The 56,913-nt window shown below is 71.8% G+C and carries 50 protein-coding genes (2 of these 50 only partly in view); 18 read left to right on the plus strand and 32 right to left on the minus strand.

Going from position 1 to position 56,913, the window contains the following annotated elements:
* The 8 genes in view from argC to argH are tightly spaced (each overlapping or abutting the next) and all read left to right on the plus strand, a layout consistent with a single transcriptional unit that may run on beyond the window.
* A protein-coding gene (gene argC / locus ACZ6TI_RS38640; protein WP_465350207.1) for an N-acetyl-gamma-glutamyl-phosphate reductase crosses the window boundary here: on the plus strand, positions 1-976 show its 3' portion. The gene continues 26 nt to the left of window position 1, outside the view; 976 of the gene's 1,002 nt are visible here — the last part of the coding sequence; its start codon lies off the left edge, out of view; it ends in the stop codon at positions 974-976.
* Complete coding sequence (gene argJ, locus ACZ6TI_RS38645; protein ID WP_465350208.1) at positions 973-2,160, plus strand: bifunctional glutamate N-acetyltransferase/amino-acid acetyltransferase ArgJ; 1,188 nt, start codon at positions 973-975, stop codon at positions 2,158-2,160. Before argC ends, argJ begins: the two co-directional genes overlap by 4 nt.
* Positions 2,157-3,023: an acetylglutamate kinase gene (argB, locus tag ACZ6TI_RS38650; protein WP_465350209.1), complete on the plus strand. Its 867-nt coding sequence runs from the start codon at positions 2,157-2,159 to the stop codon at positions 3,021-3,023. The genes argJ and argB overlap by 4 nt, the downstream gene beginning before the upstream one ends.
* On the plus strand, positions 3,020-4,162 hold the full coding sequence (locus ACZ6TI_RS38655) for an acetylornithine transaminase (protein WP_465350210.1): 1,143 nt from the start codon (positions 3,020-3,022) through the stop codon (positions 4,160-4,162). Before argB ends, ACZ6TI_RS38655 begins: the two co-directional genes overlap by 4 nt.
* Positions 4,159-5,106, plus strand: coding sequence for an ornithine carbamoyltransferase (argF, locus tag ACZ6TI_RS38660; RefSeq protein ID WP_465350211.1), 948 nt, complete (start codon positions 4,159-4,161; stop codon positions 5,104-5,106). Before ACZ6TI_RS38655 ends, argF begins: the two co-directional genes overlap by 4 nt.
* Positions 5,103-5,603 (plus strand): arginine repressor, encoded by a 501-nt coding sequence (locus tag ACZ6TI_RS38665; RefSeq protein WP_465350212.1) that lies wholly within the window; start codon positions 5,103-5,105, stop codon positions 5,601-5,603. Before argF ends, ACZ6TI_RS38665 begins: the two co-directional genes overlap by 4 nt.
* Positions 5,600-6,808 carry an argininosuccinate synthase gene (locus ACZ6TI_RS38670; protein ID WP_465350213.1) on the plus strand — a complete coding sequence of 403 codons (1,209 nt, stop codon included), beginning with the start codon at positions 5,600-5,602 and terminating at the stop codon, positions 6,806-6,808. The genes ACZ6TI_RS38665 and ACZ6TI_RS38670 overlap by 4 nt, the downstream gene beginning before the upstream one ends.
* Positions 6,808-8,229, plus strand: coding sequence for an argininosuccinate lyase (gene argH / locus ACZ6TI_RS38675; RefSeq protein WP_465350214.1), 1,422 nt, complete (start codon positions 6,808-6,810; stop codon positions 8,227-8,229). The genes ACZ6TI_RS38670 and argH overlap by 1 nt, the downstream gene beginning before the upstream one ends.
* Here argH and ACZ6TI_RS38680 read toward each other — a convergent pair.
* Genes ACZ6TI_RS38680 through ACZ6TI_RS38710 form a run of 7 tightly spaced genes read right to left on the minus strand, consistent with a single transcriptional unit; the run spans position 8,226 to position 15,522 of the window.
* Positions 8,226-8,516, minus strand: coding sequence for a LysR family transcriptional regulator (locus ACZ6TI_RS38680; protein ID WP_465350215.1), 291 nt, complete (start codon positions 8,514-8,516; stop codon positions 8,226-8,228). The genes argH and ACZ6TI_RS38680 overlap by 4 nt on opposite strands.
* Positions 8,465-9,004 (minus strand): DM13 domain-containing protein, encoded by a 540-nt coding sequence (locus ACZ6TI_RS38685; protein ID WP_465350216.1) that lies wholly within the window; start codon positions 9,002-9,004, stop codon positions 8,465-8,467. Before ACZ6TI_RS38685 ends, ACZ6TI_RS38680 begins: the two co-directional genes overlap by 52 nt.
* 48 nt (positions 9,005-9,052) lie before the next feature.
* Positions 9,053-10,351, minus strand: coding sequence for a hypothetical protein (locus ACZ6TI_RS38690; RefSeq protein WP_465350217.1), 1,299 nt, complete (start codon positions 10,349-10,351; stop codon positions 9,053-9,055).
* Positions 10,352-10,391: 40 nt separating this feature from the next.
* Positions 10,392-12,179: an ATP-binding cassette domain-containing protein gene (locus ACZ6TI_RS38695; protein WP_465350218.1), complete on the minus strand. Its 1,788-nt coding sequence runs from the start codon at positions 12,177-12,179 to the stop codon at positions 10,392-10,394.
* Complete coding sequence (locus tag ACZ6TI_RS38700) at positions 12,176-13,945, minus strand: ABC transporter ATP-binding protein (RefSeq protein WP_465350219.1); 1,770 nt, start codon at positions 13,943-13,945, stop codon at positions 12,176-12,178. Before ACZ6TI_RS38700 ends, ACZ6TI_RS38695 begins: the two co-directional genes overlap by 4 nt.
* Before the next feature lie 16 nt (positions 13,946-13,961).
* Positions 13,962-14,861, minus strand: a complete 900-nt coding sequence (locus ACZ6TI_RS38705) for a sulfite exporter TauE/SafE family protein (protein ID WP_465350220.1) — start codon at positions 14,859-14,861, stop codon at positions 13,962-13,964.
* A 37-nt stretch (positions 14,862-14,898) separates the two neighbouring features.
* A complete protein-coding gene (locus tag ACZ6TI_RS38710) occupies positions 14,899-15,522 on the minus strand; it encodes a maleylpyruvate isomerase N-terminal domain-containing protein (RefSeq protein ID WP_465350221.1) in 624 nt (207 codons plus the stop codon).
* A 67-nt stretch (positions 15,523-15,589) separates the two neighbouring features.
* Between ACZ6TI_RS38710 and ftsH the strand changes: the two genes are divergently transcribed.
* Together ftsH and ACZ6TI_RS38720 are read left to right on the plus strand one after the other, a co-directional pair.
* Positions 15,590-17,656, plus strand: coding sequence for an ATP-dependent zinc metalloprotease FtsH (gene ftsH / locus ACZ6TI_RS38715; RefSeq protein WP_465350222.1), 2,067 nt, complete (start codon positions 15,590-15,592; stop codon positions 17,654-17,656).
* A gap of 128 nt (positions 17,657-17,784) precedes the next feature.
* Positions 17,785-18,795, plus strand: coding sequence for a LysR family transcriptional regulator (locus ACZ6TI_RS38720; RefSeq protein WP_465350223.1), 1,011 nt, complete (start codon positions 17,785-17,787; stop codon positions 18,793-18,795).
* A 170-nt stretch (positions 18,796-18,965) separates the two neighbouring features.
* Here ACZ6TI_RS38720 and arfA read toward each other — a convergent pair whose 3' ends face one another.
* The 6 genes from arfA to ACZ6TI_RS38750 form a co-directional block, all read right to left on the minus strand.
* Positions 18,966-20,447 carry an arabinosylfuranosidase ArfA gene (gene arfA, locus ACZ6TI_RS38725; RefSeq protein WP_465350224.1) on the minus strand — a complete coding sequence of 494 codons (1,482 nt, stop codon included), beginning with the start codon at positions 20,445-20,447 and terminating at the stop codon, positions 18,966-18,968.
* Between the two features lie 2 nt (positions 20,448-20,449).
* A complete protein-coding gene (locus ACZ6TI_RS38730; protein ID WP_465350225.1) occupies positions 20,450-21,331 on the minus strand; it encodes a carbohydrate ABC transporter permease in 882 nt (293 codons plus the stop codon).
* Between the two features lies 1 nt (position 21,332).
* Positions 21,333-22,280: a carbohydrate ABC transporter permease gene (locus tag ACZ6TI_RS38735; RefSeq protein ID WP_465350226.1), complete on the minus strand. Its 948-nt coding sequence runs from the start codon at positions 22,278-22,280 to the stop codon at positions 21,333-21,335.
* Between the two features lie 11 nt (positions 22,281-22,291).
* On the minus strand, positions 22,292-23,614 hold the full coding sequence (locus ACZ6TI_RS38740) for a substrate-binding domain-containing protein (RefSeq protein WP_465350227.1): 1,323 nt from the start codon (positions 23,612-23,614) through the stop codon (positions 22,292-22,294).
* Positions 23,615-23,689: 75 nt separating this feature from the next.
* Positions 23,690-24,136, minus strand: coding sequence for an EAL domain-containing protein (locus ACZ6TI_RS38745; RefSeq protein ID WP_465350228.1), 447 nt, complete (start codon positions 24,134-24,136; stop codon positions 23,690-23,692).
* A 135-nt stretch (positions 24,137-24,271) separates the two neighbouring features.
* On the minus strand, positions 24,272-25,612 hold the full coding sequence (locus ACZ6TI_RS38750) for a transaminase (protein WP_465350229.1): 1,341 nt from the start codon (positions 25,610-25,612) through the stop codon (positions 24,272-24,274).
* Between the two features lie 183 nt (positions 25,613-25,795).
* Here ACZ6TI_RS38750 and ACZ6TI_RS38755 point away from each other — a divergent pair, with 183 nt between their 5' ends.
* Together ACZ6TI_RS38755 and ACZ6TI_RS38760 are read left to right on the plus strand one after the other, a co-directional pair.
* Positions 25,796-26,854, plus strand: coding sequence for a sensor histidine kinase (locus ACZ6TI_RS38755; protein ID WP_465350230.1), 1,059 nt, complete (start codon positions 25,796-25,798; stop codon positions 26,852-26,854).
* Entirely contained in the window at positions 26,799-29,417 is a 2,619-nt protein-coding gene (locus ACZ6TI_RS38760) for an AfsR/SARP family transcriptional regulator (protein WP_465350277.1), read from the plus strand. The genes ACZ6TI_RS38755 and ACZ6TI_RS38760 overlap by 56 nt, the downstream gene beginning before the upstream one ends.
* Here ACZ6TI_RS38760 and rox read toward each other — a convergent pair.
* The 5 genes from rox to ACZ6TI_RS38785 form a co-directional block, all read right to left on the minus strand.
* Positions 29,414-30,853, minus strand: coding sequence for a rifampin monooxygenase (rox, locus tag ACZ6TI_RS38765; protein ID WP_465350278.1), 1,440 nt, complete (start codon positions 30,851-30,853; stop codon positions 29,414-29,416). The genes ACZ6TI_RS38760 and rox overlap by 4 nt on opposite strands.
* A 511-nt stretch (positions 30,854-31,364) precedes the next feature.
* Positions 31,365-31,994: a ribonuclease FAU-1 family protein gene (locus ACZ6TI_RS38770; protein WP_465350231.1), complete on the minus strand. Its 630-nt coding sequence runs from the start codon at positions 31,992-31,994 to the stop codon at positions 31,365-31,367.
* Positions 31,995-32,052: 58 nt separating this feature from the next.
* The gene (locus ACZ6TI_RS38775; RefSeq protein ID WP_465350232.1) at positions 32,053-35,157 is read right to left on the minus strand and encodes a GH92 family glycosyl hydrolase; all 3,105 of its coding nucleotides are present in this window, start codon (positions 35,155-35,157) and stop codon (positions 32,053-32,055) included.
* A 68-nt stretch (positions 35,158-35,225) separates the two neighbouring features.
* Positions 35,226-35,723, minus strand: a complete 498-nt coding sequence (locus tag ACZ6TI_RS38780; protein ID WP_465350233.1) for a hypothetical protein — start codon at positions 35,721-35,723, stop codon at positions 35,226-35,228.
* The gene (locus tag ACZ6TI_RS38785; RefSeq protein ID WP_465350234.1) at positions 35,720-36,328 is read right to left on the minus strand and encodes a DNA-3-methyladenine glycosylase; all 609 of its coding nucleotides are present in this window, start codon (positions 36,326-36,328) and stop codon (positions 35,720-35,722) included. The genes ACZ6TI_RS38780 and ACZ6TI_RS38785 overlap by 4 nt, the downstream gene beginning before the upstream one ends.
* Before the next feature lie 74 nt (positions 36,329-36,402).
* On the opposite strand from ACZ6TI_RS38785, the gene ACZ6TI_RS38790 reads away from it, so the two are divergent.
* Both ACZ6TI_RS38790 and ACZ6TI_RS38795 read left to right on the plus strand, forming a co-directional pair.
* Positions 36,403-37,335, plus strand: a complete 933-nt coding sequence (locus tag ACZ6TI_RS38790) for an ATP-binding cassette domain-containing protein (RefSeq protein ID WP_465350235.1) — start codon at positions 36,403-36,405, stop codon at positions 37,333-37,335.
* Complete coding sequence (locus tag ACZ6TI_RS38795; protein WP_465350236.1) at positions 37,332-38,072, plus strand: ABC transporter permease; 741 nt, start codon at positions 37,332-37,334, stop codon at positions 38,070-38,072. Before ACZ6TI_RS38790 ends, ACZ6TI_RS38795 begins: the two co-directional genes overlap by 4 nt.
* On the opposite strand, the gene ACZ6TI_RS38800 is transcribed toward ACZ6TI_RS38795, so the two are convergent.
* The gene (locus ACZ6TI_RS38800; protein WP_465350237.1) at positions 38,056-41,073 is read right to left on the minus strand and encodes a BTAD domain-containing putative transcriptional regulator; all 3,018 of its coding nucleotides are present in this window, start codon (positions 41,071-41,073) and stop codon (positions 38,056-38,058) included. The genes ACZ6TI_RS38795 and ACZ6TI_RS38800 overlap by 17 nt on opposite strands.
* A gap of 22 nt (positions 41,074-41,095) precedes the next feature.
* Positions 41,096-41,710: a TetR/AcrR family transcriptional regulator gene (locus ACZ6TI_RS38805; RefSeq protein ID WP_465350238.1), complete on the minus strand. Its 615-nt coding sequence runs from the start codon at positions 41,708-41,710 to the stop codon at positions 41,096-41,098.
* 77 nt (positions 41,711-41,787) lie between these two features.
* Between ACZ6TI_RS38805 and ACZ6TI_RS38810 the strand changes: the two genes are divergently transcribed.
* Both ACZ6TI_RS38810 and ACZ6TI_RS38815 read left to right on the plus strand, forming a co-directional pair.
* The gene (locus tag ACZ6TI_RS38810) at positions 41,788-42,474 is read left to right on the plus strand and encodes an SDR family NAD(P)-dependent oxidoreductase (RefSeq protein ID WP_465350239.1); all 687 of its coding nucleotides are present in this window, start codon (positions 41,788-41,790) and stop codon (positions 42,472-42,474) included.
* 156 nt (positions 42,475-42,630) lie between these two features.
* Positions 42,631-44,136 carry a serine hydrolase domain-containing protein gene (locus ACZ6TI_RS38815; protein ID WP_465350240.1) on the plus strand — a complete coding sequence of 502 codons (1,506 nt, stop codon included), beginning with the start codon at positions 42,631-42,633 and terminating at the stop codon, positions 44,134-44,136.
* Between the two features lie 10 nt (positions 44,137-44,146).
* Here ACZ6TI_RS38815 and ACZ6TI_RS38820 read toward each other — a convergent pair whose 3' ends face one another.
* Both ACZ6TI_RS38820 and ACZ6TI_RS38825 read right to left on the minus strand, forming a co-directional pair.
* Positions 44,147-44,677 carry an EXLDI protein gene (locus ACZ6TI_RS38820; RefSeq protein WP_465350241.1) on the minus strand — a complete coding sequence of 177 codons (531 nt, stop codon included), beginning with the start codon at positions 44,675-44,677 and terminating at the stop codon, positions 44,147-44,149.
* 41 nt (positions 44,678-44,718) lie between these two features.
* Positions 44,719-45,561 carry an LLM class flavin-dependent oxidoreductase gene (locus ACZ6TI_RS38825; protein ID WP_465350242.1) on the minus strand — a complete coding sequence of 281 codons (843 nt, stop codon included), beginning with the start codon at positions 45,559-45,561 and terminating at the stop codon, positions 44,719-44,721.
* Between the two features lie 76 nt (positions 45,562-45,637).
* On the opposite strand from ACZ6TI_RS38825, the gene ACZ6TI_RS38830 reads away from it, so the two are divergent.
* Positions 45,638-46,402 (plus strand): SDR family NAD(P)-dependent oxidoreductase, encoded by a 765-nt coding sequence (locus tag ACZ6TI_RS38830; protein ID WP_465350243.1) that lies wholly within the window; start codon positions 45,638-45,640, stop codon positions 46,400-46,402.
* Here ACZ6TI_RS38830 and ACZ6TI_RS38835 read toward each other — a convergent pair.
* The 5 genes from ACZ6TI_RS38835 to ACZ6TI_RS38855 are packed head-to-tail and all read right to left on the minus strand — an operon-like array spanning position 46,362 to position 50,963.
* Positions 46,362-47,447, minus strand: coding sequence for an ABC transporter ATP-binding protein (locus ACZ6TI_RS38835; RefSeq protein WP_465350244.1), 1,086 nt, complete (start codon positions 47,445-47,447; stop codon positions 46,362-46,364). The genes ACZ6TI_RS38830 and ACZ6TI_RS38835 overlap by 41 nt on opposite strands.
* Complete coding sequence (locus ACZ6TI_RS38840; RefSeq protein WP_465350245.1) at positions 47,444-48,244, minus strand: carbohydrate ABC transporter permease; 801 nt, start codon at positions 48,242-48,244, stop codon at positions 47,444-47,446. Before ACZ6TI_RS38840 ends, ACZ6TI_RS38835 begins: the two co-directional genes overlap by 4 nt.
* The gene (locus ACZ6TI_RS38845) at positions 48,241-49,086 is read right to left on the minus strand and encodes a carbohydrate ABC transporter permease (RefSeq protein ID WP_465350246.1); all 846 of its coding nucleotides are present in this window, start codon (positions 49,084-49,086) and stop codon (positions 48,241-48,243) included. Before ACZ6TI_RS38845 ends, ACZ6TI_RS38840 begins: the two co-directional genes overlap by 4 nt.
* Positions 49,086-50,420: an ABC transporter substrate-binding protein gene (locus ACZ6TI_RS38850; RefSeq protein ID WP_465350247.1), complete on the minus strand. Its 1,335-nt coding sequence runs from the start codon at positions 50,418-50,420 to the stop codon at positions 49,086-49,088. Before ACZ6TI_RS38850 ends, ACZ6TI_RS38845 begins: the two co-directional genes overlap by 1 nt.
* Positions 50,421-50,447: 27 nt before the next feature.
* Positions 50,448-50,963 carry a DUF4760 domain-containing protein gene (locus tag ACZ6TI_RS38855; RefSeq protein ID WP_465350248.1) on the minus strand — a complete coding sequence of 172 codons (516 nt, stop codon included), beginning with the start codon at positions 50,961-50,963 and terminating at the stop codon, positions 50,448-50,450.
* 78 nt (positions 50,964-51,041) lie between these two features.
* Between ACZ6TI_RS38855 and ACZ6TI_RS38860 the strand changes: the two genes are divergently transcribed.
* Positions 51,042-51,605: a GNAT family N-acetyltransferase gene (locus ACZ6TI_RS38860; protein ID WP_465350249.1), complete on the plus strand. Its 564-nt coding sequence runs from the start codon at positions 51,042-51,044 to the stop codon at positions 51,603-51,605.
* On the opposite strand, the gene mgrA is transcribed toward ACZ6TI_RS38860, so the two are convergent.
* The 5 genes in view from mgrA to ACZ6TI_RS38885 are tightly spaced (at most 2 nt apart) and all read right to left on the minus strand, a layout consistent with a single transcriptional unit that may run on beyond the window.
* A complete protein-coding gene (gene mgrA, locus ACZ6TI_RS38865) occupies positions 51,590-52,633 on the minus strand; it encodes an L-glyceraldehyde 3-phosphate reductase (RefSeq protein ID WP_465350250.1) in 1,044 nt (347 codons plus the stop codon). The two genes, ACZ6TI_RS38860 and mgrA, sit on opposite strands and share 16 nt — an antisense overlap.
* Positions 52,630-54,624: an alpha-galactosidase gene (locus ACZ6TI_RS38870; RefSeq protein WP_465350251.1), complete on the minus strand. Its 1,995-nt coding sequence runs from the start codon at positions 54,622-54,624 to the stop codon at positions 52,630-52,632. Before ACZ6TI_RS38870 ends, mgrA begins: the two co-directional genes overlap by 4 nt.
* Positions 54,625-54,626: 2 nt before the next feature.
* Positions 54,627-55,844: a cellulase-like family protein gene (locus tag ACZ6TI_RS38875; RefSeq protein WP_465350252.1), complete on the minus strand. Its 1,218-nt coding sequence runs from the start codon at positions 55,842-55,844 to the stop codon at positions 54,627-54,629.
* The gene (locus ACZ6TI_RS38880) at positions 55,841-56,725 is read right to left on the minus strand and encodes a carbohydrate ABC transporter permease (protein ID WP_465350253.1); all 885 of its coding nucleotides are present in this window, start codon (positions 56,723-56,725) and stop codon (positions 55,841-55,843) included. Before ACZ6TI_RS38880 ends, ACZ6TI_RS38875 begins: the two co-directional genes overlap by 4 nt.
* On the minus strand, positions 56,722-56,913 hold the 3' end of the coding sequence (locus ACZ6TI_RS38885) for a carbohydrate ABC transporter permease (protein WP_465350254.1). It continues 732 nt past the right edge of the window; 192 of the gene's 924 nt are visible here — the last part of the coding sequence; its start codon lies off the right edge, out of view — the gene reads right to left on this strand; the stop codon is at positions 56,722-56,724. Before ACZ6TI_RS38885 ends, ACZ6TI_RS38880 begins: the two co-directional genes overlap by 4 nt.

Genomic DNA, 56,913 nt, shown 5'->3' on the forward strand with positions numbered 1-56,913 from the left:
TGCGAGTGGTTATGCGGGTGGCGAGCTGCTGCGTCTGATCGCCGGGCACCCCGAGTTCGAGCTCGTGGCCGCCACGGCGCACAGTCAGGCGGGCACGCCGCTGGCTTCCGTGCACCCGCAGCTCACCGGCCTCGACCTCACGCTGAGTGCCACCGATCCGGCCCTCTTGAGCGACGCTGACCTGGTCTTTCTCGCTCTTCCGCACGGTCAGTCCGCGGCCCTGGCGGCGCGGTTGCCGGCCGGCGTCAAGGTGGTCGACCTGGGCGCCGACTTCCGCCTGCGCGACGCCGCCGCGTGGGAGCGTTACTACGGCGGCACGCACGCCGGCACGTGGACCTACGGGCTGCCCGAGCTGCCCGGCGCGCGGGCCGAGATCCGGGCCGGCGACCGGGTGGCAGCCACGGGTTGTTATGCGGCCACCATCACCCTCGCGCTGGCCCCGCTGATCGCCGCCGGGGCGGTGAGCTCGGCCGACGTGGTCGTGGTCGCCGCCTCCGGCACCAGCGGCGCCGGCCGGTCGGCAAAGGTCAGCCTGCTGGGCAGCGAGGTGATGGGCGACCTCTCGCCCTACAAGGTGGGCGCCCACCAGCACGTGCCCGAGATCAAGCAGGCCACCGGCGCCACCTCGTTGTCGATGACCCCGGTGCTCGCGCCGATGCCGCGCGGCATCCTCGCCACGGTCACGGCCGTCCCGACCGGCGACGCCGACCCCCGCGCCGTGCTCGCGGCGGCCTATGCGGACGAGCCGTTCGTGCACCTCCTGCCCGAGGGCGTGTGGCCGCGCACCGCCGCCACCGCCGGTTCCAACGCCTGCCACCTGCAGGCCACCGTCGACGTCGACTCGGGCCGGGTCATCGTCGTCAGCGCTCTCGACAACCTCGGCAAGGGCGCCGCGGGTCAGGCCGTGCAGTGCGCCAACCTGATGTCCGGCCTGCCGGAGACGGCGGGCCTGTCCGCGTTCGGAGTAACGCCATGAGCGTCACCACCCCCAAGGGCTTCCGGGCCAGCGGCGTCGCCGCCGGCCTGAAGACCACCGGCAACCCCGATGTGGCCCTCGTGGTCAACGACGGCCCCGACTCGACCGCCGCCGGCGTGTTCACCGGCAACCGCGTGAAGGCCGCGCCGGTGCTGTGGAGCGAGCAGGTTCTCAAGGGCGGCGTGGTCCGCGCCGTCATCCTCAACTCCGGCGGCGCCAACGCGTGCACCGGCACCCAGGGCTTCCGGGACACCCACGCCACCGCCGAGCACACCGCAGCCGTGCTCCGCAACGCCTCGCTGCAGGGTGCGGGCAAGCCGATGCTGGTCGGCCCGGGCGACGTGGCGGTCTGCTCGACCGGCCTGATCGGCGAGCTGCTGCCGATGGACAAGCTGCTGCCCGGCGTCGGCGCCGCGGTCAAGGGGCTCGGCCCGCAGGGCGGCGACGACGCGGCGGCGGCCATCATGACCACCGACACGGTGCCCAAAACGGCGTCCCGCACGCAGGACGGCTGGACCGTCGGCGGCATGGCCAAGGGCGCCGGCATGCTCGCCCCCGGCCTGGCCACCATGCTGGTCGTGGTCACCACCGACGCGGTGGCCGGCAACGACGCGCTGGACGAGGCGCTGCGGGCGGCGACGCGGGTCACCTTCGACCGCATCGACGCCGACGGCTGCATGTCCACCAACGACACCGTGCTGCTGCTGGCCAGCGGCGCCTCCGACGTGCAGCCGTCGCAGGCCGAGCTGACCGCGGCGGTGACCGAGGTCTGCCACGACCTGGCCCAGCAGCTGATCGCCGACGCCGAGGGCGCCACCAAGCACATCGCGATCGAGGTGCTCGGCGCGGCCAGCGAGACGGACGCGGTCGAGGTCGGCCGCACGGTGGCGCGCAACAACCTGGTGAAGACCGCGCTGTTCGGCAACGACCCCAACTGGGGTCGCATCCTGGCCGCGGTCGGCACCACCGCCGCGGTGTTCGAGCCGGACCGGCTGGACGTGGCGATCAACGGCGTGTGGATCTGCAAGGGTGGCGCGGCCGCCGAGGATCGGTCCAAGGTGGACCTGTCCGGGCGTGACGTGCACATCCAGATCCACCTGCGCGAGGCGGAGATGTCCGCGACCATCTGGACCACCGACCTGTCGCATGCCTATGTGCACGAGAACTCGGCCTATTCGTCATGACGCCCCATGAAAAGGCCGCCGTCCTGATCGAGTCGTTGCCGTGGCTCGAGCAGTTCCACGGTTCCACCGTGGTGATCAAATACGGCGGCAACGCGATGATCGACCCCGAGCTGCAAAAGGCGTTCGCCGCGGACATGGTCTTCCTGCGTTATGCCGGGATCAAGCCGGTCATCGTGCACGGCGGCGGCCCGCAGATCAGCTCCATGCTGGGCCGGCTGGGCATCGAGAGCGAGTTCCGCGGCGGCCTCCGGGTGACCTCGGCCGAGGCGATGGACGTCGTCCGGATGGTCCTCGTCGGTCAGGTCGGACGCGAGCTGGTCGGCCTGATCAACCAGCACGGCCCGTTCGCGGTCGGGCTCTCCGGCGAGGACGCCCGGCTGTTCACGGCGGTCCGGCGCCAGGCCGTGGTCGACGGACTCCCGGTGGACATCGGCCAGGTCGGCGACGTCGAGACCGTGGACACCTCGGCGGTCGACGACCTGATCGCGGCCGGCCGCATCCCGGTCGTCGCCTGCGTCGCGCCGGACGCGGAGGGCGTGGTGCACAACGTCAACGCGGACACCGGCGCCGCCGCGCTCGCCGTCGCCCTCCGGGCCCGCAAGCTCGTCGTCCTCACCGACGTGCCCGGTCTTTATACGAACTGGCCGGACACCGACTCGCTCACCTCCGAGATCACCGCCGCCGACCTGGAGAAGCTGATGCCCTCGCTGGAGTCCGGCATGGCGCCGAAGATGGAGGCCTGCCTCCGGGCGGTCCAGGGCGGCGTGTCGGCCGCCCACGTCATCGACGGCCGTGTCGCCCACTCGACCCTGCTCGAAGTCTTCACCTCGGAGGGTTTCGGGACCATGGTGGTGCCGTCATGACGCTCGTCGAGCGGTGGCGGCAGTCACTGATGGACAACTACGGCACCCCGCCGCTGGCCCTGGTCAAGGGCGCGGGCGCGGTGCTCACCGACGAGGCCGGCCGGGAATATGTCGACCTGCTCGGCGGCATAGCGGTGAACGCGCTCGGCCACGCCCACCCGGCCGTGGTGCAGGCCGTCTCGCAGCAGATCGCCACCCTCGGGCACGTGTCCAACCTGTTCGTCGCCGAGCCGCCGGTCGCGCTCGCCGAGCTGCTGCTGGCGCTCGCCGGGCGGCCGGGCCGGGCGCTGTTCTGCAACTCCGGCGCGGAGGCCAACGAGGCCGCGTTCAAGCTCTCCCGGCTGACCGGCCGGTCGCACGTGGTGTCCACTGTGGGCGGCTTCCACGGCCGCACGATGGGCGCCCTCGCGCTGACCGGCCAGCCGGCCAAGGCGGACCCGTTCCGGCCGCTGCCGGGAGACGTCACCTTCGTTGCTTACGGGGACGGCGAGGCGCTGCGCTCGGCGGTCACCACGGACACCGCCATGGTCATCCTCGAGCCGATCCAGGGGGAAAACGGTGTGGTCGTGCCGCCGCCGGGCTACCTGGCCGCGGCCCGCGAGATCTGCACCGCGGCCGGCGCGCTGCTCGTGCTCGACGAGGTGCAGACCGGCATCGGCCGCACCGGGCACTGGTTCGCGCACCAGGCCGACGGCGTCGAGCCGGACATCATCACGCTCGCCAAGGGGCTGGGCGGCGGGTTGCCGATCGGCGCGTGCCTGGCGTTCGGCCGGGCCGCCGAGCTGTTCACCCCGGGCCTGCACGGCACCACGTTCGGCGGCAACCCGGTCAGCTGCGCGGCCGCGCTCGCCGTGATCCGCACCATCGCCGGCGACGGCCTGCTCGACCACGTGAAGCGGATCGGCGAGCAGATCCGGCGCGGCGCCGAGGCGCTCGGGCTGACCGTCCGCGGCGCCGGGCTGCTGCTCGGCATCGTCCTTGACCAGCCGTCGTCGCCTCAGGTCGCGGCCGCACTGCGGGAGGCGGGCTATCTGGTCAATCCGGTGCAGCCCACCGTGATCCGGCTCGCGCCGCCGCTGATCCTGAGCGCCGAGCAGGCCGACGGATTCCTGGCCGCCCTCGGAAAGGCGCTCCCGTGACCCGGCACTTCCTCAAGGACGACGACCTGTCCCCGGACGAGCAGACCGCCGTGCTCGAGCTGGCCGCGACGATGAAGGTGGATCGATACTCCTTCCGGCCGCTGGCCGGGCCGCAGTCGGTGGCGGTCATGTTCGACAAGCCCAGCCTGCGCACCCGGCTGTCGTTCGAGGCCGGCATCGCCGAGCTGGGCGGCAACCCGATCATCGTGGACACCCAGGCGACCCACTTCGGGCGCGGCGAGTCGCTGGCCGACGCCGGCCGGGTGCTGTCGCGTTATGTCTCGGCGATCGTGCTGCGCACGCACGGCGACGATCGGCTGGTCGAGCTCGCGTCCGACGTGCGGGTGCCGGTGGTCAACGCGCTGACCGACGGCTACCACCCGTGCCAGCTGCTGGCCGACCTGCAGACCGTGCGCGAGCGGCTGGGCGGCACCCGCGGCGCCAAGCTGGCCTATGTCGGGGACGCCGCCAACAACATGGCGAACTCCTATCTGCTGGCCGGAGTGACCGCCGGCATGCACGTGCGGGTCGCCGGGCCGGCCGGGTTCGACCCGTCCGCGGCGGTGGTGTCCCGGGCGGCGGACATCGCGGCGTGGACCGGCGGCTCGGTCGAGGTGGTGCGCGACCCGTTCGAGGCGGTCGACGGCGTCGACGTGATCGCGACCGACACCTGGACGTCGATGGGGCAGGAGGGCGACGGCCGGGATCGGCTGGGTCCCTTCCGGGCCTACCAGGTGAACAAGGCCCTGGTCGCGGCGGCCGCGACCGACGCGATGGTGTTGCACTGCCTGCCGGCGCATCGCGGCGAGGAGATCACCGACGACGTCATGGACGGCCCGCAGAGCGCGATCTTCGACCAGGCGGAAAATCGGCTGCACGCGCAGAAGGCCCTGCTGGCCTGGCTGGTCGAGACCGGAGAACCAGATGTGGGCGGCGCAGCGTGACCGGTCCACTCACCCGGGCCGGCCGGCACGCGCGGATCGTCACCATGATCCGGGCCCGCGCGGTGCGTTCGCAGACCGAGCTGGGTGAGCTTCTCGCGGCCGAGGGCATCCAGGTCACCCAGGCCACGCTCTCCCGCGACCTGGAGGAGCTGGGCGCGGTCAAGGTGAGCGGCGCCTACCTGATCCCGGAGGACGGCAAGCGGCCGCTGCGCGACGCCGAGCAGGCGCCGGCCCGGCTGATCCGGTTGCTGCGCGAGCTGCTCACCGGCGTGGACTCCAGCGGCAACCTGACGATTCTCCGAACCCCGCCCGGGGCGGCGCAGTTCCTCGCCAGCGCGCTGGACCGCTCCGGGCTCACCGATGTCGTCGGCACCATCGCCGGCGACGACACGATCCTCGTCGTGGCCCGCGACGTCACCGGCGGCAAGGCTCTGGCCGACAAGCTCGCCGAATGGGCAGGACACACCACCGAGCACTTTGAGAGGAGTACCCCGTGACCGAGCGGGTCGTTCTTGCCTACTCCGGAGGCCTCGACACCTCCGTGGCCATCCCGTACCTCGCCGAACAGATCGGTGGCGAGGTCATCGCCGTCGCTCTCGACGTCGGCCAGGGCGGCGAGGACATGGAGATGATCCGGCAGCGTGCGCTGGACTGCGGCGCCGCGGAGAGCGTCGTGGTGGACGCGCGCGACGAGTTCGCGGCGGACTTCTGCCTGCCCGCGCTGCGTGCCAACGCCCTCTACATGGACCGCTACCCGCTGGTGTCGGCGCTGAGCCGGCCGCTGATCGTGCGGCACCTGGTGGAGGCGGCCAAGGAATACGGCGGCACGGTGGTCTCGCACGGCTGCACCGGCAAGGGCAACGACCAGGTCCGCTTCGAGGTCGGCATCGGCGCGCTCGCGCCGGGCCTCAAGGTGATCGCGCCGGCCCGGGACTTCGCCTGGACGCGGGACAAGGCGATCGCGCTGGCCGAGGAGAAGGGCCTGCCGATCGACGTGACGCACAAGTCGCCCTATTCGATCGACCAGAACCTGTGGGGACGCGCGGTGGAGACCGGCTTCCTGGAGGACATCTGGAACCCCCCGATCGAGGAACTGTACTCGTACACGCAGGACCCGGCGGTGCAGCGGGACGCGGACGAGGTGGTCATCACCTTCGACCAGGGCAACCCGGTGGCGATCGACGGCCAGACCGTCACGCCGCTGCAGGCGGTCACCGAGCTCAACCGGCGGGCCGGCGCGCAGGGCGTCGGCCGGCTCGACATGGTCGAGGACCGGCTGGTCGGCATCAAGAGCCGCGAGGTCTATGAGGCCCCCGGCGCGATCGCTCTGATCGCCGCGCACCAGGAGCTGGAGAACGTCACCGTCGAGCGCGACGTGGCCCGGTTCAAGCGCACGGTCGACCAGCGGTGGGGCGAGCTGGTCTACGACGGCCTCTGGTTCTCGCCGCTCAAGCACGCCCTCGACGCGTTCATCGCGGACACCCAGAAATACGTGTCCGGCGAGGTGCGGCTGACCCTGCACGGCGGCCGGGCGACGGTCACCGGCCGGCGCTCCGAGGCCAGCCTCTACGATTTCGGGATGGCGACCTACGACACCGGGGACACGTTCGACCAGTCCCTCGCAAAGGGCTTCGTGCAGCTGTGGGGGCTGCCCTCGCGGATGGCCTCGGCCCGGGACGCCCGGCTCAACGGTCCTTCCTGATGGGGGACAAGACCTCTCTGTGGGGCGGCCGGTTCGCCGGCGGCCCCGCCGAGGCGCTCGCCCGGCTCTCGGTCAGCGTCCAGTTCGACTGGCGCCTCGCGCCCTACGACCTGGCCGCCTCCCGCGCGCACGCCCGGGTGCTGTCCGCGGCCGGGCTGCTCGACCCGGATGAGCTGGGCCAGATGCTGGCCGCCCTCGACGACCTCGAGGCGGCCTGCGCGTCCGGCGAGTTCCGGCCCACGGTCGACGACGAGGACGTGCACACCGCGCTCGAGCGCGGCCTGCTCGAGCGGCTCGGCTCGCTCGGCGGCAAGCTGCGCGCCGGCCGGTCCCGCAACGACCAGGTCGCCACCGATCTGCGGCTCTATCTGCGCGACCACGCGCGCGGTGTCGCGGTGTCGCTGGTCGAGCTGGCCGACGCGCTGACCGAGCAGGCGGCGCGCAATGTGGACACTCCGGCGCCCGGCCTGACCCATGTGCAGCACGCGCAGCCGGTCAGCTTCGGGCACTGGCTGCTGGCGCACGTCCATCCGCTGCTGCGCGATCTCGACCGGCTCTCGGACTGGGACACCCGCACCGCGATCTCGCCGCTCGGCTCGGGTGCGCTGGCCGGCTCGTCGCTGCCACTGGACCCGGCCGCGGTCGCCAAGGAGCTGGGCTTCAAGGCCCCGGCGGCCAACTCGATGGACGCCGTGGCCGACCGCGACTTCGTGGCCGAGTTCCTCTTCATCACCGCGCTGATCGGCGTGCACCTCTCCCGCCTCGGCGAGGAGGTGGTGCTCTGGACGTCCACCGAATTTGGCTGGGTGGAGCTCGACGACGCCTTCGCCACCGGGTCGTCGATCATGCCGCAGAAGAAGAACGCGGACATCGCCGAACTGGCCCGGGGCAAGAGCGGGCGACTGATCGGTGGGCTGGTGGCCGTGCTGACCATGCTCAAGGGGCTGCCGCTCACCTACGACCGCGACATGCAGGAGGACAAGGAGCCGGCCTTCGACGCGGTGGACACGCTGCAACTGCTGCTGCCGGCTCTGGCCGGCATGATCTCCACCATGACGGTACGGGTGGACCGCCTGGCCGCCGCGGCGCCGGTGGGCTATTCACTCGCCACCGAGGTGGCCGACTGGCTGGTCCGCAAGGGCGTGCCGTTCCGTGACGCGCACGAGATCACCGGCCGGCTGGTCGCGTTGTGCTCGGCCCGCGAGTGCGAACTGGAGGACGTCTCCGACGACGACCTCAAGACGATCAGCGAACACCTGGACCCCTCGGTCCGCGCGGTCCTGTCGGTCCGCTCGGCCCTGGCCTCCCGCACCACGCCGGGCTCGACCGGCCCCGGCCCGGTGGCCGACCAGCTCGCGATGGTCGAACACCACCTGGACACCTGGCGCCAGTGGGCCGTGGAACGGGTCGTGCCCCGCTAAGACGTCCGGCCTGGACCCCCATCGCCCACCGGTGGGGGTCCATCAAGCGGATCGGCCGCGGCCGAGAGGGTGGCCGCGAACGCGTCGGAGGAGACCTGGTCGTGGAAGCGGCGCCCGGCGACGGTCAGTTCGACCCGGCGGCTGGTGCGGTGCACCAGCGGCACGCCGACTTTCTCCTCCAGCGAGCGCAGGCTCCGCTGCCTCTGGCGCGAAGAGGTCCGCAAGACCGGGCGGGTCAGGTGGCCTGGAGGGTGGCGGCTCCGAAGGAGACGGCGAAGCGCTTGCACCAGATGGACACGCTCTGGAACGCGGCCGGGTCGGTGCCGGACGGCAGCTGGTAGACCTGGTCACCGCGGTTGCCCTTGAGCGGGCCGAGCTCGACATATTCGCCGTCGTCGAAGACCTTCCAGCCGGCTACGCCCGACACCACCTCCTGGTCGGTGAGCCACACGCGCAGGTCGGGGCCGTTCGAGGTGTCGAGGCCGGCCAGTTCGAGCTGGTGCGTACCGTCCGGGTTGCGGACCAGGCGCACCTCGCCGGACGTCTCGTGCTCGTGCGTGACGAATGCGCCCTGCCGGACCACCGCCGGGCCGGCCGCAGCCGAAGCCGGAGGCGCGGCGGCGCCGGCCGCGGAGGGCGGCGCGGCCGAGGTGAGCTGCTCCCGGACCTCGGTGCTGGTGACCAGCCGCCAGGGCTGGAACCAGTAGAGACCCGCGCCCAGCAGCGCGACAAGGACCAGCCAGGTGGCGGGCCGGCGAATCAATCGTCTGATCACAACAGACAGTGAACCGCCGGACCGCCGCCCGGAGAAGGGCATCTGCCCTTACGAACTGCTTACCGCTGCGCCCGCCGCCTTCACCAGGGCGGCGGTCTGCTCGATGGTCTGGGCCCGGTCCGCGGCGAACGCCTGGTCGATGACCACCAGCGGGTCGGTGGGGTAGACCAGAGCCGAGATGTGCAGGTGGCCGCCGGGCACGTCGGTCGCGCCCAGTGCCTGGCGGAGGCGGTTCGAGCGGTACATGCTCTCGTTCGACAGGTAGTTGCCACCGCCGCCGGACTGGGCCTGGCCGCCCGGTGTCGGGCCGGTCGTCTTGCAGGTCACCGGGCCGGTCGGGCGGTCGCCCGCGGCCCACTCGCAGATCTGCTGGTTGAGGCGGGTCGGCCAGGGCGTCGTGCGGGCGTCGATCATCGCCTGGAACGGCAGCGTGGTCTCGATGAACTCGGGCTGCGGGCTGGGCTGCGGCCAGCCGGCGGCCGGCGGGATCGGCTGGGGAGTGCCCTCGTTGTTGTTGTCCGCGTTGCCGCCGCGCCAGGCGCCGGCCCACTGCTCGATGTTCATCGTGCCGCGGTTGCCCTGGCTGATCGTCATGATCAGGTCAGCGCGGGCCGGAGCGCCGGCGGTCAGGTGCGGGCCGAACGCGTCCTCCACGATGCCCAGGTTGAAGCCGGACCAGGTCACCGGCAGCGCCACCGCCTCGATGCGGATCGGCTTGCCGCCGGCCCGGTACGTCACGCCGTCGAGCTGCAGGGCCGAGGCGCCGGACGGGTTCGAGCGCCGGATCTCGCCGTTCAGCTGGTAGGGGTCGAATCCGCTGACCAGCACCCGGGTGACCGCGTCGCGCTTCGGGAAGTCGGTGGTGGTGACGCCGCGCGAGGCGTATTCGAACGTGCGCAACAGGCCGGCGCGGGCCAGGTCGGACACCGGGAACGCGGGACGCCACTGCCGCAGGTCACGGGTGCCCATCAGCCGGGCCCAGTAGAGCGGACGGTCGTCGTACCGCTCGATGGTGCCCTGCACCAGACGGCCCTGCGCGCGATCCACCGCGTCTCGCCAGAGTCGCTCGCCGCGCTGCTTCAGCAGCCGGTCGGCGGCGGCGACCGAGCGGGCCCGGCACAGCTCCGCACTCAGTCTCTCTACAAAGGACGTGAAGCCGCCCGCCTCGACCAGCGCATAGGGCACCCGCTGCCCGCCGGGAAGCGCGGGCGTCTCGATGCGCGTCTCCTCATAGGTGGTCGGCGCGGCGCGGTCGTAACAGTCGGCGGGTGCCGCGGCCCGGGCGGCGGGCGCGGCGGCCAGCGGCCCGGCCAGCACCAGCGTGGCGGCGAGGAGTTTGCGTGGCACAGTCAAGAGGTTCCCCCAGGAGCATCGACGTCCGACGATCCTATCGGTACGCCCGCTCCTGCAACCGATACAACTCGGCATAGCCACCACCGGCCGCCATCAGCTCGGCGTGGCTGCCCGACTCGGTGACCCGTCCATCCTCGATCACCACGATCAGGTCGGCCATCCGTACGGTCGTGAAGCGGTGCGAGACCAGCACGGTGACCGCGCCCTGCGCCGCGGCCTCCCGCACCTGGCCCACGAAGTGCAGGAACAGCTCGTGTTCGGCGAGCGGGTCGAGCGCCGCGGCCGGCTCGTCCAGCACCACGCACAGCGGCGGCCGGTCGCCGGACACCTCGCGCATCAGCGACCGCGCGAGAGCCAGCCGCTGCCACTGCCCGAGCGACGGCTCGACCCCGCCGAACGCCGCGCCGAGCTGCGCGTCCAGCCCGCCGGGCAGCCGCCGCACGGTCTCCGTGGCGCCGGCCCGGTCGATCGCGGCGGTGATCACCGGCCGGTCCCGCACGTGCCGCACGCTGCCCACGCCGACCGTCTCGCGGGTGCGCAACCGCAGCCGGGCGAAGTCCTGATAGATCCCGGACAGCCGGGCCCGCCAGGCGTCCGGCGCGATCCCGGCGAGCGGCGCGCCGTCCACCGTGATGTCCCCGCCGGTCGGCTCGTGCAGCCCGGTGAGGAGCTTGATCAGCGTGGTCTTGCCGGCGCCGTTCGCGCCCACCACCGCGACCGTGCCGCCGGCCGGCAGACGCAGCGTCACACCCCGCAGCGTGTCCTGCTCGGCGCCGGGATAGCGGAACCGCACGTCGCGCATGGTGATGTCGCCGGTGAGCCGCGCGGGCGCCGGACCGCCGGCCCGAGTCGCATCCGCGTGGTAGCGCTCCAGCCACCAGTAGTGCCCGACCATCTCGCCGGCCTGCGCGACCGTGGTCAGGTTGGTCAGCATGGTGCGCAGCTGGTCCTGCAACTGCGCGGCGAGGGAGACCACCATCACCGCGGTGCCGGTGGTGCTGCGGCCCTGGCCGATCAGCCCGCCGACCACCAGCAGCGCGGCGCCGAATCCGCCCGCATAGAGCACCCAGGCCGCGGTCTGTGCGGCCGCGCCCCGCCACCGGGCGCGGGCCTCCAGCTCGATGGCCCGATCCCAGAGCCTCGTGGCCCGCTCGCCGAGGGCGGGGCCGGCGCCGGACAGCAGCACCTCCTTGGCCGGCTCGGGCTCCACGCACAGGTCGTGCAGCCGCCGCTCCTGGCGCAGCAGTTCGGTCTCCTCGTCGCGGGCCGTGCGCAGCAGCCGGTCGGCCCGCCGCTGGGCCAGGAACAGCGGCACGGCCAGCAGCGCGAGCAGGCTGAGCAGCGGGCTGACCCAGGCCAGCAGGCCGACCGTGACGGCCAGGCTGACCGTGGCGGCGGCCGCGTTGAGCACGGTCCACGGCAGGGCGACCAGCGCGTCGGCGCCGCGCAGCAGCCGGTCCCAGCGGTTGATGTGCGGCCAGTGCTCGAGGTGCGCGACGGTCGGGATGGCGGAGACGATGTGCTGGCTGCGGGCGTTGAACGCGATCCGGACCCGGCCGGAGAGATAGAGCGACAGGGTGCCGGCCACCCGGCTCGCGGTGGACGAGACCGCATAGGCGACCGCGCCCAGCGCGACGGCGCCCAGGGTGACCGCGCGGTCGCCGGCCGAGGCGCCGTCCACCAGCCAGCGCTGGCTGAGCCCGACCGCCGCGATCACCGCGGCCTGGCCGGCGATCAGAGCGGTCAGCACGATCGCGGCCCGCCGATCGGTGCGCAGCGTCAGCGCGGTGACCCGGCGCAGGAGGCGCAGCCAGTCGTTCATCTCTCCGCCACGAAGGCCGCCGCCTGCACGGTGAAGAACCGGTGGTAGTCGCCGCCCACCGCCATCAGCTCGTCGTGCGTGCCGTCCTCGGCCACCCGCCCGTCGCGCAGCAGCACGATCCGGCCGGCCGGGCGCACCGTGGAGAGCCGGTGCGAGATCAGCACGATGGTGGCGTCGTGCACGCGGGACATCACCCGCTCGTGGAACTCGGCCTCGGCCCGCACGTCCAGGTTGGCGGTGGGCTCGTCGAGCACCAATACGCGGCGGCCGGTGGCCACCGCGTGCAGCGCGCGGGCCAGGGCGACCCGCTGCCACTGCCCGCCGGAGAGGTCGGTGCCGCCGGTGCCCTCCGACCAGAGCGACGAGTCGAGCCCGTCCGGCAGCCGCTCGAGCAGGGCGGTGCCACCGGCCCGGTCCAGCGCGTCGAGGACCACGTCGTCGCCGGCCGGGCTCATCGCGATGTTGTCCCGCAGGCTCGCCGGGTAGTGCACGAAGTCCTGGAACAGCACGGTCAGCCGCTGCCGCCAGGCATCGAGGTCGAGTGTGGACAGATCGACGCCGTCCACCGTGATGCGGCCGGACTCGGGCCGGTAGAGGCCGCCGAGCAGCTTGACGAAGGTGGTCTTGCCGGCGCCGTTCTCGCCGACGACGGCCACCGTCTCGCCGGGCCGCAGAGTGAGCGTGAAGCCGTCCAGCACCGGCCGCTCGGCGCCGGGATAGCGGAACACCACGTCCTCGAAGCGGATCTCCGGGGTGGCCGTCGCGGGAAGGACGCCCGAGGCGGCGGTCTTCGACAAAGACGACAGAGACGCGTACGCCGCGACGCCGCGCAGCCCGTACTCGATGTCGAAGGCCTCCATGCCCATCGCGCTGATCGTCAGCACGCCCAGCCCGGCGAGCAGGCAGGTGACCAGCCGGCCCGGGTCCAGCGTGCCGGCGAGCACAGCCGTCGCGGGCCATCCCAGGGCGGCCACCGCGGCCAGCAGCCCGGCCAGCGCATACCACCACTGCCGGCGCAGGGTGCCGAGCATCCGGCGATAGACCGGTGCATAGGTGCGCGTCGCCGCGGCCCGGAACCGCCCGGCGAACCAGTCGGCCAGCCCGAAGAGCCGCACCTCCTTGGCCGCGCCGTAGACCGCCTGCTCGACCAGGTAGACCTCGTGCCGCTGGCCGGCGGTGTCCGCGTCCAGCACCGCGATCATGGCCAGCCACTCGCGGCGCAGCACGGCCCGGCCGGCCAGCGACACCGCGAGCAGCCCGGCCGCCAGCGGCACCGAGAAGGTGGCCAGCAGCCCGGCCGCGGCCAGCGCGCCGAGCATCCGGAACATCAGCTCGATCTGGCCGGTGGCGGCGTTGCCGGCCGATCGCTCGCGGCTGATCCCGATGCCCGCGTCCACCACCCGGGCGGCGTTGTCCTGAAAGGACTCACTCGCGAGGTCGGCCAGGCCGGGCAGTGCGACCGCGATCCGGCGCAGCCCGGCCCGCAGCGCGCCGTCGATCCGCTTCGCGGTCAGCTCGCGCACCGGAACCAGCGCCGTCCATACCATCTGGTCGGCCAGGAAGATGCCCGCGACCAGCGCGGCGGCCGGCAGCACCGCCGGGTCGGGTCCGGTCAGTTCGGCGATCAACAGCCCGGCGGCCACCGCCTGCGCGGCCGGCAGCAGCGCCCGGGCCACCTGCAGCGCGAGCAGCGCGGCGACCAGGACCGGCCCGGCGTGCCGCAGCAGGCGCAGCAGCCGGATCCGCTCGGCGAAGGTGCGTCGCATCCGCCGAACCTATCGGTCAGTGCGTCGGCGCGTGCTCCCGTTTTTCGGCGGCCGGCTCGGCGTCGGCCGGGCGGCCGCGGCGGATCAGCCCGATCACGACGGCCGTCACGATGGCCGCGCCGACGATGGCGGCGACCATCGGGTTCGGCGCGTCGAGCAGCTTCAGGGCGCTGGCCAGCAGCACGATCACCAGCGCCGCGCGGACCAGGCCGGCCGGCGCGCGAGAGGAGATGCGGGCGCCGAGCAGCACGCCCGGGATCGAGCCGAGCAGCACCGCGGCGGCCAGGTCGAGCTGGAGGTCGCCGAAGAACGCGTGGCCCAGGGCAGCGGCGGCGACCAGCGGCACCGCCTGCACCAGGTCGGTGCCGACCAGGTCGTTCGCGCGCAGCGCGGGATAGAGCATCAGCAGCGCCACGATGATCAGCGAACCGGAGCCGACCGAGGTGAGCCCGACGATCAGCCCGCCCGCGGCGCCGAGCAGCATGGTGGGCACCGGGCGCACCACGATCGGCGTGGCCGGGCCGTCGCCGCGCCGCCGCCGGGCGGCCCAGGCCTTGAGCAGCAGGCCGCCGGCCGCCAGCAGCAGCGCGACGCCGAGCGCGATCTTGATCGCGTGCTGCACCTGCGCGTCGTCGCCGAGCAGCCGCAGCAACAGCACCCCGAGGAAGGCGGCCGGCACGCTGCCCGCGCAGAGCCAGGCGACGAGCCGCCAGTTCACCGTGCCCCGGCGGGCGTGCACCCAGCCGCCGAACGGCTTCATCACCGCGCTGGCGGCCAGGTCGCTGGAGACCGCGGCGACCGGCGGGATGCCGAAGAACAGGACCAGGATGGGCGTCATCAGGGCGCCGCCGCCCATGCCGGTGAGGCCCACCACGATGCCGACACCGAGACCGGCGAGCGCCAGGGTGAAATCCATCCCGGAAGTCTACTTAATGGGTCGAGATAGTCGAGATTCAGGCCACCACGGTGAAGCCCGGCGGGAGGGTGCCCCGGCCGGTCAGCGCGCGCAGCACGGCCGGGCCGTCGCCGACCGCCACCGCGACCCGGCTGAGCAGCGCGCCGGTCTCCGCCATCGCGGGCGCCGGCGGCTCCCAGGCGAGCCCGGCCGCGGCGGCCACGTCCAGCCCGTGCACCACCAGCTCGAGCGTGCGGGTGGGCATCCAGTCGCGCACCCGCATGCCGCCGATCGCGGTGGCGACCAGGTCGTCGCCACCCGCCGCGGCGAGCGCGCCGGTGGCTCGCCCGATCAGCTCGCCGACCGCGCCGGCCGGGTCCGCGCCGAGCTGCTCACCGGTCCGCGCCGCGTCCGCCGCCGAGGCCTTGCTCGCGGTGGCGATCAGCTCGGCGGGCGCGGATCGAGCCAGCGCCCAGTAGCCCTCCGGCGAATCCACCACGGCCGTCTCGGCCGGCACGGCCAGCACCTCGGGCACCTGCCGCAGCGCCGAGCTCACCGTGTGCCCGAGCAGTTCGCGCAGAGTCCAGTCGCCCAAAGCGGGCCCGCTCAGATCGGCCGGCAGCCGCCCGGCCAGGTCGGCGAACGAGACGGCGGCGGCGCGGTAGGTGCGGCGGAAGTCCATGCCGGGCACTCTTTCATGCGTCCTTCGTCACGCGGTCGATCGGTCCGCGCGGGAGTACCTTCGGCTCATGACGCAACCCGGGCGCGACGAGCCGAAACCCTGGCGGGTCGAGGGCGCGCCCGGCGGCGGTGGCACGCCGCCCAGGAAGCGCCCGGTGTGGATGCGCTGGGGCTGGATGCTGCTCCTGCTGCTCGCCGTCAACTGGGTGGTCTCGTCGGTGTTGCTGGCGCCCGATGCCCGCACCCCGGTCTCCTACACGTTCTTCCTGACCCAGGTGCAGTCGGCGAACGTCGCCGACATCACCTCGACCGGCGACACCATCGAGGGCACGTTCAGCAAAAAGGTGGCATACACGCCGGTCGACGCCAAGGACAGCGAGCAGGTCGAGCGGTTCACCACCGAGCGCCCGTCGTTCGCGGCGGACAACCTCTTCGCCCAGTTGCAGGCCAACGGCGTGCCGGTCAACGCGACCCCGCCGGACGCACCGGCCCCGATCTGGCAGCAGGTGCTGCTCGGCTTCGGCCCGACCCTGCTGCTCGTCGGTCTGCTGATCTGGTTCCTGCGGCGCGGCGCGGCCGCGGCGGCCGGCGGCGGCATCGGCGGCTTCGGCCGGTCCCGCGCCAAGCTCTATTCGCCGGAGACGGGGCCGCGCACCACGTTCGCCGACGTGGCCGGCATCGAGGAGGTCGAGCAGGAGGTCACCGAGATCGTTGACTTCCTCCGCGACCCCGCGCGTTACCGCAAGCTGGGCGCGCAGATCCCGCACGGCGTGCTGCTCTCCGGCCCGCCCGGCACCGGCAAGACGCTGCTCGCGCGGGCGGTGGCCGGCGAGGCCAAGGTGCCGTTCTTCTCGATGTCCGCGTCCGAGTTCATCGAGATGATCGTGGGCGTCGGCGCGAGCCGGGTGCGTGACCTGTTCGAGCAGGCGAAAAAGGTGGCTCCGGCGATCATCTTCATCGACGAGCTCGACGCGATCGGGCGGGCCCGCGGGGGCGCGCAGTCGCTCGGTGGCAGCGACGAGCGCGAGCAGACGCTCAACCAGATCCTCACCGAGATGGACGGGTTCACCGGCAGCGAGGGCGTCGTCGTGCTGGCCGCGACCAACCGCGCGGAGATCCTCGATCAGGCGTTGCTGCGGCCCGGCCGGTTCGACCGCCGGGTCACGGTCAGCCCGCCCGACCTGGCCGGGCGGCGCCAGATCCTCGAGGTGCACACGCGCGGCGTACCGGTGGATCCTGATGTTGATCTGGAGGGCCTGGCCGCGACCACGCCGGGCATGGTCGGGGCGGATCTGAAGAACCTGGTCAACGAGGCGGCGCTGCTCGCCGCACGGCGGCGGCACGAGACGGTCACCCAGGCCGATTTCGGCGACGCTCTGGAAAAGATCATTCTGGGCACGGTGCGCGGCATCATGCTCACCCCGGAGGAGAAGGAGCGCACCGCGTTCCACGAGTCCGGTCACGCCCTGCTCGGCATGCTGACGCCCGGCGCCGATCCGGTCCGGAAAGTCTCGATCATCCCGCGCGGGCAGGCGCTCGGCGTCACGTTCCAGAGCCCGGAGGCGGATCGTTACGGCTACTCGGCGAAATATCTGCGCGGCCGGATCATCGGCGCGCTCGGCGGCCGGGCGGCGGAGGAGGTCGTGTTCGGCGACATGACCACCGGCGCGGAGAGCGACCTCGACCAGGTCAGCAACATCGCCCGGCAGATGGTCGGCCGATGGGGGATGAGCGCGGCGATCGGCCCGGTGACCGTGCTGCCGCCACCGGGCAGCGAGTCGCCGCTCGGGCTCGACGGGGTCGCGCCGGCCACCAAGGAGCTGATCGACGCCGAGGTCCGCAAGATCGTCGAGGAGTGTTACGCGGAGGCTCTGCGGCTGCTGGGGGAGCACCGTGCCCAGCTCGACCGGCTCGCGCACGCGCTGCTCGCCACCGAGACGCTGGACGAGGACGCGGCCTATGCCGCCGCCGGGATCAGCCGCGAGTCGGCGCCCGGCGCGATCGCCCGGGGCGAGCAGCCCGGCCGGCGTCCGGCGCCCGGAATGCCGCCCGAGCGCGCGCCGGCCGGCCAGGCCGTCCCGGGTGATCAACTGCCCATAACGACATCTCCGGAGTCCGGTCCGCCCGCATTGTGACCGCTAACAGCGGTCTCATGTCCCCGAGGTTTCTCAGTTCTTACGGGTTGACGACAGAAATGTTAGCGATAACACTTCTCGCAGCGGAGTCGATCGATGAATCGGCGCGGGTGAGCGAGGAGGTCCTCATGGCCCACCGGACCGGACACCTGAGCAGCACCGACTGCCCAGCCCCGGTGCAGATCCGTGCGGTCGCGGACGGGGTCGCGGCCGGTCGGCTCGAGCTGCGCCAGCTGCGCTTTTTCGTGACCGTGGCCGAGGAACTGCACTTCGGGAGGGCCGCCACCCGGGAGCACATCGCGCCGTCCGCGCTCACCACCCAGCTGCAACGGCTCGAGCGCACGCTCGGCGTGCTGCTGGTCGACCGGGCCGGCCGGCAGATCTCGCTGACCCCGGCGGGCGCCCGGTTCCTGATCGAGGCCCGGCAGATCCTCGAGCACGTGGACCGCGCCGCGATGGTCGCGCTGGGCGCCGCGCTGACCCCGCCGACGCTGCGGGTCGGGCTGCTCGACGAGGGCTACGACGCGATCCGGCCGGTGCTCCGGGCGATCCGCGTCGCGCATCCCGACCTGGAGATCCACCAGGTCACCGCGGGCGTTCCCGAGCAGTGCCGGCTGCTCGCCGACGGCCGGCTCGACATCGGCATCGGCCGGGTCTCCGGGGTGCCGCCGGCGATCGCCTCCGAGCTGTTCCGGCTCGACCCGCTCGGCGTGCTGGTCCGCGCCGATCATCCGCTCGCCGACCGCTCGGTGCTCCCGGTGGCGGCGCTGCGCGACGAGACGTTGCTGCTCGCGGACGAGGACCGGGCGCCGGAGTTCAACGAGTTCGTCGCCGAGGTGTGCCGCTCGGCCGGTTTCTTCCCGGCCATGTTCGCCGGCAGCGTGCAAAATCTGCGGGCCGCCACCGACCTGGTCGTGCAGGGGCGCTGCGTGGTGTGCGTGCCGGGGTCGGCGGTGTCGCCCAGCGACGAGGTGCGCTGGCTGCCGCTGGAGTCGGCCGTGCCGCGTTATCCGTGGTCGCTGTTGTGGCGGGCGCAGAACCCGTCCCCGCACGTGGTCGCCCTGGTCACGACCGCCCGTCGCCTCTGTCTGGAGCACGGCTGGCGCGCCGCCGAGCCCCGCCCGGCCGCCATCGCCTGAAACCCGATGGCGGCCGGGCGAGACGGCCGGGCGCCATCGCCTGAAACCCGACGACGGCCGGGCGGGGCGGCCGGGCGCCATCGCCTGAAAGCCGAAAGTGGTAGCCCAGCCGTGCCTCCGGGCCTCGGACGCACGCCTGGGCTACCACTTTGCTGTTCGGCCTCGCGCGGTCAGCTGATCTGGATCATGTTCCAGCTCAGCGGGGGCAGGACCGCCTGCAGGCGGCCGCCGTCGAGCTTCGGGTCGTCGCGCCGCTGCGGGGTCACCCGGTCCGGCGCGGACAGGGTGTTGATCGCGTCCGCGTCGTCGTCGGCGATGGCGGTGTGGGTCGCCGCGGACAGCGACGGCAGCGCTCGCAGGTCCACGTCGACGGCCATCGACTCGGTCTGCGAGCGGTTCACCGCGAACACCGTCACGCCCTCCGGGCCCTGCACCGCGACCGCGTCGAGCAGCGGCTGCTCGCCCTGCTCCTCGGTGTCGTAGAGCGGCGACGCCGGCTCGACCCGCAGCACCGTCCCGCGCCCGAACCGGGTGGTCAGCGCGATCGGGTGGAAGCTGGCCTGCCGCCACGCCGGGCCACCGGGCTCGGTCATGATCGGCGCGATCACGTTGACCAGCTGCGCCAGGCAGCCGATCTTCACCCGGTCGGCGTGCCGCAGCAGGCTGATCAGCAGGTTGCCGACCACCACCGCGTCGGTGACCGAATAGACGTCCTCGATCAGCCGGGGCGTCTGCTCGATCTCCAGGTTCGTCTCGCCGGCGAACCGGCTCTGGTACCAGACGTTCCACTCGTCGAACGAAATGTTGATCTTCTTCTTGTGCCGGCCCACCGCCCGCACGTGGTCGGCCGTCGACACCACCGCATCGATGAACCGGTCCATGCCCGCGGCGCAGGCCAGGAAGCTGTCCCGGTCGTCGCCGTGCTGCTGGTAGTAGCCGTGCATGGAGACGTAGTCGACCACGTCGTACGCCTCGGCCAGCACGGTGTTCTCCCACGAGCCGAAGGTCGGCATCTGCAGGCTCGAGCTGCCACAGGCGACCAGCTCGATGGTGGGGTCGACCTGGCGCATCGCCTTGCCGGTCTCGTGCGCCAGGCGCCCGTACTCCTGGGCGGTCTTGTGTCCGATCTGCCAGGGCCCGTCCATCTCGTTGCCGAGACACCACACCTTGACCCCATAGGGGTCACCGCCCCGCAGATCGGACCAGTACGTGCCGCCCGGCAGGTTGCAGAACTCGACCAGCGACCGGGCCGCGTCGATGCCCCGGGTGCCGAGGTTGACCGCCATCATGGTCTCGATGTTCAAAGAACGCGCCCACGACGCGAACTCCTGCACGCCCACGTGATTCGTCTCGATCGACCGCCACGCCAGGTCCAGCCTGGTCGGCCTTTCCGAGCGGGGGCCGATCCCGTCCTCCCACTTGTAGCCCGAGACGAAGTTCCCACCGGGATATCTGACGATCGGCACGCCCAGCTCACGCACGAGTTCGGCGGTGTCCGCCCGGAACCCGTCCGCGTCCGCGGACGGGTGACCGGGTTCGTAGATGCCGGTGTAGACGCAACGTCCCATGTGCTCCACGAACGATCCGTACAGGCGTGGGTCGACTTCTCCCACCCGGAACGACGGGTCGACGGTGAAGGAGGCGTTGAGCATGATCACCCTTTCAGGCCGGTGCCGGCGATGCCCTCGACGATGTTGCGCTGGAAGAGAAGGAAGACGGCGACGAGCGGGACGGCGCCGAGCACGGCCGAGGCCATCACGTCGGCGTAGCGGATGCCGAACGAGCCCTGCACGGTGGCGAGACCGACCGGAATCGTCATGATGTCCGGATTGCTCAGCACCAGCAGTGGCCACAGCAGGTCGTTCCAGGACTGGACGAACGCGAAGATGACCACCGCGGCGACCGCCGGCCGGGCCAGCGGCATGATCACCGTCCGGTAGATCCGCCAGAATCCGGCGCCGTCCATCCGGGCCACCTCGTCGAGCTCACGCGGGAGCCCGTCGAAGAACTGCTTGAAGATGAACACCGCGACCGCGGTCGGGATCTGCGTGGCGCTGACCGCCCAGAACGTGTTCAGGATGCCGAGCGAGTCCATCTCGCGGAACTGCGGCACGATCAGCACCTGGCCGGGGATCATGATGCCCGCGAGGACCAGGAAGAACAGCTGGTTGCGGTACTTGAACCGCATCCGCGAGAAGGCGAAACCGGCCATGCTCGCCACGATCACCGTGCCGACCGCGGTGATCGTCGCGATGATCAGGCTGGAGCCGAACCACCGCAGGATGTCGGTGTCACGCAGCACCCGGCCGAACGCGTCGAACGTCGGGTTGTCGATCAGCCACGTGGTCTTGGTGGTCTCCTCGTTGGGCTTGACCGCGGTGTCGATCGCCCACAGCACGGGGACCAGCCAGATCAGCGCGAACGCGATCAGCACACCGGCACAGACCCGGTTGAACAGCTTGGTGCGGAACTCGACCCGGCTCGCCAGGTCGCGCCGCAGCTCCTGGGTGCGCGGGGGCGCCTCGGTGACGGCCATCTCAGGCCTCCTTCTGCTGGCGGCGGACGATCCCGAACCAGATGGCCGAGACAGCGACCACGACGACGAAGAACAGCATCGACGCGGCGGCGGCGTACCCGGTGCGGAAGTTCGTGAAGCCCTCGTCGTAGATGTACTGCAGCACCGATCTGGTGGCGAAGTTCGGACCGCCCTGGGTCATGATGTACATCTGGTCGAAGACCTTGAGCGACGCGATCACCTGCAGCACCACGACCAGCGTGGTGGTCCGGGCGAGGAGCGGAACGGTGATCCGCCAGATCTGCTGCCACGGGCCGGCGCCGTCCATCGAGGAGGCCTCGTAGAGCTCCTTCGGGATGTCCTGCAGGCCGGCCAGGAAGAGCACGAAGTTGAAGCCCAGCGTCCACCAGATCGTGGTGACCGCCAGCGACGGCATCGCCCAGTTCGGGTCACCCAGCCAGTTCGGCGGGACGATCCCGAACCAGCCCAGCCCGGTGTCGAGCAGGCCCAGCTCCGGCGTGTAAAGGAAGATCCAGATCAGCGCCACGACGGCGGACGGCAGGATGTACGGCATGAAGAACGCCAGCCGGAAGAACCAGCGTCCGTGCTTGGCCCGGTCGGCGAGCAGCGCGAAGACGAAGGGCAGCAGGATCAGCGGCGGCGTGGTCAGGATCGTGAACCACACCGTGTGCCACAGCCCCGACCAGAAGTCGGAGCTCTGCAGCGCTTCGGCGTAGTTGCCGAGGCCGGCGAACGGGCCCAGGCCCGGCTTGACCAGGCTGGTGTCGAAGAAGCTCATCAGCAGGCCGTAGAGCGCCGGACCGATGATGAACGCCAGGTAGAGAATCAGGAACGGCGCCAGGAAGCCCATCGCGGGCAGGCCGTGGCTCCACGGCTTGGCGGCCCCCGCTGCCGGTGCGCCGCTGCGCGGGCGTAGCGCGGAGCGATCCGCCGTTTCGGTGGTGGACACCGTGTACCCCCTTAGATCGGCGAGGCGGTTTTGGCGAGGCTGGTCAGCGCGTCGCGCATCTGCTTCAGCGCGGCGGCGGGTGGCCGCTGGCCGTTGAGCACGGTGGCGATGTTCGAGCCCGTGACGATCTCGAAGTTCGAGCCGGAGCCGGAGTACCAGCCGTCCGGGTCGTAGACCGCGCCCTCGGCCGCGGCCGCGTAGTTGGCCTGCGGCTGCAGCGCCTTGAACTCGGCGCTGTCCCGGAACGGCAGCCAGGACGGCACGTGCCCGCCCTCGGCCCAGGTCTTGCTCTGGTCCAGGAAGGACTTGATCAGTCCCATCGCCCGGTCCTTGCGAACCCCCGTGATGCCCTTCGGGATCACCAGGGTGTGCGAGTCGGCCTGCACCGCGTATTTGCCGCCGCCATACAGGTTGGGGAAGAGCGTCATGGAGAACGGCAGCTTCGCGGTCTGGAAGGTGGAGATCTCCCACTCGCCCTGGAAGTAGAAGCCGGCCTGCCCGGTCGCGAACGCGGCCACCGAACCGGGGTAGTCCAGGTTGCCCGGGATCGCGCCTCCGGAGGTGATGCTCTGCATGAAGGTCAGCACCTGCGTCGCCTTGGCGTCGTCGATCACCACCTGACGACCCTCGTCGGCGAGCACCTCGCCGCCGAGCTGGCTGTACCAGGACTGGAACATCCGCCACGGGGTCGAGGTGTCCGCGGTGATCGAGACGACCCCGCCGTACACGTTGGTGACGCCTTTCGCCTTGTTCATCGCGTCGACGAACTTTTCCGGGCTGTCCAGCGGGAGCAGAGCCCCGGAGGTGTCGAGCAGTCCGGCCTTCTCGCAGATGTCCGTGTTGTAGAACATCACGAAGGGGTGGGTGTCCAGCGGCACCGCATAGGCCTTGCCGTCCACCAGCCCGGCGTTCCAGGCCGTCTGGTCCAGTTGAGCCGGGGTGATGCCGACCTTCGCCATGTCGTCGAGCGTGATCTCCTCGAGCAGGTCGGAGGCGACGAGCGTCTTGGCCCGGGTGAGGTGGGCGACCGCCATGTCCGGCGGCTTGTCGCCCAGCGTGGCCAGCGACAACTTGGTGTAATAAGGATTGCCCCAGGCCAGCGTCACGGCTTTGAGGTCGATGGCGGGGTTAGCCGCGCGGTAGGTGTCGATCATCTGCGTCATCCGGACGCCGTCACCGCCGCCGAAGAGATTCCAATAGGCGAGCGAACCCGTCGCGTCGCCGCCGGTGCCGAGCCCGCTGAGCACGGGTGCCGAACAGCCGGCCAGGGTCGCTCCCGCGCCCAGGCCGACCAGGCCCCGGAGCACGTCGCGGCGGCTCAGATAGCTGGTCATGGGCCGAGCCTGCCGCTGGCGCCGACCATGGTCCAGGCGATACCACCACCCAATGCGAGAACGCCCGGACGTGAATTAAGAACTACGTTGTAAAAGCCGCCCGGCGCAGCAGTTCATCGATGTCGGCGGCCGGCATCGGGCGATCACCGCCTGCGGGCTGCTGGCGGTCACGCCGTCGACGAACGACTTGTCCACCTTGAGGACCTGCACCGGGCAGGTGACCAGCAGGCTGAGCGACGACTGCCCGGTGCCGAAGTCGTCCAGCGCGATCGGCAGGCCGAGGTCGTGCAGCTCGCGGATCGCGTCCAGGGCTTCGCCGGTGCCCAGCACCGCGGTCTCGGTGACCTCGGCGACCAGGCGGGACGGGTCCACGCCGAACTCGGCCAGAAGCGCGGCGACGGATGCCGGGAAGCCGGGCTCGTGCGGCTGGCGGGCGGAGATGTTGACGCTGATCCTCTCCGGCGCGCGGGCGCCGTGCGCCTGCTGCCACGCGGCCGCCTGCCGCCCCACCTGCTCGAGCACCCACCGGCCCAGCCCCCATCACGAACCACAGCGACGACGCGGCGAGCAGCACGAACCCGGCGATCAGCGGGCCGGCGCACGCCGCGGGCGGAACATGTCAGCATCATCGGGTCCGCGCGCCCGGGATGTAGGAGTTCAGCCGATCTCGGCCAGCGCGGCGTCGAACACCTCGTGATGGCGGGCGACGTCGTCGAGCGTGGTGTCCGGGCACATCAGCGCCATGTTGTGGAACGGCGTCAGCAGCACCCCGCGGTTCGCCAGATAGACGTGCAGGAAGTCCTCGAGTTCGGGATCCGCCGCGGCCGCCGACTCGGTGCCGGTGCGCGGTGCCGGCGCGACGAACCGGTATTCCACCCGGGCCCCGAGCTGAGCCACCGACCAGGGCAGCCCACGTGCGGCCACGATCGACCGCACCCCGTCCGCGAACGCCGTCGCCGTCTTCGTCATCGCGTCGAACGCCGCCGCGGTCAGCACCGACTCGAGCGTCGCGCGGGTCGCCGCCATCGACACCGGGTTCCCGGCCAGCGTGCCACCCACCCCGCCCATGTCCACCAGGTCCAGATCGCCGCGCCCGAGCAACTCCCCGGCCAGTTCGCCGCTCAGCCCGTAGGCCCCGACCGGCACCCCGCCGCCGATCGCCTTGCCGATCGTCACCACGTCGGGGTCGAGCCCCCAGGCCGCCGTCGCGCCACCCGGCCCGGCCGAGAACGTATGCGTCTCGTCATTGATCAGATAGGTCCCGGCGGAACGCGTCAGCGCCCGCACCTCGTCCAGATATCCCGGCTCGGGCAGCACGATGCCGATGTTGGTCAGCGCCGGCTCCATCAGCACCGCCGCGACGTCGGAGTGCGCGAGCTCGCGGGCCAGCCCGTCCAGATCGTTGAACTCGGCGACCCGGCTGGTCACCGTCACATCGCCGGGCGCGCCGACGTTGCCCTCCCGGCTGCGCCCGCGCCCGTCCGGCCCGACCACGATCAGCGACTCGTCCACCGAGCCGTGATAGCAGTAGCTGTTCACCAGGATCCGCGGCCGCCCGGTCACCGCGCGCAGCAGCCGGATCGCCCACCGGTTCGCGTCGGTGGCGGTCAGCGCGAAACTCCAGGCCGGCAGCCCGAACCGCCGGGCCAGCTCCTCCGCGGCGACAGTCGCGTCCTCGGTCGGCAGCATCACGCTCAGCCCGCGCCGCAGCTGCGCGTCGACGGCGGCGACCACCGGCGCGGGGGAGTGGCCGCCCATCGCCGCGGTGTCGCCCAGGCAGAAATCCGCGTAGTCGTGGCCGTCCAGGTCGGTCAGGTGCGCGCCGCCCGCCGACGCCGCGTAGAGCGGAAATCCGCCGGCGGTCTTGTTCATCCAGGTCATCGGCACCCGGCCGAAGAGATTTCCGGCCCGTGCGTGCGCCGCGGCCGATCGCGGGTTGCGCTCGGCGAAGGCCGCCCGCTCCCGGTCCAGGAGGGTGGTCAGTCGCTTGCGGTCCACCGCGGCCTCCAAAGATCAATGTCCGATTCCCACGTCCGTCGTGGTCCGGATCGTATGCTCCCGCGGGCACCGGGCGGGGGCCCACCTGCGGCGGCCCACACCCTGCCGGGTCCGTGCGTGGAAAGGGCGACAACATTTCGACAGCAACGGGGGTGCAGGCTCGACGCGGCGAAGGAGGCTCACTTGTCCGTTTCGTGGCGACCGGCGCTGTGGGTGGGGTTGTCCTGCGCGGCCGGCTATGTGCTCTGCGCGCTGCTGCTGTTCCCCGGCGGCCGCGCCCTCACGCCGCGGGTGGCGATCGCCGGAGTGCTGCTGGTCGCCTTGGTCGCGGTGACCGCCCACCTGGCGGCGGTGCGCGCGCTCGCGCCCGCGGTGTCCGCGCTGCGGCGCCAGGACACCCTGCTCGCGGACACCGCGCACGACCTGCGGACACCGGTGACCTCGCTGCGTGCGCTCGCCGAGGCCGCTCTGGCCCATCCGCACCGGCGCGCCGAGCTGCTGCCCCGCACGGTCGACCTGGCCGGCCGGATGGGCGACGTCATCGACGACATGCTGATGCGCGCCCGGATGGCCGCCGACGTGGAGCGGCTGACCGTCGAACCGATCCGGCTGGACCAGCTGGTGGACACCGTGGTGCAGGAGACACCCGCCGACCATGCCCAGGTCACGGTGGCCGCGGCGCCGACGGTGGTGTCCGCCGACCCGGCCCTGATCCGGCGCGCGGTCGCCAATCTGTTGGACAACGCGCTGCGGCACGGCCGGGTCGCGGGCCGGCCGGCGGTCGTACAGGTGACCGTGGCCGGCGGCCGGGTGATCGTGGCCGACCACGGCCCAGGCATCGACCCGTCGCTGGCCGGCGCGATGTTCGACCGGTTCGTCGGGTCCGGCGGGTCCAGCGGGCTGGGTCTGTCCATCGTGCGCTGGGTGGCCCAGGCACACGGCGGCACGCTGCGCGTGCTGCACTCCGACCGGCACGGCGCCGCCTTCGAGATCGCGCTGCCCGGCGCACCGCCCGGCGGCGGCCTGGGCAAGCCCCGCCGGGGTCGTCTAGCCTCGACGCGTGCCGGACTGGGAGCTACGGCTGCTCGGCCCCATCGAGCTGATGTTGCACGGCCGGCCGGTCCCGATCGGACCACCACAGCGCCGGTTGGTCCTCGCGGCCCTGGCGGTGGACGCGGGCCGGCCGGTGCCGGTCGACACGCTGACCGGCCGGGTGTGGGGGTCGGCGCCGCCGGACCATAGCCGCCGCACACTCCAGGCTCATCTGGCCCGGCTGCGCCAGGTGCTGCGCGCGCTCGGCGAGCCGGCCGGCCTGATCCGCCGGTCCGGCGGTTACCTGCTGGACGTGGCACCGGACGCCGTGGACACCGGCCGTTTCCGGGCGCTGATCCAGCAGGCGCGCGCACCGGACCGGTCCGATCCGGAGCGGGCCCGGCTGCACCGGGCGGCGGTCGAGCTGGTCCGCGGCGAACCCCTGGCCGGGCTGCCCGGGCACTGGGCCGAGCAGACCCGGGAGAGCTGGCGTCAGCAGCTGGTCGACGCGGTGGTCGGCTGGGCGCGGCTGGAGACCGGCGACGTCGTCCTCGATCGCCTCGGCGCGCTGGTCGTCGACCACCCGCTGGCGGAACCGGTCGCGGCGGCGTACATCCTGGCGCTGCACGCCGCCGGGCGCACGGTGGAGGCGCTCGAGCATTACGCCGAGATCCGCCGCCGGCTGGTCGGGGAGCTCGGCATCGAACCGGGCGCCGAGCTGCGCCGGGCCCAGCTGACGGTGTTGCGGGGCGACGAGCCGGAGGCCCCGGGGACGCCGGTACCGGCACAGCTGCCGCACGACGTCACCGGCTTCGCGGGCCGCGCCGCTCAGCTGGATCTGCTGGACTCCATGCTGGACGGAGACGGCGCCCCCGCGGTGGTGACGATCGCGGGGACCGCCGGCGTCGGAAAGACGGCCCTGGCCGTGCACTGGGCCCACCGGGTCCGCGACCGCTTTCCGGACGGCCAGCTCTATGTGAACCTGGCCGGATTCGACCCGCGGGGCACCGTGGTGACCGCCACCGAGGCGGTCCGTGGCTTCCTGCACGGGCTGGGCGTGCCGGCCGGGCCGCTGCCGCTGACGCTGGCCGAGCAGACCGCGCTGTACCGCAGCCTGCTGGCCGACCGCCGGGTCCTGATCCTGCTCGACAACGCGCGCAACGCCGAACACGTGCGGCCGCTGCTGCCCGGCACCCGGCGCAGCCTCGCCATCGTCACCAGCCGGGACAGTCTCGGCGGGCTGATCGCCGAGGGGGCCCACCCGCTGATGCTCGAGGTCCTGTCCCCGCACGAGTCGGGCGACCTGCTCGACCGCCGGATCGGGCGGCGGCGCACGACCGCCGAACCCGAGGCGGTCGCCGCGATCGCGGCCTCCTGCGCGGGCCTGCCCCTGGCCCTGGCGGTGGTGGCGGTACGCGCGGCCACCAACCCGTCCTTCACCATGGCCACCCTCGCCGCCGAACTGCGCGACTCCCGCGTCGCACTCGACGCCCTGGCCGCCGGCGACCCGGCCAGTGACGTGCGTGCGGTGCTCTCCTGGTCCTACCGCGCGCTGGACCCGGCCGCGGCCCGGCTGTTCCGGCTGCTCGGCCTGCACGGCGGCGCCGACCTGAGCGCCGAGACGGCGGCCAGCCTGACCGGTGAGCCGGTCCGCCGCACCCGGATGCTGCTCGCCGACCTGGCCCGGGCACACCTGTCGCTGGAACACCGGCCCGGCCGGTACGGCATGCACGACCTGCTCCGCGCCTACGCCGCCGAACTCGCCGAGACGATCGACCCACCGGCCGAGCGACGAGCCGCCATCGACCGGGTGCTCGATCACCTGGTGCAGACCGGCAAGGCGGCCGCCATGCTGCTCCACCCGGTCCGCGAACCGATCGACCTGGACCCGCCCCGGCCCGGCGTCGTGCTCACCACGCTCGACGACTACGGACAGGCCGACGAGTGGTTCGCCACCGAGCACCGCGCGCTGCTCACCGCGGTACGCCGCAGCGCCGAACTGGGTCTGGACCGCCTCACCGGGCAGCTCGCCTGGACCATGACGACGTTCCTGCTGCGGCGCGGACTCTGGGCGGACTGGGCGACCGTGCAGCGGGCCGCGCTGGAGGCGGCGCAGCGGCTGGGCGATCTGGCGGGTGAAGCGACCGCGCGCCGCAGCCTGGCCCGCGCGTTGCAGCGGCTGGGCCGGATCGACGAGGCGGATGCCGAGTTCCGCAACGCCCTGCGACTGTTCCGCCGGCTGGGCGACGCCGCCGGCGAGGCCACCACCCACGACAACTTCTCCGCGGTCCTGGCCGCGCAGGGCCGGTACGCCGACGCGGTCGCACACGCGCGGCAGGCCCTGGAGTTGTACCGCGGCGTGCACCGAGAGGACGGCATGGCCAGCGCCTCGAACTCGGTGGCCTACCTGCTGGTGCAGAACGGCGAACCGAGGGAGGCGCTGGACCACGCCCAGGAGTCGCTGACCCTGCACCAGAAGATCGGCGACCGCGACGGCGAGGCGGCCACCTGGGACACGCTCGGCTTCGCCCGGCACCATCTCGGCGACTGGGCCGCGGCGTCCGACAACTACCGCCAGGCCCTGGCCATCTATCGCCAACTGGGCGACCGCTACAACGTCGCGGCGACCCTGCGCAACCAGGGCGACACCCGGCTGGCCGCGGGCGACACGCGCGGGGCGGAGGAGTCCTGGCGCGAGGCGCTGACCGTGCTGGAGGCACTCGGCCACCGGGACGCCGAGAGCCTGCACTCCCGCCTGGCCGAGCTTTCCTAGCCGGCGGCCGAGCTTTCCTTGCCGGCGGGCCGGCCGAACCAGCGGGCGAGGTGCTCGTCCAGGTCTCGCTGATCGTCGCCGATCCAGGCGACGTGGCCGTCCGGGCGCAGCAGGACGCACGGGACGTCCAGCGCCGCGGTGGGATCCGCGAGGTGGTCGACCCGGTCCGACCAGCCGCCGGGGGTCAGCTGCCCGGTGCGGTCCAGCAGCAGGCCGCGGCCGCGGTGCAGCAGGTCGTAGAGGCGGCCCGGTTCGACGTCGAGGTCGGGCAGGCGGCGGCCGAGCAGGTCGGGGCCCGCGCCGAAGTCGTAGCGGATGCCGATCGCGGTGATCTTCTCGAGCAGGCGGCGGTTCACCTCGTCGAGGTCCATCAGTTCGGTGAGCAGCTTGCGCACGGCGCGCGGGCCCGGCCCGGCGGACAGCAGTTCCATCTGTGCGCGGGTGTTGTCCAGCACGTCCTCGGCGACCGGGTGACGCTCGGCGTGATAGGTGTCCAACAGCGACTCCGGCGCCCAGCCGCGGATCTGCGCGGCCAGTTTCCAGCCCAGGTTGAACGCGTCCTGCACGCCCAGATTGAGGCCCTGTCCGCCGATCGGTGGGTGGATGTGTGCCGCGTCGCCGGCCAGCAGCACCCGCCCGACCCGATAGCGTTCGGCCAGCCTGGTGGCGTCCCCGAAGCGGGACAGCCAGCGCGGCGAGTGCACGCCGAAATCGGTGCCGGCGATGGCGCGCAACCGCTGCCGGAAGTCCGCGAGCGTCGGCGGTTCGTCGCTGACTCCCGCGGCCGGGACGACGACGCGATAGACCTGTTCGCCGGACGGCCCGATGCTGACCCGATCGTCGGTCTCGCGGATCTCGGCCACCCGGGCGGCGATCTCCTCCGGCGGCGCGCCCGCCTCCATCTCGCCCATCAGCGTCTCGTTCCGCGAGGGCTCACCGGGAAAGCCGACGCCGAGCAGTTTGCGCACCGTGCTGCGCGCGCCGTCACAGCCGACGAGATAGCGCGAGCGAAGCCGTTCCCCGCCGGCCAGCTCGACCGTCACCCCGTCGTCGTCCTGCTCCAGACCGGTCACCGCACCGCCGCGCCGGACGTGCGCGCCCAGGTCGATCGCGTGCTCCTCGAGCAGCCGCACGATGACCGGCTGCGGAATGCCCAGCAGATGGGCGTGCGCGGAATCCAGGCCGCCGGGCGCGGGTTTGTCGATGGCGGCGAAGTAGGCGCCGGCCGGACGCCGCCGGCCGTGTTCGCTTATGCGCTCCAGCAGCCCGCGCATCGCGAGCAGCTCGATGCTGCGAATATGCAGAGCGACGATCCGGGCGTACGACACCGGCTCGGTCTCCTTCTCCAGGACGAGCACCCGCACATCGTGCAGCCGCAGCTCGGCGGCCAGCATCGCGCCGGTGGGCCCGCACCCGGCAATGATCACGTCGAACACGAGTGGCGCACGATCGGCGCCGGAGACGTCGCGCTCGACCGCCTCGTCCATGGCGTGATGTGGCTCGGAAGCCGCGGCCGGCGGCCCGGCGGGGGTGGCGCCCTGCGATGAATGCATAGGTGTTGCCTTTCGGAGTGCCCGGTTGAACGGCGCTCCCGGCGACACCTACATCGATCGCCCGGCCGTGACGGAACGGGGGAGCACCCACGTCGATACAGCGTTCATGGGTCTCACCTCCGCAGGCAGTGTCACGAGCAACCGCAAGCTACCACGCCACCGCCGCCGGCCCGTCCCGCCGTTCCCCGATCGCACCAGCCCACCACCAGGGTTCGCCGCGCAGACGGCCTCCGGCGCGCGGGCGGGGGTGTTGCGTATATGTGTGCAGAGCAAAGGGCTGGCAGACGGCAACCTCGCCTGCCAGGACGCTGCCGTCGACGCCCGGCCACGCTCGCCGTGAGGTCGGCGGCAGAAGGGCGTGCAGGGACCCGGCCGGGCGTCGCGCGGATCCGGTCTAGGGGCGCGCGTCCCAGGCCGGCGGCAGCGTGGTCGGTGACCAGGCCGGGTCGGGGCGGAAGTCGGTGAGGTGGCCGTCGAACGGGTGACGGCCGGCCTCGATCGCCGGGACGAGGCGTCGGCCGGCCGCCCGGATCGCGACCGCCTCCGCTGACGTCCAGTAGGCCGGATGGCCGGTGCGCTCGGCCAGTTCGTCCTCGTCCTTCCACGACCAGGTGCGGTCCGGCTCGACCCAGATGTCCAGCGCTTGGTCCTGGATGTCCAGGCCGCCGGCCCAGCGGCGGGCCGGACTCTCGAGGTTGACGTACCAACCCAGGAAACCGCTGTCGAGGCCGAAGAACCACCACACCGAGTGGTCGGCGCCGGGTGGCGTCCACATCAGCACGTCGGTGCTCTCCCAGCTGAACGGGCGCAGCATCGCCGGGGTGCGGTCGCGCTCGGCGAGCGACATCTTGCGGATCGATTCGCCGGTCAGCGTCACGCGCTGCATGCAGGCCGAGCCGTGCGCGGTCCAGCTGAGCAGCCCGTCGGCGTCGTCGCGCAGCACCCGCGCGGTCTCCACGGCGCCGATCACGCCGTCGCGGTGGACGTCCCGGCGGACGATGGTCTGGTCGGGGGCGAAGAGCATCGCGTCAGGATAGGGCCCGGGGTGGGCAAGGCGGGACCCGTCGCCCACCCCGGGGTCTCTAGCCGCGCACCTCCACCTCGTAGATGCGCGCGGCAGCGTTGCCGTCCTGGGACGGCGTGACCACGTTCAGTCGTACGTACCGGGCGTCGACGCCGATCGATGTGGTGGTGGAATCGGCGGTGTTGCCCCGGATCTGCGCGCGGGTCGTCCAGGTGGCGCCGTCGTCCGACGTCTGCAGGTCGAAGTCGCGCGTGTTCCAGGCCGGGTATTCACCGCCGGCGCCCGCGTGCCGGATCAGCACCGAACCGACCCGTTGCCGTGCCGAGAGGTCGATCTGCATCCAGCGCGACCCGCTCTGCGAGCACCACTTGTCCAGCCAGCCGCCCAGCACGCTGCCGTTGACCGCCTTGTCCGGGCCCTCGGCGGCGCCACACGACGAGTCCGCGGCGACCGGCCGGCGCAGGGCCAGGTCGGCGGGGGCGCTGCTCTGGCCGTACACCTCGAGTTCGTAGATTCTGGCGGCGGCGTTGCCGTCGTTGGCCGCGGCGGAGATGTCGAGCCGCACGTAGCGCGCGTTGCGGGCGGCGATCGGCAGATAGCTGCGGCTGGACCGCCCGCCGCTCACCGACACCGCGTTCGACCAGTTCGCGCCGTCGGTGCTGGTCGCGATCGTGTAGGCGCCGGTGTTCCAGCCGGTCGACTCGCCGCCCAGTCCGGCATGCTTCACCACGAACGACGACACGTTCTGCGCCGAGCCGAGGTCGGTCTGCAGGGTCAGCGGCGCGGTGCCCGAGCAGAACTTGCTGTTGCCGCGGATCACCCCGTCGACCGCCTTGCCGGCGGCCTCGGTCGAGGCGCAGGCCGCGGATCCGCTCGCGCTCCGGCCGAGGGCGAGATTGGGTCCGAGGTCCGGTTCCGCGGGCGGTTGGGTCGCGCCGTCGGCAAAGCTCGGGGGTACGTCCTCAGCCCGCGTGCCCCAGCCGTTCGCCGAGCCGGCCATGGTGAACCCGAGGGTGCCGCCGCCGGCGATGTCGGTGTAACGAATGAAGCTCTCTTCCACTGTGGATCCGCCGAGCGTCACCGACTGCACGAAGCGGTTGGTGGCGCTGCCGCCGTTGATGGTGAGGTTGCCGCCCGGTCGCTGGATCACCGCGGACGGGAACTGCGCGCCGTGCAGGGCGAGGGTGTCCGCGCCCGGCGTGACCGGGTAGAGCCCGAGCGCCGCCCAGACATACCAGGCGGAGGTCGCGCCGAGGTCGTCGTTGCCGGGCAGCCCGCCGGCGCCGGTGGTGAACGACTCGGACATCACCCGGCGCACGGCGTCGCTGGCCCCGGCCGGCTTGCGCGCGTAGTGGTAGGTCCACGGCACGTTGTGCTCGGGCTCGTTGCCGATGTAGAAGTACGGCCGCACCAGACCGCCGTTGAGCTCGGTGAAGTGGTGGTCGAGGCGCTGCACCGCGGTGGCCGGGCCGCCCATCACGGTGACCAGGGCGCCCAGGTTGTGCGGCACCATCCAGGTGTACTGCGCGGCGTTGCCCTCGACGTACGGGTTCTCCTGCGCCGGGTTCAGCGGCCAGGTGAAGGCGCCGTTGCGGGTGTGGATGTAGGACGACTCGCCGTTGAAGAGGCTGCGCCAGTATTGGGATCGGGCCGCCGCGCCGTTGAACGCGGCGGTGTCACCGAGCGCCTTGGCGAACTGGGCGATCGCGAAGTCGCTGGCCGCGTACTCCAGGGTCTCGGAGGGGTTTCCCGGGATGTAGTGCTGGCTGTTGTAGACGGCGTAGTTTCCGCGCAGCACGTGGCCCTGGGTCACGCCACCCGCGGCGCTCTTCTTCATCAGCTCGAGGGCGGCCGTGGTGTCGAAGCCGCGCACGCCGAACGCATAGGCCGAAGCCACCACGATCGGGCCCGGGTCGCCCGGCATCACGAAGTCCTCCGCGGTCTGGTGCGACCACTTCGGGAGCAGTCCGCCCTGCTGTCCATCAAGGACCATCGACTTCACGATATCGGTCATCACATCGGGGGCGATCAGCGCCACCAGCGAGGCCCAGGACCGATAGATGTCCCACCCCGAATAGTTCTGATAGACGGGATGGCCGGCGGTGTGCACGGCGCCGTCGAAGCCGCGGTACTCGCCGTTGGTGTCGCTGGACAGGTTCGGGTTCTGCAGCACGTGGTAGAGCGCGGTGTAGAACTTCTGCAGATCGGTGGTGCCGCCGCCGGTGATCTGGACGCGGTTGAGCGCGCTGTTCCAGGCGGCGTCGGCGGCGCTGCGCACCGAGCTGAAGGCGGCGGCCTCGGCGGTCGCGTTGTTCTGCGCGTTGGCCACGCTCACGAACGAGATGCCCACGGTCGCGTTGACCACCTGGTTGCCGGTGGTGTCGAAGGTGACGTAGGCGCCGGTCTGGGTGCCGCTGGTGCTGGTCGAGCCCGCGTTGACGGTGCCGCCGGCGAAGGTGCCGACCCCGCTCGGCGTGCGGTCGAAGAGGATCGAGTAGTACATCTTGAACGTGCCGCCGCCGCAGAATCCGCCCGCGGTGTGCTCGCCCCAGACCCGGTTGCCGCTGATCGTGACGTTGCCGGCGCGGTCGCCGGTGGCCGAGCGGCTGGCGTTGATCAGCACCCGCGCGGTGGTCGTGGCCGGGAAGGTCAGCTTCAACGCGCCGGTCCGCTTGGTCGCGCTCAGCTCGACGTCCGTGCCGTAGCGGTCCAGCCGGTTCCGGTAGTAGCCAGGCACAGCCGACTCGTTGGTCTTCGTGTACGCCGACGCGTAGGACGTCCAGCTGTTGCCCGGACTCGCTCCGATGTTCCCGGTGATCGGCAGGATCGGCAGGTCCTCGTTGTTCGGGCAGCCGGCGCCGTTGAAGTGGGTGAGGCTGAACGACTCGATCGTGCGGTCCCGGTCGCGATAGCCGGACGGCGAGCCGGTCGGGGTGTCGGGGGAGAACTGCACCATCCCGAACGGCACGGTGGCGCCGGGGAACGTGCTGCCGCCGGCTCCGCCGCCGACCGGGTTGGGGGAGTTGCTGTCGTCGGTGCCGATGAACGGGTTGACGTAGCCGGTGAGTGCCAGATCGGCGGCGGCCGCGGGGGAGGCGGCGCTCACGGTGAGAGAGGCGGCGACGAGCACGCCGGAGACGAGACAAGCGAGGGTACGACGCATACGGTGCCGTCCTTGACATCGTTGTCACTGCAGGGATGTCTATAGAAGTACACCGATATCTAAAACTGTCAATACTCTTGGCTGTTCCGGCCCTGCCGGTACGCCGCGGCGGCGATCGTGGTTCCGCCCACCCCGAGCCCGCCCAGCACTCCGAGCGCGATGCGCTGCTCCACGGCCGGGTTCGACCGGTCCTGGTCGACCTGCAGGAACGCGGTGACCACGGCCACCCAGAAGCCGAGGAACAGCAGCCCGGCCACGGCCACCGCGGCGTGCGGCAGATCCACCGGCGGCCGCCAGATCGTGCCGGCATGCGGGTCCCGCGCCCGGCGCCCGCGCAGGGTGGTGCGGTTGCCGACCACCCCGGCCAGGAATCCCGGCAGCACCAGCAGCGCGGTGACGCCCACCGCGACCCCGGTGGACAGCGGCTGGCGGCCGCTCACCAGCAGGCCGATCAGCCCTGCGGCCCAGAGCACCCCGAGCAGGCAGAGCAGGTCCAGCAGCAGCAGGATCCGGCGACTCACCATCACCGCGGACGATAGTTCCCGCCGCGCCCGCACGCGGGTCATTCGCGCGCTTTCACCTTCAGCACGTGGCGGCGGTAGGTGCTGACCGTCGGGTCGCCCTTGATCCAGAAGCGCCACGGCACGTCGTGCGCGCTGGTCACACCGACTCGCGGCCCGGCCTCAACCGGTTCCGCGGGCCCGGCGGGCGGGGTGAGCACGGCCGGCCCGGCGCCGTCCACCAGCGAGGTGCCGTAGGCCTCCTTGCCCAGCGCCAGCACCTGCATGAGCTTGGCCGGCCCGCGCGCCAGATCGTGGTCTCCGCGCGCCGCCGGCCGCCGCTGCCTCGCGGTCTCGAGCCCGTCGACCACCGCACCGGCGCGCAGCAGCACGGCCGCCGCCTCACCCTCGGGCCCGCAGACCACGTTGGCGCAGAAGTGCATCCCGTAGATCTGATAGACGTACAGGATCCCGGCCGGTCCGAACATCACCCGGTTGCGCCCGGTGACCCCGCGATGGGCGTGCGAGGCCGGATCGAGCCCGAGCCCGCTGTAGGCCTCCACCTCGGTCAGCTTGACGGTGACGCCGTGCGCGGAGAGCCGCCACCCGAGCAGCTCCCGAGCCGTCTCGGCGACCGCCCCGGCCGGCGCCTCCAGCCACGAAAAAGTCACGCCCCAATCTGTCACAGCGCCCGTGTCAGAGCCGTGACAGGGCAGTGTCACCGCGGACGCCCATCGTTCTCCCCATGACAACCACCGCGATTGAAGTAACCGGCCTTCGCAAGGCCTTCGGCGACAAGACGGTGCTCGACGGGATCGATCTGGACGTCCCGGCGGGCACGATCTTCTCCCTGCTCGGCCCGAACGGGGCCGGCAAGACGACGACCGTGAACGTGCTGACCACCCTGATGAGACCCGACGGCGGCGCCATCCGCGTCGCCGGCCACGACGTCACCACCGAGCCCCGGGCGGTGCGCAAGCAGATCGGCGTCACCGGCCAGTTCGCCGCCGTCGACGAGCTGCTGACCGGCGCGGAGAACCTGCGACTGATGGTCGACCTGCACCGGGCGGGCAACGACGCCGTCCCGGCGCTCCTCGAGCGTTTCGATCTGGCGGACGCGGGCCGCAAGCTGGTGGCGACCTACTCCGGTGGCATGCGCCGCAAGCTCGATCTGGCCATGACGCTGGTCGGCGACCCCCGGATCATCTTCCTGGACGAGCCGACCACCGGCCTGGACCCGCGCAGCCGCCGCACCATGTGGGCCATCATCCGCGAGCTGGTGGCCGGCGGCGTGACCATCTTCCTGACCACCCAATATCTGGAGGAGGCCGACCAGCTCGCCGACCGGGTCGCCGTCCTCGACCAGGGCCGCCTGGTCGCCCAGGGCACCCCCGACGAGCTCAAGCGCCAGGTTCCCGGCAGCCACGTCCGGCTCCGGTTCGCCGGCGTCCGCGACCTCGACGTGGCCGCGCGGGCGTTCGCCGGATCCACCCGGGACGACGAGAGCCTGACCCTGCGGGTGCCCGGCGACGGCGGCACGCAGTCGTTGCGGGCCCTGCTGAGCCGGCTCGACGAACTGGCGATCCACGCCGACGGCCTGTCGGTGCACACCCCTGATCTCGATGACGTTTTCCTGGCCCTGACCGGCCGCCCGAGCACGGAGGAGGTCGCCCGATGAGCGACTCGTTGATCATGCTGCGCCGCAACTTCAAACACATCATGCGGAACCCGACCACGGTGTTCAACGCGGTCCTGATGCCGGTGGTGATGATGTTGATGTTCGTCTACGTGCTCGGCGACGCGTTCAGTGTCGGCGTCGACTACGTCGATTACGCGACGCCGGGCCTGATCCTGCTGGCCATCTGCTACGGCCTGTCGGGCACGTCGGCCGGGGTGAGCTCGGACATGACCAAGGGCATCATCAACCGCTTCAAGGTGATGGACGTGTCCCGGGCCGCGGTGCTGACCGGGCACGTGGTCACCTGCATCGTGACCAACCTGATCGCCATCGCGGCGATCATCGGGACGGCCTTCGCGCTGGGCTTCCGCCCGTCCGCGAGCCCGCTCGACTGGCTCGGCGTGCTGGGCCTCGTCGTGCTGACCGGCTTCGCGACCGCCTGGCTCACCGTCGCGCTGGGGCTGGCCGCGAAGACCCCGGAGAGCGCGGGCCTGGCCACCGTGCCGCTGATCATGCTGCCGTTCTTCAGCAGCGCGATCGTGCCGGCCGACAAGATGGGCGCCGGCGTCAAGCAGTTCGCCGAGTACCAGCCGTTCACGCCGATCATCGAGACGCTGCGCGGGCTGCTGGCCGGCACGCCGTCGACCGGGTCCGCGATCACCGCGGTGGCGTGGTGCGTGGGGATCGCCCTGGTCGGCTATCTGTGGGCGACGGCCACGTTCAAGAAGCGAGCGTGACCTCGGCCAGCTGACGCCAGTCGGCCGCCGTGCCCTCCCGAGCCGCCTCGGCGAACCCCGTGTCGCCGAGGCGGCTCCGCGCGGCCTGCTCGATCCGGGCCGCGTCGAGGTTGGACCGATCCGGCAGTCCTCGCAGGGCGTTGCTCGCCGCGAGCAGCCGCGCGGCCTGCTCCCACCGGCCGAGGCGCAGGGCCTGGTCCGCCACTCCGATGAGGACGTGCGCCACCAGCAGCGGGTGCCCGGCCTCGGCCGCCGCCGCACAGGCGGCCACGCGGTGCGCGCGGCTCTCCGCGGGATCGTCGGTGAGATAGCCGAGCAGATCGAGAGTGCCGGCGCGGACGTTCGCCAGCTCGGCCTCGTCGCCCAGCAGTGTGGTCGCGACCTCGAGTTGCCGGCGCGCCTCCTCGGCGTCGCCGCGTGATCGGGCGAGGTTCGCCTTCGCGAAGGCCAGCTCGGCCAGCGCGCCCGGCCAGGTGACCTGCTCGGCGAGCCGTTCGGCGGCGGCGAGCGTGGCCGCGCCGGCCTCCTCGTCGCCGACCAGCCGGTGGAGCTGGGCCTGCCGGGTGCGGATCGGGATCACGTCCTCGGCGGCGCCGATCTGGGTGACCACCTCGATCGCCTGCTCATAGAGCTCGCAGGCGCCGGCGAACTCGCCGCGGGTGGTGATCCGGTCGGCCAGCTCGGTCAGCGCGAACCAGATGCCGAACCGTTCGCCGAGCGCGCGGAACTCGGCGAGCGCCATCTCCAGATAGGCGTCCGCGTCGCGCCCGCCCTGGCCCTGGATGATCCGCATCTTGCCGAGCTGCAGCCGGGCCAGTGCCCGCACCCAGGGATCGTCGTCGTCCAGCAGCGGCTCGAACGCCGGCAGGAACGCGTCCGGCTCCCGCAACAACCGTTCCAGCGCCGCGACGAAACCCGCCGCCGGATGGCGTCGCGCACCGCGCCGGCTCAGCCGGTACGCCCGGTGGATCCACTCCGCCACCCGATACTGGTCGCCCCGGCCCGAGCTGATGAACTGCACGACCAGCGCGTACACGGTGGCCCGGATGTCGTCCGGCACCTCGCCGGGCGCCTCGGTGGCCGCGATGGTCAGTTCGAGGCCTTCGGCCTTGTGCCCGCTCAGCCACCAGTACCAGCCGGCGCCGGCCGCGAGCCGCATCGCGGCGTGCGCCTCGCCGGCCGCCAGCGCACCGCGCATCGCCGCCCCGATGTTGTCGTGCTCGGCGCCGAGCAGGGCGAGCCACTCCAGCTGCTCGGCGCGGCGCAGATGCGGCTCGGCGGTCTCGGCGAGCTCGGTGAAGTAGGTGAGATGCGCGTGCCGGGCGAGCTCCGATTCGCCGGCCTCGGCGAGCCGGTCGGCGGCGTACTCCTTGATGGTGCCGAGCATCCGGTAGCGCGGCGCCTGGTCGCCCGCGGTGACCAGCAGCGACTTCTCCACCAGCGAGGACAGCAGGTCGAGCACGCCGTCGTCGGCGCAGACCCGCTCGGCCGCCTCCAGGCTCGCCCCGCCGGAGAACACCGAGAGCCGCCGCAGCACCAGCCGTTCGGCGTCGGTGAGCAGTTCCCAGCTCCAGTCGACCACCGCGCGCAGCGTCCGGTGCCGCGGCAGGGCGGTGCGGCTGCCGCCGGTCAGCAGGCGGAACCGGTCGTCCAGCCGGTGCGCGAGCTGATCGAGGGACATGGTGCGCAGCCGGGCCGCGGCCAGTTCGATCGCCAGCGGCATCCCGTCGAGCACCCGGCAGACACGTTCCATCGTGCCCGGGTCGGCGCCGAGATCCCGGCGCACCGCGGCGGCCCGGTCCCGCAGCAACCGCACCGCGGCGGCCGGCGGCAGCGGCTCGACCAGCCACAGCGCCTCACCGGTGATGCCGAGCGGTTCCCGGCTGGTGGCCAGGATCCGCAGCCGCGGGCATTCGCCGAGCACCCGCTGCGCGAACGTCGCGGCGGCCTCGATCACATGCTCGCAGTTGTCCAGCACCAGCAGCATCTCGCGGTCGCGGATCGCGGCGACGAGCCGGTCGGTCAGGTCCGCGTTCGGCGTCGCGCCGAGCAGTGTGTCCCGGAGGCCGAGCCCGGCGATGGTCGCCTGCGCCACGTCACCGTCGGCGCCGATCGCGGCGAGCTCCACCAGCCAGGCGCCGTCCGGCAGGCCGGCGAGCAGCGTGCGCGCGGTCTCCGTGGCCAGCCTGGTCTTGCCCGAGCCGCCCGGCCCGATCAGTGTGGTGAGCCGGTGCCCGGCGACCAGGTCCCGGGCCGCCCCGACGTCGGCATCCTTGCCGACATAGCTGGTCAGCTCGGCGCGCAGGTTCGTCCGGCGCCGGTCGCCGCGCAGCAGGGTGACGTGCAGGGCCGACAGGTCGGGTGAGGGGTCGGCTCCCAGCGCGTCGGCCAGGGCCTCCCGGGTGCGCTGGAACACCAGCAGCGCCTCATTGTCGCGTCCGGCCGCCACCAGCGCCCGCATCAGCGCGGCGACCAGCCGTTCGCGCAGCGGGTGCGCGGCGACCAGGTCGGTCAGCTCGGCGATGTGCGCGGTGCCGGCCTCGTCGTCGAATCGGTCCTCGAGGGCGGTCAGGCGCAGGCCGTCCAGCCGGGTGACGGCCGCGTCGAACGCCGGGCTGTCCGGCAGGCCGACGTCCTGCATGGCCGAGCCGCGCCAGAGGGCGAGGGCGTCGCCGGGCCGGCCCGCGGCGACCAGGCGCTCGAAGCGCACGGCGTCGACCGCGTCGGGATCCACCGTCAGCCGGTAGCCGTCCGTGTGCCCGTCGATCGCGCCGGCCGGCAGCGCCTTGCGCAGCCGGGAGACCAGGCGGTGCAGGGCGTTCGTCGCGTCGGCCGGCGGCTGGGCGCCCCAGATCCAGTCGACCAGCGTGGCCTTCCCGACCACCTGTCCGGCGTCGAGCGCAAGGGCGAGCAGCAGAGCGCGCAGCCGGGCGCCCGGCACCTCGGCGAGGGTGCCGTCGTCCGCACGCACCTCGAACGAGCCGAGCATCCCGATCCGCACGGGCCAGATCCTGCCACGCGGCTCAGGGATCGCAGTCGCCGAGGATGCGGGCCACCTGATCCTCGGTCAGCGGCGGCGCGGGCAGGGGATGGGCGGCGGGCGCGCGCAGGCCGTCCAGCACGAACGCCAGGTGCCGGCGCCAGGCGTCCGGCGCGACCGCGGCGGTGGCCGCGATCGTCCGGGTCAGCGACCACATCACGAACGCCATGTCGGCGAGCGTGAAGTCGGCCCGCAGCTCGCCACTCTCGCGCGCCCTGACCACCAGCTCGGTCATCAGCGTGTGCCCGCGCGGCGGCGCCGTCCGTGGCGCCTGGCGGGCGGCCAGGTCGTTGTATCCCCGGTCGGCGGCCATCAGCCGGCAGATCTGCTCGACCAGGTGCGCGAAGCCGTCCCACGCCGACGGCATCGCCAGCGCCGCCTCGGCGATGCTGATCACGGTCGCCTCCCGATCCGCGAAGACGGCCTCGACCAGCTCCACCCGGCTCGGAAACCGGTTGTAGAGCGTGCCGATGCTGACCCCCGCGCGCCGGGCGATCTCGTCGAGCGGCACGTCCAGCCCACGCTCGGCGAACACGAGACGCGCGGCGCCGATCAGCCGCTCGCGATTCTGCCGCGCATCCCGGCGCAGGGTCGTCATGCGCACACCCTACCTAAGTTGACGACATCCTCAATTTATGCCTAAGTTGAGGACTCCTTCAATTTAAGGCGGAAGCCATGCCGGTGATCGCGGTCCTGGGAGTCGGTCCAGGCCTGGGCGGTTCCATCGCCCGAAAATTCCAAAGCCATGGGTACGAGACAGCGGTGGTGTCCCGCAATTCAGCCCGACACGCGCCCTACGGCGGCGCCCACAGCTATGCGGCGGATCTGACCGACCCCACCGCACTGCACGACGTCGTCGCCCGGATCCGCAAAGACCTGGGCCGCATCGACACCGTCTACTTCGGACCGTCGGCGAGCGGCGCCGAAGGCATCGTCCCGCTCCCCGAAGCCGACGCCGACACGATCCGCCGCCCCATCGAAGCGATCCTGACCCCGGCGGTGACCACAGTGGCCGAGGTGCTTCCCGAGATGCTCGAACGCCGCGCGGGCACCCTGCTCTTCGCCGCCGGCCTGAGCGGCCTGCGCCCGATGGCCATGCTCGGCAACCTGGCCCCGGCCTCCGCCGCCCTGCGCATGTATGTGCTGACCCTGCACGAGGCGCTGGCCCCGCACGGCGTCTTCGCGGGCCTGCTGACCATCGGCGGCCTGGTGGCCCGCGGCGACATCCACACCATGTTCCTGGACCGCCCGGGCGGCGCCGACCTGCCGGCCCTGGACCCGGACGAGATCGCCGCCGCGGCCTGGCGGATGACCACCGACCGCACTCCGGCCGAGTCGGTCTTCGAGAAACTCCCTTTCTAGCCCGCACCGGGGCCGCTAGCATCGCGGGTGGCGGTTCTCCGGCCGCCTCCGGGTCCGCGGGCAGAGCTGCAAGCTCACCGGTGCAGCACCACCGATCTCCGGCTGGTCTTTCCCGCCCGATGTCGCGGACCCGCGGGCGCCTGAGGAGAGACTGCCTTGTCCGATCAAACGCGCCCGCTGCCCGACCGCCCGAGCCTGCGCTTCCTCAAGCTCGCCGCGAAACGACGTCTGGCCGCCGGCGAATTCCGCACCCTGCACGACGCTCAGCTCGCCGTCGCCCGGGAGCACGGCCTGCCGAGCTGGGCCGCACTCAAACGCCTCATCGACGACGGCGCCACCCCGGCGGCCGGCGCTCCGGCGCAGCTCAGGTGGGTGGTGGCCCGCTTCGCCGGCGCCGACGACCCGCACTGGGTGGCGCCGGACGCCGACGAGCTGGGCGCCCACTTCGACGAGGGCTTCCTGGCCACGATCGGACCGTCCACCGTGGTCAGCACGCTGTCCGCGATGGCGGCCGAACTGCGCGCCGAGCTCGCCATCCGGGAGGAGACACCGACGAGCGTCTGTGCCGGCCTCGCCGGCCTGCGGATCGAGGCGACGGCCGAGCCCGCCCCGCCGCACCGTTTGACCAGCTTGCTGGTCCAGGAGGTGCCCGCCCGGATCACCGATGAGCGGGTGGCGGCGCCATCCAGCCACACCACCGGTCTGGTGCCGGCGGCGGCGCTCAGCCTGGCCTCGGAGTCCTTCGCCGAGCTGGGTCTGGTCGCGTTGTCGATCGCCGGTGGCAACGGCGACGGCGATTGGGCGATCGCCCGCGGCTGGTCCCGCCTGGAACCGGCGGAGCCACTGCGGCCCGGCCACCGATTCCCGGCATATTCGATCACCAAGCTGATCACCTCGACCGTGCTGCTGCGACTGGTCGCGGAGGGTCGCGTCGGCCTGGACGATCCGGCCAACCGGCACCTGCGTGCAGTGCGGTTCGCCGACGACACCGTCACGTTGCGGGAGTTGCTCACCCACACCGCCGGGGCGGACACCCCCGGCGGGCTGTGGGCCGAACGCGTGCCCGACCTGCCGTCGCTGATGGGCCCGCGCGTGGCGTGCACCGGTCCGCGCGGCACGTTCGCCTACAGCAACGGCGGTTACGGGATGCTCGGCCAGGTGATCGCCGACGTCACCGAGACTCGCTACGATCAGGCGGCGACGCGGCTGGTGCTCGAACCGCTGGGCATGGCCAAGTCGAGCTTCCCGGCCACCTGGCCCGCCAAGGAGGCGGTCACCGAATATTCCACGACTTCCGACGGCGTCTTCGACCCGGCAGCCCCGCAACTGCCCACGCTGCCGGCCGCCGGCGGCCTCTGGACGACCGCGACCGACCTGCTGCGTTTCGCCCGCGCCTGGACGACGCTGCTGCCCGCCGACCTGGCCGGCGAGGCGCTGCGCCCGCAGGCGGACCGCGACGCCAACGGCGCCCAGATCGGCCTGGGCTGGCTCCTGCACCTCGGTCAGGACGTGTGCGGCCACGCCGGTGGCGGCTTGAGCGGCAGCAGTTCGCTGCTGACCCGCCTGACCACCGGTGAAACCGGCATCATGCTGACCAACCGCGCCGTCCCACTCGAGCCCGTCAACGTCCGTCTCCTGAATCTGACGCCTCAGGCCGCATGATCGAGCTCCGCTAGACGTCGAGGTCCTCGACCGTGGGCTGGTCGGCGACCTGGGCGATGCTCTCGAAGAGCTCGATCGGCAGCAGGGTGCGCAACTCCTCGAGCGTCTCCGCGATGTGCAGGGTGGAGTCGGCGGGAGTGCGCACCCAGGTCTGGCCGGCACTCCAGTCACCGACCCAGGCCCGCCACCCGGTGCTGGTCTTCTCCGCGTTCGGCCCCACGTTCCGGTGGGCCTCGGAGTGCTCGATGTGCACGACGAACTTGCCGCTGCGGGCGCGGTAGACGCTGAAGCTCTCCTCGCCCTCGTTGCCGGATCGCTCCCACTGGCCCAGCAGCACCCCGACGAAACGCTGCTTGCGCCCGAGCCCCGGCCCGACGCGCACGACGATCTCATCGTACCCCTGCTTGCGTCCCTCCTCGACCTCGACGAACCGCCGCAGCGCCATCGTGATGGCCGCCGACAGCGTGCCGCCGGCCAGTTCCTGGGCGCGCTGATAGAGCGGCATGTCGTCGTCGGCGACATAGATCGTCTTGTTGGGCATGCCACCCAGGCTACGCATACATCTACGTATACGCAAGGGCCTCAGAGGAGGGCGTCGGCCAGCCGATCCACCTCGCCGAGGTCCGGCACGCTCGGGTCAAAGATCAGCTCGTCCAGGCCGATGTCCTCGAACGCCCGGGCCCAGTCCCGGGCCGCCTGCGGCGTGCGCACCGCGCCCTCGGCGATCGTCTCGGCGAAGGCGCCGGTGAACGCGTAATAGCTGCGCAGCGACCGCTTGGACGTCTCCGGGTCGCTGAGTCCGAAGTAGGCGAGCGCGGCGAACCGGGGCTCGCCCTCGCGGCCGGCGTCGTGCCACTCCCGGCGGATCCGGTCCATGATCGGCTTCATCTGCTCGGGCGTGCCACCGCCGCCGATCCAGCCCTGGCCGGACTCGACCGTGCGGCGCACGGCCGCGTCGCTGGTGCCGCCGATCAGCAGCTTGGGGTGGCCGTGCGCGGCGACCGGGAAGACGTCGTCGCCCAGCTTCTCGCCGGCGAAGACCTGGCGCATCACCGCGAGCGTCTCGTCCATGTCGCGGCCGCGCTCGCGCATCGAGCGCCCGACCGCGGCGAAGTCGTCCGCGCGGCCGCCGACGCCCAGCCCGAGCGTGAGCCGCCCGCCGGAGATCGCGTCCAGACTGGCGGCCGCCTTGGCCAGCCACACCGAGGGGTAGAGCGGCGCCAGCAGGACGCCGCTGATCAGGCCGATCCGCGAGGTGGCGCCGGCCGCGGCGGAGAGCGAGACCATCGTGTCGTAGGTGGGATAGACGATCCGGTCGATGGTGCCGAGCGAGGTGAACCCACGCTCCTCGGCGCGCTGCGCCCACGCGGCCAGGAGCGGCCCGGGGTGATCCAGCGTGTTGGGCAAACCGATGCTGATATCCACGATCAACACGCTAGCTCGCACCGATCTACGGCACGCCCGGTGGTGAATCGGAGGGGCCTCCGGTTAGTGTGTGGGCATGACTGGAGCTTTGCACGGAACGGTGGCGCTGGTGACCGGCGCCAGCAGCGGCATCGGAGCGGCGACCGCGCAGCGGCTCGCCGCCGAGGGCGCGTCGGTGGCCCTGATCGCCCGCCGCGGTGACCGGCTGACGGATCTCGCCGGGAAGATCACCGCCGAGGGCGGCGAAGCGCTGGCCGTCGAGGCGGACCTCACCGGCCGCGAGGTGGCCGAGGCGACCGTGGGTCACGTCGTCGATCGGCTCGGCCGGCTCGACACGGTGGTCAACAACGCGGGCATCATGCTCGTCGGCCGGGTCGCGGACGCCCCCGCCGAGGAGTGGGAGAGGATGCTGCAGATCAACATCCAGGCCCTTCTGTACGTGACGAAGGCCGCCCTGCCGCACCTGACGACCGCCGCCGCGAGCGAGCCCCGCCGGGTCGCCGACATCGTGAACGTCAGTTCCACGGCCGGTCGCGTGGCGCGGGCGGGCAACGCCGTCTACAGCCTCACCAAGTTCGGCGTGAACGCGTTCACCGAGGCGCTGCGCCAGGAGACCCTCGCCGCCCGGATCCGGGTCGGCGTGGTCGAGCCGGGCACGGTGGCCACCGAGCTGACCGACCACATCCGCGACGAGCTCCGCGACCGCACGAAGGAGCAGGTCGGTTCGATCGAGGCGCTGCTCCCGGCGGACATCGCCGACGCGGTGGCCTACATGGTCACCCGCGACCGCCGCGTCGCGGTCAACGAGATGCTGGTCCGGGCGGGCGAGCAGACGTGGTAGGCAGGGCGAGGGACGTCTCGGGGTCGTAGAAGCGCAGGGCGGCGGGCGGGAACGTCAGCCGGATCTCGTCGCCGGTGGCGCCGCCGAAGCCCGGACCGGTCTGCACCTTGAGCTCGCCGCCGGCCCAGCTCACGGTCAGCAGCACGGCCGAGCCGGTCGGCTCGGCCACCTCAATCGTGCCGGTGACGTCGCCCGAGCCGACCCCGATGTTCTCGGCCCGGATCCCGGCCAGCACCTTCCGTTCCGTCCAGCCGGGCACTTCGGCCGGGATGGACGTGTCCGAGACGGTCAGTCGCCCGTCGTTCGCGACCGCGGTGAAGAAGTTCATCGGGGGAGCGCCCAGGAAGCCGCCGACGAACTGCTCGGCCGGCTGGTCGTAGACCTCCATCGGGGCGCCGAGCTGGGCGATCCGGCCGTCCCGCATGACCGCCACCCGATCGCCCAGCGACATCGCCTCGGCCTGGTCGTGCGTGACGTAGAGGGTGGTCGTACCCAATCGGGCGACGATCTTCTTCAGCTCGGCGCGGAACTGCATGCGCAGCAGGGCGTCCAGGTTGGACAGCGGCTCGTCCATCAGCAGCACGTCGGCGTCGACCACGATGGCCCGCGCCACGGCCACCCGCTGCCGCTGGCCGCCGGAGAGCTGCGCCGGATAGCGGTCCAGGTAGTCGCCGAGGTCGAGCAGGTCGGCCGCGCGGCGTACCCGGGTCTCCCATTCGTCCTTGGGGACCTTTTTCATGGTCAGGCCGAAGCCGATGTTCTGCCGCACCTTGAGATGCGGGAAGATCGCATAGGACTGGAACACCATGGACAGCTCGCGTTCGCGGGCCGGCAACCGGGTCACGTCGCGGTCGCCGATCAGCACCGAGCCGCTGTCCGGGGTCTCCAGGCCGGCGACCATCCGCAGCAGCGTGGTCTTGCCGCAGCCGCTCGGCCCGACCAGCACCAGGAACTCGCCGTCGGCCACCTCCAGCGAGATGTCGTCGGTGGCCCGCCGGTTGCCGGAGGGATAGGTCTTCACCAGATTGCGGACGGTCACGTTCATCGGAGCGTTGTCCCCCACATGTTGAGCAGGTAGCGGCGCATCACCGCGATGAAGATCAGGGCCGGCAGCACCAGGGCGAGCCCGCCGGCGAAGCGGAACGCCAGCGGCGAGTCGGCCAGCGTGGTGAGCACCTGCGCGGGCAGGGTGCGCCGGTTGAGGGTGAGGATGCTGGCGCCCAGCACCTCGTTCCAGGAGAGCACGAAGGTGAACATCGCCGACGCCGCGATGCCCGGCAGCGCCTGCGGCATCACCACCCGCAGGAACGCCTTCAGCGGCGACGCCCCGAAGATCATCGCCGCCTCCTCCTGCTCGCGGGAGACGCCGAGGAAGATGGCCGAGGTGATCAGCACGGTGGTCGGCAGCGCCAGCGCGGTGTGCAGCAGCGTCACGCCATAGGTGGTGTCGTAGAGCCCGGTGTCCAGGAAGATCCGGGCCAGCGGGACGGAGAGCACCACGATCGGCAGGGCGCGGGTGAGCAGCAACGCGAGTTGATAGGGGTCCCGGCCGCGGAAGGCGTAGCGGGCCACCGCGTAGCCGGCCGGCAGGCCGATCGCCAGCGCCAGGATCACCGTGCTCAGCCCGATGGTCAGCGAGTTGATCAGGCCGCCGAGCACGCCGGTGGTCTGCAGGAAGGACGACATGGTCTCGCCGGAGACCGAGGTCGGCAGCAGCCGCAGCGGGAACTCGTTGAGCGACTCACGGCTGGACAGCGCGGCGAGCGTGATCAGATAGAGCGGGATGCCCATGAACAGGGTGATGACGATGCAGGCGGCCTGCACCCAGCGGCGGTCGTTCATCCGGTCATCTCCGGCGAGCGGCGCATCAGCCGCAGATAACCGATCGCCGCGATGATCGACAGCGCGAGCACGACCAGCGCGATCGCGGTCGCCACGTTCGGGTTCTGCAGCGTGTAGTACCACTGGTAGGTCTCGCCGACCAGCAGCGGGAAGCTGCGGCCGGTGAGTGCCTGAGCCACCGCGAAGGCCTCCAGCGCCAGGATGGTCCGCAGGATCAGCGCCACCTGCAGGCTGGGCCGCAACTGCGGCAGGATCACGTGCCGCAGCCGCTGCCAATAGGTCGCCCCGAACACCGACGCGGCCTCGTCGTAGTCCCGCGGCACGTTCTGCAGGCCGGCCACCACGATCACGAAGACCAGCGACGTGGCCCGCCACAGCTCGGCGAGCAGCACGGCGAGGAACATCGTGCCGGGGTTCTCCACCGACAGCCACGCGTAGGAGCCGATGCCGAGGTGGTCGAGCACCGAGTTCAGATAGCCGCGGTCGGTGAAGATGGACAGCCACACCAGGCCGGCCGCCAGGTCGCTGACCGCCAGCGGCACCACCCAGATGTAGAAGTGCAGCCCGGCCAGCCGCGGGCGCTGCCGCAGCAGCAGCGCCATGGTGATGGCCAGCGCGAACTGCAGCGGGATCAGCACCACGATGAGCAGCGCGGTGTTCCGGGTCGCCTCCCAGAAGTACGGGTCGTCGACCATCCGCCGCACGAAGTCGAGCGTGGGTCCGTCCGGGCCGCTGAACGCCTGCACGATGCCGGCGGCCAGCGGCCAGAGGAACAGCAGCGCCATGAAGATCAGCGACGGCAGGATCAGCAACACGGCGGCCGAGGGCCGCGCTCGCCGCATCAGGCCACCTTGCAGGGGTTGCCCGCCGGGTCCGGCTCCCAGCACGGGATCTTGAGGCCGTCCAGGATGGTGTTGAGCTGCGCCGCCTGCGCGTCCAGCACCTGCTTGACCGGCTTGCCGTCGAGGCAGATCTCCTTGAAGCAGTTCTTGAAGATCTGGCCGACCTCGCCGTCGCGGGCGCCGAGCCCGACCGGCGGCAGCGACAGGATCGCGCCGGACGTCGCGCGCTGCGCCTTGACCGCCGCGTTCGCCAGCGCCACCGCGGGCGGCAGGTCGCCCGGCACGCTCGCGTTGGTGACCGGGAAGAACGCGTTCTTGGCGAGCACGTCGACCTGCACCTCGGGGGTGGTGAGCGCCTTGATCGCGGCCTTGGCCTTGTCCACGTCGGGCGCGCCCTTCGGGATGCCGAGCCCGCCGAGCACCAGCATGTAGCCCAGCCCCTTCGGCCCGCTCGGCGCCGGCACCATCAGCCACTCGTCCGGCTTGTCCTTGGGCGCGCCGACCAGCCGGGCGACGTGGTCGAAACCGACCAGAACCTCGCCGCGCTGCAACGGCTCCTGCAGGTTGTCGTAGTTGGTGGAGGCCCGCGCGGTCTGCGCCCAGAGCTGCTTCATGTACTCCCAGGCGGTCACCGCCTCGGGGCTGCGGAACGTGGTGATCTGCCCGCCGGTGAAGCTGGGCACCAGGAAGCCCTGGAAGAAACGGTGGTAGAGGCCCTTGGGCCCGGCCGGGATGCCGAAGATCGGCTTGCCGCCGTTGCCCCGCATGCCCGCGGTCACCCAGGCGAGCAGCTGGTCATAGGTGAGTTTCTGCACGTCGGCGCCGCTGGGCAGCCAGTCGAGCGCCTTCTTGTGGACGGCCAGCACATAGCTGGCCTGCATCCAGGGGACGTATTTGGTGGTGCTGCCGCCGAGCTTGGCCAGCTCGGTCAGCTCGGGCGCGAAGCCGCGGTCGCCGAGCGAGCCGACCACGTCGTCGAGATCGGTCAGCCGGGCGGCGTGCGGGGCCAGGTCGCCGTGCAGCGCGCCGACCACGCTGATCTGCACCTTGCCCGCGTCCACCTGGGACTGCAGGGTGGACGCGAAGATGCCGGTCTCGACCTGGTTGAAGGCGACCTTCGGATCGGTCACCCGCTGCTCGAGGATCGCCTCGAAGTTCTGTCGTTCCTCGATCGGGCTGAACTGGTTGGACATCAGCGTGATCGAGCCCTCGCCGCCGCCACCGCCGGTGGTCGACACGCCTCCGCAAGCCCCGAGCATCGGGGCGGCGGCCACTCCGGCGCCGAGTGTGAGCAAACCGCGGCGACTGATCTTCGGTCCCGTTAGGTGTGTCATGAACGACAACCTAAGCGAGATCGACGGTCATTGCTCCCTGACGTAATCCAATCGGAGCTTCTCGTAGACGGCCTGCGGAGGCGTGCGCTCCACCCGGTGGGCCAGATCCTCGAGATAGACCCACATCGTCGGGCGGTGGGCGGCGCGTTCGAGGCGCACGAAGGGCTCCACCGCGGTCCACACCTGCCGGATCGCGCTGCCGTTGGACCCGATGATCAGATCCTGGTTGATGATCCCGTGCGCGACGAGCTTGCCGAGGTCGTCGTAGCGCCCGGCGACCGTGCGGAGCATCGCCTGCACCTCGGGCGGCAGCTCGCTGCACGCGACCGGCGGGTCGAACTCCTTGGCCAGCACCCGGTAGACGTACTCCCGGGCGGCGAAGAACTCGTCGGTGCGGAACTGGTCGAAGACCTGCAGCACGACCGGCAGCGCGAAACCGGCCGCCGAGGTGCGCCGCTGCCGCACCGCGAGCAGGGCCGAGACGCTGAGCGCCACCACCGAGATGACGATGGTCACGACCTGGGTGACTGCCTCCGCGTCCACACCGTCCACAGTAGGGCCACCCGGCCAGAGATCCAGTTCCGGACGCGGAATGTCCGGAACCGGATCTAGGGTGGGTTCGTGAGTGACTACACGGTCAGGGCCCTGAGCCCGGACACCTGGGACGCCTACGCGCGGATGATGGAGCGGCACAACGGCGTGTTCGGTGGCTGCTGGTGCACCTATTTCCACACCATGCCCGCCGAGAAGACGTACACCGCGGACGGCAACCGCGCCCTCAAGCAGCGCCTGGTCGACGAGGACCGGGCGCACGCCGCCCTCGTCTTCGCCGGCGACGAGGCCGTGGCCTGGTGCCAGTTCGGCTCCCCGGCCGAGCTGCCGAACATCTACCACCGCAAGCAGTACGACGCCGAGACGGACGAGCTCCCGGACTATCGGATCACCTGCATGTTCGTCGACAAGAAGCACCGCCGGAAGGGGCTGAGCGCGGTCGCCCTCCGCGGCGCGCTCGACCTGATCGCCCAGGCCGGCGGCGGAGTCGTGGAGGGCTACCCGCACGTCACCGACGGCAAGAAGCAGTCGGTCCTCTACAACGGCACCAAGGACCTCTTCGAGCGCGCCGGCTTCGAGTTCATCCGCCCGAAGGGCACGAAGAACTGCGTGATGCGTTACAGCGTGCCCTGACGGGCGTCGCGCCACAGGTCGACCGACGAGGTGCTGCCGGCCAGGATCTTCTCGATGGCGGCCAGCTCGTCGGCGGCGAACTCGAGGTTCGACAGGGCCGCCACGTTCTGGTCGAGCTGCTTCACGCTGCTCGCGCCGATCACCAGTGAGGTGACCCGCGGGTCGCGCAGCGCCCAGGCCAGCGCCAGCTGCGAGAGGCTCTGGCCGCGCGCCGACGCCACGTCGTTCAGCGCGTTCAGCTTGGCCACCATGGTCTCGTCGATGCTGTCCGGGTCGAGCGACTTGCCCTGGGTGGCGCGCGATCCCGCGGGGATGCCGTTCAGATATTTGCCGGTCAGCAGGCCCTGCGCCAGCGCGGTGAAGCCGATCACCCCGGCGCCCACCTCGGCGGCGGCGTCCAGCAGGCCCTCGGTCTCGATCCAGCGGTTCAGCATCGAATAGGACGGCTGGTGGATCAGCAGCGGCGTGCCCAGGTCGGTGAGCAGCGCGGCCATCCGCCGGGTGTGCTCGGCGTCGTAGGACGAGATGCCCACATAGAGCGCCCGGCCCGAGCGGACCGCCGTGTCGAGGGCGGCGGCGGTCTCCTCCAGCGGGGTGGTGGGGTCGAAGCGGTGCGAGTAGAAGATGTCGACGTGGTCCAGGCCCATCCGGCCCAGCGACTGGTCGAGGCTGGCGAGCACATATTTGCGGCTGCCACCGCCCTGGCCGTACGGGCCGGGCCACATGTCCCAGCCGGCCTTGGTGGAGACGACGATCTCGTCGCGGTAGGCGCGCAGGTCCTCGCGTACCAGACGACCGAAGTTGATCTCCGCCGAGCCGTACGGCGGACCGTAGTTGTTGGCCAGGTCGAAATGCGTGATGCCGAGGTCGAACGCGCGCCGGGTGATCGCCCGCTGCTCCTCGAACGGCTTGTCGTCGCCGAAGTTGTGCCAGTAGCCGAGGGACAGCGCCGGGAGATCGAGGCCGGAACGCCCGGTCCGCCGGTATTGCATGCTGGAGTAACGGTCTTCCGCCGCGACGTAGGTCATGCCCTGATCTTTACCAGCTCGAACAGGTCGGCGTCATATTCCCGGGTCCAGCGCACCGGCAGGCCGACGTGCATGAGGTGGCTGCCGGAGTAGGGGCCGTAACGGGCATCCGGGTCGAGACCACGCAGCGGCAGCCGCACGTCCCGGCCCGGCACCTGACCGAGCCCGTCCAGCCCGCCGGTGTTCCAGGCGAGCACCACGACCCGGTCGCCGAGCGTGTACTGCACCGCGCAGCGGCCTTCCGAAGGGCCGCCGATCCGGTTCACGACCCCGCGGGTGATGACGTCGCGCACGCCCTTGTAGCGCGCCACCCAGGCGGCCGCCTCATCCAACGACGAAGGAGACCAGCGGGTGATGTCCGCACCGATCCCCAGCACGCCCGCGCACGCGAGCACGAATCGGAAGGCGAGCGAGCGTGGCCGGTCGTCGAAGATCCCTGGCGCGTCGGTCACCCACGAGCTCATCAGGTGCGGCGCCCAGGCGCTCAGGAACCCGTGCTGGATGCGCAGCCGATCCATCGGCCCGGTGTTGTCGCTCGGCCAGAGCACGTCGGTGCGGGCCGCCGTCGCCAGGTCGACCCGGGCCCCACCGGCCGCGCACCCCTCGACCGTGACCTGCGGATATTCGCTGCGCAGATGGTCCAGCAGCCGGTAGAGATGGGCCACGTGCCGGCCGTCGAGATCGATTCCGGCCGGCCCGGCCTCCGTGCGAGGACGGTTGAAATCCCACTTCAGATAACTGATCGGGTACGAGGTGAGCAGCCGGTCCAGCGTGCCGAGCACGAACTCGTAGACGTCGTCGCGCCCAAGGTTCAGCAGCAGCTGATTCCGCACCGATGTCATCGGCCGGCCGTCGACGCGATAGACCCACTCGGGATGCGCCGCATAGAGCGAAGACCGCGGGTTGACCATCTCCGGCTCGATCCAGAGCCCGAAGTCCATCCCCTTCTTGCGCACCTCCGCCACGAACTCCCCGAAGCCGTCCGGGAACTTCACCGGGTCCGGGGCCCAGTCGCCGAGCCCGCCGTGGTCGTCCGCCCGCCCGGTGAACCACCCGTCGTCCACCACGAACGTCTCCACGCCCAGCCCGGCGGCGACGTCCGCGAGCGCGAGCTGCCCGGCCGCGGTGACGTCGAAGAAAGTCGCCTCCCACGAGTTGTAGAGCACCGGCCGGACCCGCTCGAGCCGCTCGCCGGCCAGCCGCCGCTGGTAGTCGTGCCAGACCGCCCCGGTGCCGAACGCCCCGGCCGCCACCGGCGTGCTCAGGGTCTCGCCGGCCGCCAGCGGCACCGGACCCGCGGCGAGGGAGCGGCCGGCGCGCACCCGGGTCAGCCCGGCGGCGTCGGTGTCCGCGGTGATGTGCCACGACCCGGTCCAGGCGAGCATCACGCTGAACGTCGCGTCGCCGGTGGCCACCGCCAGATAGGGCGAGAACTGGTGCCCGGTCACGCCCTGCTCGCTGCCGATCGAGAATCGCCCGCGGGTCAGCGTGACCGACGCCGGCGTGAACTCCTGCTCCCACTGCCCGCACAGGTAGGACAGCTCGGCGCCGGCCGGGGTGGGCACGCAGAACCCGGCCGAGTCGGCGCGCGTCACCAGCAGGGTCTCGGCGCCGTCGTTGGTCAGCTCGACCCAGCGCTCGATCACGTCGGTGCCCGGCGCGAAGCGGTAGCACTGCACGACCCGCAGCCCGGTGATCTCGTCGGCGAAGGTGGCCCGGAGTCCGTCTCGGTCGTCGGCGGAGACGAAACGCCAGGACGTCGCCGGGGCGCCGAGGGCCAGATCGGCGCCGAGGAACGGCCGCTGGCCGTCGGCGGCGTATTCCACCGCGGCGACGTCACCCGCGGCCAGGTATTGCACCTTGCCGTGGAAGCCGAGCGGGGACGGGCCGTCGCTGACGCCGTGCGGACCCCACGCCACCAGTTCGAGCCACTGCCCGGACCCACCGAGCGCCACGGTGTATTCGGTGCTCGCACCGGTGAGCGTCCACATGGTCAGGCAGTCTCCCGGAATTCGTCGTTCAGCCGGCGTTGCAGCGCCACGTCCGCCCACATCGGGTGGTGCGGCGCCGCGTTCGAGCAGACGATCGTGCCCCAGGCGCCGGCCGCCCTGCTCGCGCGCACCGCGTGCTCGCAGATCGCGGCGCCCACCGGGCCCTCCTCGAAGGTGCCGTGCAGCGGCGTGTACCCGACCCAGCCCTCGCCGAAGACCAGCGGAATCTGCTTGCTCAGCGCCCAGTCGGCGGCCACCGCGATCCAGGTGTCCAGCGTCTCGGCCATCGCGCGCCGATGCTCGCCGTAGCGCTCGTAGAGCCAGCGGTCCCATTTCACCGGGTCACACCAGTCGTGCGTGTAGACCTCGCGCCGGGACACCACGGTCGCGTCCAGCCGCCAGCGGTCCGCCGCCGGTGGCAGCCAGTCGTCCAGCTTCGGGGCATCGTCACGCAACAGCTCCGCAAAAGCCCGATCCTGAGGGTACGGGCGGGCCGGGTCCCGCAGCGCGAACTCGGTCACCAGCTGATCGAGCACCCCGTACACGTAGGGGTGGAAGACCGCGACCTGCGCGTTGCGCGGCAGTGAGCGCATGTCGCCGACCGGCACGCGGGCGTAGTTGGCGGTGACCGGCAGGTCGGGGTGCCGGCTGCGGAACCGGTCGATGCCGGCTTCCAGCGAGGGCTGCAGCGGCACCTGATTGAGCCCGCTGTACTGCACTTCGTTGTGCAGCTCGACGAATGCGACGGTGTCCGCCAGCCCCTCGGCCTCGAGCACGTCGCACAGCTCGGCGTGCGCGTCGGCGAGCGCAACGGCCCGTTCGCCCGGCGGCACTTTTTGCAATGCGCGATGCCAGGCGTCGTCCGGCGCGAAGCAGGGGCTCTGCTGGTATTCCCAGCTCGACACGATCACCCGGCAGTCGTGGCGCTGGGCGGCCCGGAAGAGGTCGAGCAGATGCTCGCGGGCGTTCACCGGCGGACCGGGCGGCACGTCATACCACCGTGTTCGCTGCGCGTAGTCCCCGCCCAGACCTTGGAACCGCATGGCGGTGGTGTCCAGCCCGGAACCGAAGAGCAGGAACGGCATCGCGCAGATCCGCACGGCGTTGTAGCCGCGCTCGACCGCCTGCCGGAACGCCTCGTCCAGATCGTGGAACGGCTGGCCCGGCCCGGTGCGGGTGTACCAGGTGAAGTCCCAGAGCGTGATGGTCAGCGGCGTCATTTGGTGGAGCCCATCAGCAGACCCGAGACGAAGTGCCGCTGGAACGCGAAGAACACGATCGCGGTCGGGATGGCCGCCACCAGCGACGCGGCGGCCACCACGTTCCAGTTGCTGACGTAGCCGCCCTGCAGATTGAGCAGCGCCGCGGTGACCGGCAGCTTCGCCTCGGTGCGCAGCACGGTGATCGCCCAGATCAGGTCGTTGAAGATCCAGGTGGTGGCCAGCGCGCCGAGGGCGGCGAGCGACGGCCGGCACAGCGGCATGATGATCCGGGCGTAGATCTGCACCGGCCCGGCGCCGTCGATCCGGGCCGCCTCGGTCAGCTCGCCGGGGATCGAGCGCATGAAGCCGTAGAGCACGAACGTGTAGAAGCCCAGACCGAAGCCGACGTGGATGACCACCAGGCCGGTCAGGGTGTCGTAGATGCCGATCGACTCCATCACCCGGGAGACCGGGATCAGCAGGATCTGCGGCGGGAGCAGGTTGCCGGCCAGCATGGTGAGCAGGATCGCGCGGCGGCCGGGGATGGCGTAGCGGCTGAGCGCGTAGGCCGCCCAGGACGCGAGCAGCAGAGTGATCAGCACGGCCGGCACGGTGACCTTGGCGCTGGTCCACAGGGCCCGGCCCATCGAGCCGGTGCCCAGCGCGGTGGCGAAACCGTCCAGCGTGAAGCTGTCCGGCAGCGCCGCGGTGCCGCGGGCGACGATGTCGTCGAACGAGCGGAACGCCAGCAGCACCACGAAGATCATCGGTGCCACCCAGAGCAGGGTGAGCGGCGCCATCACGGCGTGGAACACCCAGCGCCGGCGGCTGCGGCCGGGCGCCACCGGGACGTCCTCGGGGGTGCTGGTGCCCGGCGGCACCAGAGTCGCCGCGGTCATACCTCAACCTCTTCCCTCGTCGCGCGGATCAGATAGGTGATGATGAAGATCAGCGCGAGGGCGAAGATCACCACCGCGATCGCGGACGCGTAGCCCAGGTTCAGGAACGTGAAGCCCTGCTGGAACATGTAGGTGCTGAGCAGCTCGGACGAGTGGTAGGGCCCGCCCTGGGTCATCGCCCAGACGAT

The sequence above is a fragment of the Actinoplanes sp. NPDC051388 genome (assembly GCF_055586225.1).

What these genes read in the sequence shown, in the direction of transcription:
- argJ (WP_465350208.1), top strand. Translation starts at nt 973, where the DNA reads ATGAGCGTCACCACCCCCAAGGGCTTCCGGGCCAGCGGCGTCGCCGCC.
- argB (WP_465350209.1), top strand. Translation starts at nt 2,157, where the DNA reads ATGACGCCCCATGAAAAGGCCGCCGTCCTGATCGAGTCGTTGCCGTGG.
- ACZ6TI_RS38655 (WP_465350210.1), top strand. Translation starts at nt 3,020, where the DNA reads ATGACGCTCGTCGAGCGGTGGCGGCAGTCACTGATGGACAACTACGGC.
- argH (WP_465350214.1), top strand. Translation starts at nt 6,808, where the DNA reads ATGGGGGACAAGACCTCTCTGTGGGGCGGCCGGTTCGCCGGCGGCCCC.
- ACZ6TI_RS38695 (WP_465350218.1), bottom strand. Translation starts at nt 12,179, where the DNA reads ATGAACGACTGGCTGCGCCTCCTGCGCCGGGTCACCGCGCTGACGCTG.
- ACZ6TI_RS38700 (WP_465350219.1), bottom strand. Translation starts at nt 13,945, where the DNA reads ATGCGACGCACCTTCGCCGAGCGGATCCGGCTGCTGCGCCTGCTGCGG.
- ACZ6TI_RS38705 (WP_465350220.1), bottom strand. Translation starts at nt 14,861, where the DNA reads ATGGATTTCACCCTGGCGCTCGCCGGTCTCGGTGTCGGCATCGTGGTG.
- ACZ6TI_RS38710 (WP_465350221.1), bottom strand. Translation starts at nt 15,522, where the DNA reads ATGGACTTCCGCCGCACCTACCGCGCCGCCGCCGTCTCGTTCGCCGAC.
- ftsH (WP_465350222.1), top strand. Translation starts at nt 15,590, where the DNA reads ATGACGCAACCCGGGCGCGACGAGCCGAAACCCTGGCGGGTCGAGGGC.
- ACZ6TI_RS38720 (WP_465350223.1), top strand. Translation starts at nt 17,785, where the DNA reads ATGGCCCACCGGACCGGACACCTGAGCAGCACCGACTGCCCAGCCCCG.
- arfA (WP_465350224.1), bottom strand. Translation starts at nt 20,447, where the DNA reads ATGCTCAACGCCTCCTTCACCGTCGACCCGTCGTTCCGGGTGGGAGAA.
- ACZ6TI_RS38730 (WP_465350225.1), bottom strand. Translation starts at nt 21,331, where the DNA reads ATGGCCGTCACCGAGGCGCCCCCGCGCACCCAGGAGCTGCGGCGCGAC.
- ACZ6TI_RS38740 (WP_465350227.1), bottom strand. Translation starts at nt 23,614, where the DNA reads ATGACCAGCTATCTGAGCCGCCGCGACGTGCTCCGGGGCCTGGTCGGC.
- ACZ6TI_RS38770 (WP_465350231.1), bottom strand. Translation starts at nt 31,994, where the DNA reads ATGCTCTTCGCCCCCGACCAGACCATCGTCCGCCGGGACGTCCACCGC.
- ACZ6TI_RS38775 (WP_465350232.1), bottom strand. Translation starts at nt 35,157, where the DNA reads ATGCGTCGTACCCTCGCTTGTCTCGTCTCCGGCGTGCTCGTCGCCGCC.
- ACZ6TI_RS38780 (WP_465350233.1), bottom strand. Translation starts at nt 35,723, where the DNA reads ATGACCCGCGTGCGGGCGCGGCGGGAACTATCGTCCGCGGTGATGGTG.
- ACZ6TI_RS38790 (WP_465350235.1), top strand. Translation starts at nt 36,403, where the DNA reads ATGACAACCACCGCGATTGAAGTAACCGGCCTTCGCAAGGCCTTCGGC.
- ACZ6TI_RS38795 (WP_465350236.1), top strand. Translation starts at nt 37,332, where the DNA reads ATGAGCGACTCGTTGATCATGCTGCGCCGCAACTTCAAACACATCATG.
- ACZ6TI_RS38805 (WP_465350238.1), bottom strand. Translation starts at nt 41,710, where the DNA reads ATGACGACCCTGCGCCGGGATGCGCGGCAGAATCGCGAGCGGCTGATC.
- ACZ6TI_RS38810 (WP_465350239.1), top strand. Translation starts at nt 41,788, where the DNA reads ATGCCGGTGATCGCGGTCCTGGGAGTCGGTCCAGGCCTGGGCGGTTCC.
- ACZ6TI_RS38820 (WP_465350241.1), bottom strand. Translation starts at nt 44,677, where the DNA reads ATGCCCAACAAGACGATCTATGTCGCCGACGACGACATGCCGCTCTAT.
- ACZ6TI_RS38830 (WP_465350243.1), top strand. Translation starts at nt 45,638, where the DNA reads ATGACTGGAGCTTTGCACGGAACGGTGGCGCTGGTGACCGGCGCCAGC.
- ACZ6TI_RS38835 (WP_465350244.1), bottom strand. Translation starts at nt 47,447, where the DNA reads ATGAACGTGACCGTCCGCAATCTGGTGAAGACCTATCCCTCCGGCAAC.
- ACZ6TI_RS38840 (WP_465350245.1), bottom strand. Translation starts at nt 48,244, where the DNA reads ATGAACGACCGCCGCTGGGTGCAGGCCGCCTGCATCGTCATCACCCTG.
- ACZ6TI_RS38845 (WP_465350246.1), bottom strand. Translation starts at nt 49,086, where the DNA reads ATGCGGCGAGCGCGGCCCTCGGCCGCCGTGTTGCTGATCCTGCCGTCG.
- ACZ6TI_RS38850 (WP_465350247.1), bottom strand. Translation starts at nt 50,420, where the DNA reads ATGACACACCTAACGGGACCGAAGATCAGTCGCCGCGGTTTGCTCACA.
- mgrA (WP_465350250.1), bottom strand. Translation starts at nt 52,633, where the DNA reads ATGACCTACGTCGCGGCGGAAGACCGTTACTCCAGCATGCAATACCGG.
- ACZ6TI_RS38870 (WP_465350251.1), bottom strand. Translation starts at nt 54,624, where the DNA reads ATGTGGACGCTCACCGGTGCGAGCACCGAATACACCGTGGCGCTCGGT.
- ACZ6TI_RS38875 (WP_465350252.1), bottom strand. Translation starts at nt 55,844, where the DNA reads ATGACGCCGCTGACCATCACGCTCTGGGACTTCACCTGGTACACCCGC.
- ACZ6TI_RS38880 (WP_465350253.1), bottom strand. Translation starts at nt 56,725, where the DNA reads ATGACCGCGGCGACTCTGGTGCCGCCGGGCACCAGCACCCCCGAGGAC.